Annotated in this window: 47 protein-coding genes, 1 tRNA gene, 4 pseudogenes and 1 other annotated feature; of the genes and pseudogenes, 24 read left to right on the top strand and 28 right to left on the bottom strand. The window is 38.8% G+C overall.

Features of this window, described 5'->3' with window-relative positions; genetic code table 11:
- On the top strand, positions 1-932 hold a 932-nt coding region (locus F6K54_RS02450), incomplete at its 5' end, for a transposase (RefSeq protein WP_366558031.1).
- Positions 933-1,405: 473 nt separating this feature from the next.
- Complete coding sequence (locus F6K54_RS02445; protein WP_293073966.1) at positions 1,406-2,221, top strand: KilA-N domain-containing protein; 816 nt, start codon at positions 1,406-1,408, stop codon at positions 2,219-2,221.
- Positions 2,222-3,169: 948 nt separating this feature from the next.
- Here F6K54_RS02445 and F6K54_RS02440 read toward each other — a convergent pair.
- From F6K54_RS02440 to F6K54_RS02425, 4 genes and pseudogenes are all read right to left on the bottom strand, one after another.
- Positions 3,170-4,612, bottom strand: coding sequence for a phosphoglucomutase/phosphomannomutase family protein (locus F6K54_RS02440; RefSeq protein WP_293073963.1), 1,443 nt, complete (start codon positions 4,610-4,612; stop codon positions 3,170-3,172).
- A gap of 465 nt (positions 4,613-5,077) precedes the next feature.
- A pseudogene (folE, locus tag F6K54_RS02435) lies at positions 5,078-5,473 on the bottom strand (GTP cyclohydrolase I FolE); the annotation flags it as partial.
- Between the two features lie 41 nt (positions 5,474-5,514).
- On the bottom strand, positions 5,515-5,709 hold the full coding sequence (locus F6K54_RS02430; protein WP_293073960.1) for a hypothetical protein: 195 nt from the start codon (positions 5,707-5,709) through the stop codon (positions 5,515-5,517).
- Between the two features lie 338 nt (positions 5,710-6,047).
- Entirely contained in the window at positions 6,048-7,022 is a 975-nt protein-coding gene (locus F6K54_RS02425; protein ID WP_293073957.1) for an acetyl-CoA carboxylase carboxyltransferase subunit alpha, read from the bottom strand.
- Between the two features lie 431 nt (positions 7,023-7,453).
- Between F6K54_RS02425 and F6K54_RS02420 the strand changes: the two genes are divergently transcribed.
- From F6K54_RS02420 to F6K54_RS02410, 3 genes are all read left to right on the top strand, one after another.
- Positions 7,454-7,549, top strand: coding sequence for a helix-turn-helix domain-containing protein (locus F6K54_RS02420; RefSeq protein WP_202223267.1), 96 nt, complete (start codon positions 7,454-7,456; stop codon positions 7,547-7,549).
- Between the two features lie 439 nt (positions 7,550-7,988).
- Positions 7,989-8,168, top strand: coding sequence for a transposase (locus tag F6K54_RS02415; RefSeq protein WP_293073954.1), 180 nt, complete (start codon positions 7,989-7,991; stop codon positions 8,166-8,168).
- A gap of 369 nt (positions 8,169-8,537) precedes the next feature.
- On the top strand, positions 8,538-8,711 hold the full coding sequence (locus tag F6K54_RS02410) for a zinc ribbon domain-containing protein (protein ID WP_293073952.1): 174 nt from the start codon (positions 8,538-8,540) through the stop codon (positions 8,709-8,711).
- A 288-nt stretch (positions 8,712-8,999) separates the two neighbouring features.
- Here the strand turns inward: F6K54_RS02410 and F6K54_RS02405 are convergent.
- The 18 genes and pseudogenes from F6K54_RS02405 to rplS form a co-directional block, all read right to left on the bottom strand.
- Positions 9,000-9,125: pseudogene (locus F6K54_RS02405) on the bottom strand (DUF4277 domain-containing protein); the annotation flags it as partial.
- A 336-nt stretch (positions 9,126-9,461) separates the two neighbouring features.
- Positions 9,462-9,791: an HNH endonuclease gene (locus F6K54_RS42610; RefSeq protein WP_366558030.1), complete on the bottom strand. Its 330-nt coding sequence runs from the start codon at positions 9,789-9,791 to the stop codon at positions 9,462-9,464.
- 9 nt (positions 9,792-9,800) lie between these two features.
- Positions 9,801-10,319, bottom strand: a pseudogene (locus F6K54_RS42605) (group II intron maturase-specific domain-containing protein); the annotation flags it as partial.
- Positions 10,320-10,324: 5 nt separating this feature from the next.
- Positions 10,325-10,642, bottom strand: a pseudogene (locus F6K54_RS42600) (transposase).
- A 481-nt stretch (positions 10,643-11,123) separates the two neighbouring features.
- Entirely contained in the window at positions 11,124-11,222 is a 99-nt protein-coding gene (locus tag F6K54_RS02390; protein ID WP_293073949.1) for a helix-turn-helix domain-containing protein, read from the bottom strand.
- A gap of 555 nt (positions 11,223-11,777) precedes the next feature.
- On the bottom strand, positions 11,778-11,903 hold the full coding sequence (locus tag F6K54_RS02385) for a hypothetical protein (protein WP_293073946.1): 126 nt from the start codon (positions 11,901-11,903) through the stop codon (positions 11,778-11,780).
- A gap of 9 nt (positions 11,904-11,912) precedes the next feature.
- Positions 11,913-12,317 (bottom strand): 50S ribosomal protein L7/L12, encoded by a 405-nt coding sequence (rplL, locus tag F6K54_RS02380; RefSeq protein WP_293073943.1) that lies wholly within the window; start codon positions 12,315-12,317, stop codon positions 11,913-11,915.
- Positions 12,318-12,461: 144 nt separating this feature from the next.
- Positions 12,462-13,034 carry a 50S ribosomal protein L10 gene (gene rplJ, locus F6K54_RS02375; RefSeq protein WP_293073940.1) on the bottom strand — a complete coding sequence of 191 codons (573 nt, stop codon included), beginning with the start codon at positions 13,032-13,034 and terminating at the stop codon, positions 12,462-12,464.
- A 240-nt stretch (positions 13,035-13,274) separates the two neighbouring features.
- Positions 13,275-13,463, bottom strand: a sequence feature (ribosomal protein L10 leader region).
- 600 nt (positions 13,464-14,063) lie between these two features.
- A complete protein-coding gene (rplA, locus tag F6K54_RS02370; RefSeq protein WP_293073937.1) occupies positions 14,064-14,780 on the bottom strand; it encodes a 50S ribosomal protein L1 in 717 nt (238 codons plus the stop codon).
- A 115-nt stretch (positions 14,781-14,895) separates the two neighbouring features.
- On the bottom strand, positions 14,896-15,321 hold the full coding sequence (gene rplK, locus F6K54_RS02365; protein ID WP_293060681.1) for a 50S ribosomal protein L11: 426 nt from the start codon (positions 15,319-15,321) through the stop codon (positions 14,896-14,898).
- Positions 15,321-15,995, bottom strand: coding sequence for a transcription termination/antitermination protein NusG (gene nusG, locus F6K54_RS02360; RefSeq protein WP_293073935.1), 675 nt, complete (start codon positions 15,993-15,995; stop codon positions 15,321-15,323). The genes rplK and nusG overlap by 1 nt, the downstream gene beginning before the upstream one ends.
- Positions 15,992-16,216: a preprotein translocase subunit SecE gene (secE, locus tag F6K54_RS02355; protein ID WP_293073933.1), complete on the bottom strand. Its 225-nt coding sequence runs from the start codon at positions 16,214-16,216 to the stop codon at positions 15,992-15,994. The genes nusG and secE overlap by 4 nt, the downstream gene beginning before the upstream one ends.
- Positions 16,217-16,415: 199 nt before the next feature.
- Positions 16,416-16,697, bottom strand: coding sequence for a zinc ribbon domain-containing protein (locus tag F6K54_RS42595; protein ID WP_366558029.1), 282 nt, complete (start codon positions 16,695-16,697; stop codon positions 16,416-16,418).
- Positions 16,698-16,755: 58 nt separating this feature from the next.
- Positions 16,756-17,202, bottom strand: coding sequence for a transposase (locus tag F6K54_RS42590; RefSeq protein WP_366558028.1), 447 nt, complete (start codon positions 17,200-17,202; stop codon positions 16,756-16,758).
- A 46-nt stretch (positions 17,203-17,248) separates the two neighbouring features.
- A complete protein-coding gene (locus F6K54_RS42585) occupies positions 17,249-17,545 on the bottom strand; it encodes a helix-turn-helix domain-containing protein (protein WP_366558027.1) in 297 nt (98 codons plus the stop codon).
- The gene (locus tag F6K54_RS02345; RefSeq protein ID WP_293073930.1) at positions 17,487-18,080 is read right to left on the bottom strand and encodes an IS607 family transposase; all 594 of its coding nucleotides are present in this window, start codon (positions 18,078-18,080) and stop codon (positions 17,487-17,489) included. Before F6K54_RS02345 ends, F6K54_RS42585 begins: the two co-directional genes overlap by 59 nt.
- Before the next feature lie 917 nt (positions 18,081-18,997).
- Positions 18,998-19,070 (bottom strand) — tRNA-Trp (locus F6K54_RS02340).
- 126 nt (positions 19,071-19,196) lie between these two features.
- A complete protein-coding gene (gene rplS / locus F6K54_RS02335) occupies positions 19,197-19,580 on the bottom strand; it encodes a 50S ribosomal protein L19 (RefSeq protein WP_293073927.1) in 384 nt (127 codons plus the stop codon).
- Between the two features lie 457 nt (positions 19,581-20,037).
- Here rplS and nifU point away from each other — a divergent pair, with 457 nt between their 5' ends.
- The 3 genes from nifU (at position 20,038) to nifD (ending at position 23,815) form a co-directional block, all read left to right on the top strand.
- Positions 20,038-20,772 carry a Fe-S cluster assembly protein NifU gene (nifU, locus tag F6K54_RS02330; protein ID WP_293073924.1) on the top strand — a complete coding sequence of 245 codons (735 nt, stop codon included), beginning with the start codon at positions 20,038-20,040 and terminating at the stop codon, positions 20,770-20,772.
- Positions 20,773-21,261: 489 nt separating this feature from the next.
- The gene (nifH, locus tag F6K54_RS02325; RefSeq protein ID WP_293073921.1) at positions 21,262-22,152 is read left to right on the top strand and encodes a nitrogenase iron protein; all 891 of its coding nucleotides are present in this window, start codon (positions 21,262-21,264) and stop codon (positions 22,150-22,152) included.
- 208 nt (positions 22,153-22,360) lie between these two features.
- The gene (gene nifD / locus F6K54_RS02320) at positions 22,361-23,815 is read left to right on the top strand and encodes a nitrogenase molybdenum-iron protein alpha chain (protein WP_293073917.1); all 1,455 of its coding nucleotides are present in this window, start codon (positions 22,361-22,363) and stop codon (positions 23,813-23,815) included.
- Here the strand turns inward: nifD and F6K54_RS02315 are convergent.
- On the bottom strand, positions 23,812-24,078 hold the full coding sequence (locus tag F6K54_RS02315) for a hypothetical protein (protein WP_293073914.1): 267 nt from the start codon (positions 24,076-24,078) through the stop codon (positions 23,812-23,814). The genes nifD and F6K54_RS02315 overlap by 4 nt on opposite strands.
- Between F6K54_RS02315 and nifK the strand changes: the two genes are divergently transcribed.
- The 10 genes from nifK to modA all read left to right on the top strand — a co-directional run bounded on the left by nifK (position 24,046) and on the right by modA (position 36,206).
- Positions 24,046-25,584, top strand: coding sequence for a nitrogenase molybdenum-iron protein subunit beta (gene nifK / locus F6K54_RS02310; protein WP_293073911.1), 1,539 nt, complete (start codon positions 24,046-24,048; stop codon positions 25,582-25,584). The two genes, F6K54_RS02315 and nifK, sit on opposite strands and share 33 nt — an antisense overlap.
- 252 nt (positions 25,585-25,836) lie before the next feature.
- The gene (locus tag F6K54_RS02305) at positions 25,837-26,484 is read left to right on the top strand and encodes a type I restriction endonuclease subunit R (protein WP_293073908.1); all 648 of its coding nucleotides are present in this window, start codon (positions 25,837-25,839) and stop codon (positions 26,482-26,484) included.
- Positions 26,485-27,034: 550 nt separating this feature from the next.
- Positions 27,035-29,839 (top strand): bifunctional nitrogenase iron-molybdenum cofactor biosynthesis protein NifEN, encoded by a 2,805-nt coding sequence (locus F6K54_RS02300; RefSeq protein ID WP_293073906.1) that lies wholly within the window; start codon positions 27,035-27,037, stop codon positions 29,837-29,839.
- Between the two features lie 415 nt (positions 29,840-30,254).
- Positions 30,255-30,674: a nitrogen fixation protein NifX gene (nifX, locus tag F6K54_RS02295; RefSeq protein WP_293073903.1), complete on the top strand. Its 420-nt coding sequence runs from the start codon at positions 30,255-30,257 to the stop codon at positions 30,672-30,674.
- Between the two features lie 4 nt (positions 30,675-30,678).
- Complete coding sequence (locus tag F6K54_RS02290) at positions 30,679-31,152, top strand: NifX-associated nitrogen fixation protein (RefSeq protein ID WP_293073900.1); 474 nt, start codon at positions 30,679-30,681, stop codon at positions 31,150-31,152.
- Positions 31,153-31,654: 502 nt separating this feature from the next.
- On the top strand, positions 31,655-31,966 hold the full coding sequence (nifW, locus tag F6K54_RS02285) for a nitrogenase-stabilizing/protective protein NifW (protein ID WP_293073896.1): 312 nt from the start codon (positions 31,655-31,657) through the stop codon (positions 31,964-31,966).
- A gap of 13 nt (positions 31,967-31,979) precedes the next feature.
- Positions 31,980-32,762 carry a HesA/MoeB/ThiF family protein gene (locus F6K54_RS02280; RefSeq protein ID WP_293073894.1) on the top strand — a complete coding sequence of 261 codons (783 nt, stop codon included), beginning with the start codon at positions 31,980-31,982 and terminating at the stop codon, positions 32,760-32,762.
- A 601-nt stretch (positions 32,763-33,363) separates the two neighbouring features.
- On the top strand, positions 33,364-33,714 hold the full coding sequence (locus tag F6K54_RS02275) for an iron-sulfur cluster assembly accessory protein (protein ID WP_293060579.1): 351 nt from the start codon (positions 33,364-33,366) through the stop codon (positions 33,712-33,714).
- A gap of 606 nt (positions 33,715-34,320) precedes the next feature.
- Positions 34,321-34,638, top strand: a complete 318-nt coding sequence (locus F6K54_RS02270) for a 2Fe-2S iron-sulfur cluster-binding protein (protein ID WP_293073891.1) — start codon at positions 34,321-34,323, stop codon at positions 34,636-34,638.
- A gap of 752 nt (positions 34,639-35,390) precedes the next feature.
- Positions 35,391-36,206: a molybdate ABC transporter substrate-binding protein gene (gene modA, locus F6K54_RS02265; RefSeq protein ID WP_293073888.1), complete on the top strand. Its 816-nt coding sequence runs from the start codon at positions 35,391-35,393 to the stop codon at positions 36,204-36,206.
- Between the two features lie 280 nt (positions 36,207-36,486).
- Here modA and F6K54_RS02260 read toward each other — a convergent pair whose 3' ends face one another.
- The 4 genes from F6K54_RS02260 to F6K54_RS02245 all read right to left on the bottom strand — a co-directional run bounded on the left by F6K54_RS02260 (position 36,487) and on the right by F6K54_RS02245 (position 40,652).
- Positions 36,487-37,191: a DNRLRE domain-containing protein gene (locus F6K54_RS02260; protein ID WP_293073885.1), complete on the bottom strand. Its 705-nt coding sequence runs from the start codon at positions 37,189-37,191 to the stop codon at positions 36,487-36,489.
- A 370-nt stretch (positions 37,192-37,561) separates the two neighbouring features.
- The gene (locus tag F6K54_RS02255; RefSeq protein WP_293073882.1) at positions 37,562-39,472 is read right to left on the bottom strand and encodes a multicopper oxidase family protein; all 1,911 of its coding nucleotides are present in this window, start codon (positions 39,470-39,472) and stop codon (positions 37,562-37,564) included.
- A gap of 307 nt (positions 39,473-39,779) precedes the next feature.
- Positions 39,780-40,127, bottom strand: a complete 348-nt coding sequence (locus F6K54_RS02250; protein WP_293073879.1) for a DMT family protein — start codon at positions 40,125-40,127, stop codon at positions 39,780-39,782.
- A 192-nt stretch (positions 40,128-40,319) separates the two neighbouring features.
- Positions 40,320-40,652 (bottom strand): hypothetical protein, encoded by a 333-nt coding sequence (locus tag F6K54_RS02245; protein ID WP_293073877.1) that lies wholly within the window; start codon positions 40,650-40,652, stop codon positions 40,320-40,322.
- A gap of 279 nt (positions 40,653-40,931) precedes the next feature.
- Between F6K54_RS02245 and F6K54_RS02240 the strand changes: the two genes are divergently transcribed.
- The 4 genes from F6K54_RS02240 to modB all read left to right on the top strand — a co-directional run bounded on the left by F6K54_RS02240 (position 40,932) and on the right by modB (position 46,751).
- Complete coding sequence (locus F6K54_RS02240) at positions 40,932-41,771, top strand: hypothetical protein (protein WP_293073875.1); 840 nt, start codon at positions 40,932-40,934, stop codon at positions 41,769-41,771.
- Positions 41,772-41,970: 199 nt separating this feature from the next.
- Complete coding sequence (locus tag F6K54_RS02235) at positions 41,971-42,801, top strand: hypothetical protein (protein WP_202224946.1); 831 nt, start codon at positions 41,971-41,973, stop codon at positions 42,799-42,801.
- Between the two features lie 438 nt (positions 42,802-43,239).
- Positions 43,240-44,031 (top strand): Uma2 family endonuclease, encoded by a 792-nt coding sequence (locus F6K54_RS02230; protein WP_293073868.1) that lies wholly within the window; start codon positions 43,240-43,242, stop codon positions 44,029-44,031.
- Positions 44,032-44,834: 803 nt separating this feature from the next.
- Positions 44,835-46,751, top strand: coding sequence for a molybdate ABC transporter permease subunit (modB, locus tag F6K54_RS02225; protein ID WP_293073865.1), 1,917 nt, complete (start codon positions 44,835-44,837; stop codon positions 46,749-46,751).
- A gap of 545 nt (positions 46,752-47,296) precedes the next feature.
- Here modB and F6K54_RS02220 read toward each other — a convergent pair.
- The gene (locus F6K54_RS02220; protein ID WP_293073862.1) at positions 47,297-47,428 is read right to left on the bottom strand and encodes a CHAT domain-containing protein; all 132 of its coding nucleotides are present in this window, start codon (positions 47,426-47,428) and stop codon (positions 47,297-47,299) included.
- A 765-nt stretch (positions 47,429-48,193) separates the two neighbouring features.
- Between F6K54_RS02220 and F6K54_RS02215 the strand changes: the two genes are divergently transcribed.
- Positions 48,194-48,346 carry a hypothetical protein gene (locus tag F6K54_RS02215; protein WP_293073859.1) on the top strand — a complete coding sequence of 51 codons (153 nt, stop codon included), beginning with the start codon at positions 48,194-48,196 and terminating at the stop codon, positions 48,344-48,346.
- Complete coding sequence (locus tag F6K54_RS02210; protein ID WP_293073856.1) at positions 48,333-48,725, top strand: RidA family protein; 393 nt, start codon at positions 48,333-48,335, stop codon at positions 48,723-48,725. Before F6K54_RS02215 ends, F6K54_RS02210 begins: the two co-directional genes overlap by 14 nt.
- Positions 48,726-50,245 lie beyond the last annotated feature (1,520 nt).

The raw sequence follows: 50,245 nt of genomic DNA, 5'->3' as shown, positions 1-50,245 counted from the left end.
GGGTAAGAGGTCACATGACAAGTGTCAAACAATTGAGGAGCCGTGTGCAGGGAAACTTGCAAGCACGGTTTTGTAGGAGAGGGTGGGGGAGCGATTCCCTACTCGACTCCACCAAATTATCAGATGACTGTATGTTTATTACTTTCACTGATAAGTTGAAATCTGGTAAGTTTTCTCTGTATTGTAATAAAGATACAAGAGAAGATTTATTGAGGTTAAAAATTAATCGGGTGAGAATAGTTAGACGTGCAGATGGCTATTATTGTCAATTTTGTATAGACGCTAATAGAAAAGAACCAGGAAATTATACTGGTGATGTTATAGGTATTGATTTAGGATTAAAATATTTCTACAAAGACCAAAAAGATAATGCTGTTGTTTATCCTCAATATTTAAGGAAGTCAGAGAAAAAATTAAAACGTCGGCAACGACAATTAAGTAAGAAGTTTGTGAAGGGCAAAAAACCTCAATCAAACAATTACCACAAAGCCAGAAAAAGACTAGGCAAGTGCCATTTGAAGGTAAGTAGGCAGCGTAAAGACTGGAGCATTAAGCAAGCCCGGTGCGTAGTAGCATCTAACGATGTTGTCGTCTATGAAGATCTAAAGATACAAAACATGGTCAAAAATCATCATTTGGCAAAGTCAATATCTGATGCAGCGTGGTATCAATTCACTCAATGGCTAGAATATTATGGAAAAATTTGGGACAAAGCGGTTGTCTCCGTAAATCCCAAATTCACTTCTCAAGATTGTTCTAATTGTGGGCATAGAGTTAAGAAAACTTTATCAACTCGTACTCATGTTTGCCCCAGTTGTAATGCTGAAATATGTCGTGATACAAACGCAGCACGAAACATCTTGAGCCGTGGATTAGAAATAATAGGTATTGAGTGGAATCAAGGTACTGAAGGGCATTCAGAAACCTCCTAGTAATAGGGAATGCTTTGGGAGACAACAGTCTCTGCTAATGATGGGCAACTTAATTTAGTAAGCTGTGTCGATGAGCAAAGAATCACTTTTTGTGAGAATCCCCGTGCCTGATAGCCGGGGAGTATGTCAACATTAAAGAAAATCATAGGATTTTAACCCTAAATCATACAGATATAAAATCACATTATGTCTATCCCAATTATGCTGGAATTATTATTTATCTATACGAGCGTTATTGGGAAAATTTTGCTCATTGTATTCATAAAGTTATTAGCGGATTTGAGATATTTAAGGGAGAGTTAATTCGTGTCAATAATATTTTTTCATAGATTAAAATTATAGTAAATTACCCCCACAGCAAAAATTTATTCTATGATTAGTGGTTGACGAACTTTTCAGTTCGGAAAATGCTACCTAATATTTACTTGTTATTTTACAAATTAAGTAAATTATTTCAAAAAGGATAAATTAGAATGAACTACATTGAACACCCTGTTGGGGAATTAGTAGTTACTCAGCGCAATTATGATGGCTATATTAATGCAACTAAATTAGCGAGAGCATATAAAAAGAAAACAGGAAAGTACAGAAATCCTAATAGCTGGTTTGAAAAGAATAGAACAACTGAATACATAGAGCTTTTATCGAATAAAACTAAGCTAGAGGTTTATGAGCTTGTGGAAAAAACAGGAGAAGGTAAACATCAAGAAGTTTGGATTCATCCTAAGCTTGCTGTTTCTTTTGCTATGTGGCTCTCACCTGAAATTGAAATGATGGTGTCTGAGTGGATCGAGCAATGGCCTTTCACAGGTCAAAAACCTGCTACTCAAGAACCTATAAATTTGCATCCTTACCAACGTGTTTGGTACGAACGCTTAAAGTTATTTGAACAGAAAACTGAACTACCAAAAAGTACATGGTGTGTTTTTGAAGAAATTGGTAAATTAATGAGGAAATTGGAATCTAAAAATGTTCCTTTACATGATAAAGCAACTATTGACATTTCAGTAGGTCTGACTTGGTGTTATTGGCTAAGACAGAACGGATATGAAACAGATTTTGAACAGTATATTCACCATTATCCAGATAAAAGAGGTGAACAGCTTGCTAATATTTATCCCTATGAATTACTCGGAAAATTTCATCAGTGGTTAGAAGAAACTTACATCCCAGAAAAATTTCCTGAATATGTCAGAAAATTTGTTACTCCAGAAGAATGCAAGTTAATTTCAGAAGCTATTGGTTATGAAGTTAAGCCAGTTTTCAAAAGACTTAAAACAAAGGTTTAATTTCACAAATAGTGAATGTTTATGTTTGCTTCATTTGCCCTCAGGTGGAATAGATATTTTGGTTTTATCTTAATTATAAAATTCTTTTGAGATTAGGATTTACAAGTTCTACAGACTTAAATAATTCTACTTATTACTATAGTAATTTTGTCTGCTAGCAGTGTACTTGAGTGATATGAAACTCCCTATAATAGCCCATATTTTACGAAACAATCAATCAGAACAAGCATTTTCAATGATATAAATTAAAATTCCAAACAGAGATTCCAAATTCCCAATAAAATGCTCTCCTGCTTCAATCTCAATTTGATTTTTTATCAACCTTCAAAACTTCCAATTACTTCCTGTCGTAACAATTCCATAAATACAAGAAATTTGATTTTTTTTCTGTCGATAACCGATAATTTTTAATTAGGGTTTGCTGATTAAATATCGCGCGTATTGACTGGTATTGGTTTGAGGTAATTTATGTCTGGAAAAAGTATGAGCTTTTGAGCAAGTGCAGGTTAAAAAAGTGGTAAGCATTCAGCTATTAGCATTTCCTACGGAATGCTCCGCAAACAGCTATCAGCTTTTTAAAGAGTCAAGCAAAGACTAAGGTTAGCTGACAGAAACATTTCATTTCCTGCGGAATGCTACGCAAACATAACTTTTAATTCTCCTTGACGACTAATTCCTTCTTCCAAGATAATGAGTTAATAATTCATAGCTGATAGCTGATAGCTGACGGCTGAATGCTTACAAAAAGTGAGCATTTTCGGCTTTTGCTACCCGAAAAATCACTCTTACTATTATTTGGGCCACTGACTCTGTAATTCCCATTTCTTCTACTTCCTTTTTCCCCTCCAGGGAGGGGGAGGGGCGAGGGGTGGGTTCCTACTCCCTACAAAGAGCAAAAAGACTTTCCATACACAAACCCTACTTAATTAGTATGCAAAAAAGTTTAAGTCAGGCAATACTATTAGCCCAATTTTTAGCCCATTCCAAAGTCTGCTTCACCTGTTGCATATCGGCAGCTTCACAATAAAGTCGCAAAACAGGTTCAGTACCACTAAACCGAATCAATAACCAACGACCATCAGCTAACCGCAACTTATACCCATCTATAGTCAAACAATCAACCACTTTTTGTCCAGCAACCTCTGTCAAAGGATAATTTTGTAACTGCTCCAACAAACGCGATCGCACCTCCATATTAGGCAAAGGTAAATCTATCCTGTCATAAACAGAACTAAAACCTGTTTTTTCTTGGAGCTTCCCGTAAATTGCACTTAAATCTTCACCAGACATTACCACTGCTTCTAACAAATAGAGTGCTGATAATAAAGCATCCCTTTCCGGAATATGAGTACCATAACCAATACCCCCAGACTCTTCTCCACCCACAAGCACCTGAGTTGACAACATCCGGTCGGCAATATATTTATAACCAATGGGAGTTTCAAAAATTGGCATATTATATAATTGTGCCACCTTGGGAAATAAATCGGAACCACTAATAGTTTTTACAACTTCCCCACTAAACCCATGCCTAGTTGTTAGATGTTCTATCAGAATAGGAATTAAAATTTGGGAACTGAGAAAATTACCCTCACCATCCACAGCAGCAATGCGATCGCTATCTCCATCAAACACTAATCCAATTGATAAATTTCCCTTATTTGCTGCTCGATAACTTTTCATTTCTTTAAAAAGTTTACTCAAATAGCGAGGCAAAGGTTCAGGGGCACCACCATCAAATAAAGGATCGCGATTACCATTAACCTCTTGAATTTCTACTCCCAATATCTTTTGCAACCCTCCAGCCGCAGCACCGTGCATTACATCTGCAAAAACTTTTAATTTTCCCTCATTAATAGCAGACTTAATGTTGTTAATATCTACCATTTTTTGTAGAGTTTCACAATAACTCGGCCAAGGATTAAAAGTTTCTATTTTGTTCCCCTGAACCGGATTTTTTTCTACTTCAACTGTTAATAATTCTTCTATTTGTTGTGTAATTTCTGGAGGAACTGACCCACCAAAAGCACCCTTTACTTTTAACCCTAAATATTTTCCTGGATTATGACTAGCAGTCATAACAATTGCCCCAAGAGCTTGTTTTTCAAATGCTGCCCAACTAAAAGCAGGAGTAGGAGCATAAGTTTCTGTTAACAGCACATCAAACCCTACATTTTGAACAGCTTCAGCAGCAACTTGGGCAAATTCTTCGGCCATAAACCTACGATCATAGCCAACAATTACTGTTTTACTATTATTCGTAGAACCAGCATAATTTTTCTCTAAAATTCGCGCTGCGATTGGAGCTACTAAAGAAACCCGTTCAAAAGTAAAATCATCAGCTATAACACCGCGCCAGCCATCTGTTCCAAATTTTATTGGTTTAGCCATACCATAAATCTCTTTAATATATAGATTTGTTTGTTTAATTATAGCAATCACCGAATCAGATGTGAGAATTGAGGTGTTCCTTTAAAGCATAGAATATAGCAGTTCTTTTATTCTTATTTCTTCGTTTTTTCCCTATTCCCTCCATACCTAAAACAAAAGTCTCCAATATCTCACAACTAAAATCATATTGCTATATTTGCTTTAACTCTCAGCTTTTTACCCTACTTTTCTATACATAATTATTGTCGAAAATAAGAGGGAAATAAGAAAAGTTGCTTCCTTATTCCCTGGGCATTCAGTTACCAATGGATAATTGATAATTAATAATTAATCCACAAAAGTTTAGAGCCTCTCATGAGTAAGGAGAAAGAAGAAATCAGATTTCCTTATATTCAATTCAGTAAAGGTTTTAACCAGAGGTAATTATCCATTATTCATTATTCATTATCCATTAATGAATAGCCATTAAAAAAATGCAGGTTGATGGCGAATTAAGCTCAAGTATTCCTCTCTAAGTTTCTGATCTTCTTCAAATAAACCAAGCATAGCGCTGGTAACAGTCCAAGAACCAGGCTTTTGTACTCCTCGCATTACCATAGACGTATGAGTAGCTTCTATGACAACTGCAACACCTTTTGGTTCTAAAACTTGTTGAATTGCCTCAGCAATTTGACGGTTGAGTCGCTCCTGAACTTGCAATCTACGGGAATACATTTCCACAATCCGAGCTAGTTTACTAAGACCTACTACTTTTTGATTGGGAATATAAGCTACATGAGCTTTTCCCATAAATGGTAACATATGATGTTCACAAAGACTAAAAAGATTGATATCTCTAACTAGAACCATTTCGTTATGACCGATACTATTTTGCTAACAATTGTTAACAATGCACAGCAAGATTAAAACTTACTGAGGGGGTATCTCCCAATGTGGTAGAAAATTTCTCTACCACGATGCATGATCAAGATTCCACGCGGGACCTTTAAGTCGCGTTCGAGGCGAAAACCATCATTACCACTCACAACTTTTTTGCCACCTAAATTGTTGAGGATTTCACCAGTCCAGCTAACGGTTTTGCGCTTTGTAGGCTTCACTTACATCTACAACGAATTTGTTGTATTCAACAGCTTTATGCTTTAAGAAAAGTTCAAACCTATAGTGTGCCCAGTTCAACATTTGTCTAACTGATTTACTTCTGAGCTTTCTGCTAGTATGAATTGTCATCTGAGAAACTTCATGCATTTGGAAGCAGATTTAAGTCACTAAAAATCATCTTTCTTATCCATCTTGTGGATTTAATCAAAAAAATTAACTGGAGACAGAGACAAGAGATTCATCCGTAGAAAAATCAATCTTTTATTAATGGGGTAATAATTTGTGACTTTTGACTTCCACGAAGCGGTTGACCAGAAGACAAAATCAATTTCAGTTTTTAAGTTTCCAAAAATACTCCTATGGAACGGAACTTTTGATAACGTTGTTTTCGGCGTTCCTTACTGCTTATCTTAGTTAATTCTTCTATATTACTAACTATGGCCTTTTTGAGATTTTCTGCTGCCTGTAATGGGTTAGCATGAGCGCCACCATTTGGTTCTGGGATGACACTATCTATAATCCCTATATTTTTTAAATCCCAAGAGGTTATTTTCAAAGCATCTGCTGCTTGAGAAGCTTTACCAGCATCTTTCCATAGAATTGCTGCACAAGCTTCAGGACTAGCAACTGTATATACAGAATGTTCTAACATGAGTAAGCGATCGCCCACTCCAATTCCTAAGGCCCCACCTGAACCACCTTCTCCAATCACTGTACAAATTATTGGTACATCCAGATGAAACATTGCTCGTAGGTTGTAAGCGATCGCTTCTCCTTGTCCCAATTTTTCGGCTTCTATACCTGGCCATGCACCAGGAGTATCGATAAATGTCAATATTGGCATTCCAAAGTTATTGCCATGTTCCATCAATCTGATTGCTTTGCGATACCCTCCTGCTGAGGCCATACCGAAATTACGGGCTACATTATCTTTGGTATCTCGTCCTTTTTGATGACCAATAATTATAATTGGCTTTCCATCTATTCTGGCCAAGCCCCCTACTATTGCTGGATCGTCACTACCACCGCGATCGCCATGTAACTCTATCCACTCATCACAAATAGCTTGGATATAATCAAGAGTGCTTGGTCGCCTTGGGTGGCGAGCCAACTGTAGCCTCTGTACGGGGGAAAGACCATTAAAAATTTCTTGACGTAGTTGAGTTGCTTTAGCTTCTAGTTGGCTAATTTGCTCAGAGACATCTACACTACTACAGTCTTTAGCTAGTTCGCGAATCTGATTTATACGGTTTTCTAATTCTGCTAGAGGCTTTTCAAAATCTAGGAGAATTTTACGTTCTGATTTGGGCACACCGAGTTTCTATTTTAGGTTCCACATTAACATTGTTAAGTTTACCACAGTTCATCAGTAGACATCTCCAAAAATTCTCAAGCAATTACTTTAGGGCTTGCTGATTTAATTTTAAAGCATTGACTGATATTGGTTTTAGCCTTTTTAGGTCTGAAATACCTTAGTTTTCAGCTCTTCATGGTCATGCATGGAGCGCATAGTTGGGCAAAAAAAAATATTCCCCTACTCCCCTACTCCCCTACTCCTTAAAAAAGACTTTTTCAGCAAGCCCTACTGTAACTATCTTTCAAGGAGCGATCGCCTAATCATCCAGATAGTCATTTTTTACCAGAAAATTGGGTTTAAAGCCTCGCCCATAAGCGGGCGACTTTTTAGTAGTTGATTTTATTTCAAGAAATATGTTATCATATTGTTAGTTTAAGAGTCAAATTATGAAAGCTAGATTTAAGTATCGTATCTATCCAACACCGGGACAAAAATACCGATTAGCAAAGCTATTTGGTTGTGTCCGTGTGGCGAGTGAATGATAGTCTAGCTTGTTGCCTGTGAAAAGTATAAATTAGGAGAGAAGAAACCCAATAATTCTCAATTACAAAAACAGTTTATCACTCAATCAAAAAACACTGAAGACAGAGAATGGTTATCAGAAGTTTCTGCTATACCATTGCAGCAATCTTTGAATGATTTAAACCAGGCTTATCAAAATTTTTTCAAATCGACTAAAGGTGAGAGAAAAGGCAGACCTATTAAACCTCCAGATTGCTTCGTTCCTCGCAACGCTCCGCGATTTAAAAGTAGAAAATCAAAGCAAACTGCTAGGTTTACATGCATGAGGGTTTAAAGTTGGTCAACACAAAGTTCCTAGCAACGCTAAGATTGGAAAGCTGAAAATTGTATCGCCTGTGAGAATTACCTGCTGCTCCATCATCAGTAACAGTAATCAAAGATTCAGCTCATAGATATTTCTTGAGTTTTGTAGTAGAAATACAACCAGAAATCTTACTGAGAACTGATAATTCAGTAGGCATAGATTTAGGTATTAAAACTTTTGCGACATTTAGCAATGGTACAAAGGTTGATGCTCCTAAGCCACTGAAGAAACGAATTAAGAAATTAAGAAAGGTAAAGTTTGTCACTATCTCATAAAACTAAAGGATCTAAAAGGTATGAAAAAGCACGGGTTAGAGTAGCTAAATTCCATGCAAAGCTGAAAGATACGCTTGACAGATTTTCTACATAAATTATCTACTAAAATAATTCGTGAAAACCAAACAGTTGTTTTAGAAGTATGACAATGTATCTGGTATGATTAAAAACCGCAACCCACCCCCATCCCCTCCCGGGAGGGGAGCAAGAGGGGTGGGTATCAGATTTAGGATGGAGAACCCATACGGACTTTTTTAGATGGAATTGCAGAAAAATATGGTCGCGATTTCAGAGTAATTAGTCGCCCTTGAACCTACATCTCAAATTTGCTCAAATTGTGGCTTTAAAGGTGGCAAGCTAGACCTTAAGGTGCGAGAATGGGAGTGTCTCAACTGCGGTGCAAAACATGATAGAGATGAGAATGCAGCGATAAATATATTAGTCGCTCCTTGGGCATTCGGAGACAAAAAAGCGCACCGAACCCGCGCCGCCGAAAGGCGCAAGGGAACGCGGAGCAAGAAACGGACGTGGAGGCAAGTGTAAGACTACCGCCAAGGTAGCAGCAGCCTGTGAGACGTCAACCCGCCGAGGAGTTACGGCTCGGTAGGAATCCCCGTGCCTAACAGCCGGGGAGGATGTCAAATACTTTATAGTTTTAGAGATAGTTACTGTTAATTATTTACCATATTTATCCATTTTTTTTGTTATCTTATTTTCTACATATATTAGAGTTCATTCTAACATTAATGCTCCTATATCTGAGTCATTAGTATATAGTTTTTACAAATTTTTCATTACAATTATACCTTAATTTTTATTTTGGAGATGTCTATTTAAAATCATGGCTTTTACTACTTTCCCTGCCCTGACTTTCTCTGTCTTTTTTTCTTCTATTAATTCGTTAATTTTCTCAACTATTCCTATTTCATCAATTATTCCAGCTACGTAAGCATTCAGCTATTAGCAGTCAGCACTTCCCTACGGTATGCTACGCAAACAGCAATGAAAATGAACCTATAATAACTCAAGTTAGCTGATGCTTTTTCTTTGTACCGGGACTGCGAAACGAGAAGCCCACACTAAGCTGACGCTATAGTGTGGGAGTATGTCACTAAAACTCGGACTCGTTGAGCAGAAATACTTAATAGAGAAGCTGCTTCAGTAGTGCCAACAAAAATCACATGGTTGGGTCGATGGAGGCTATTAAACCTCGCACCTCCCATTTAGATCCGGACGTGCCCATTTCTGTGCATCCGGCTCCCGACAATCTGTACTCCATATCGGATATGGGTATCATTGCTTCATGTGAATGTATTGATGACAGCTACGATGGACAGCTACTAGATTTTCTTTATTCCAGTTGTCGTGATTTCCGTCCACATGATGTAGTTCGACTCTTTCATCTTCTGTGAAACTAAGTCCACAGTGTTCACATTTATGGTTTTGCCTTTGCAAAGCTTTTGATGTTGCGCCATCATAGAGTTTGGAGTTTCTTTTGCTCCAGTATGCGATGTCACCATCGAATGGAGATTTGTTACCTTTGACCATGATGTGGTCGTTTTCTTTCCAACCTGGGTTGGGGAAGGCTTTCTTTATCAGTTCATCTGCTTTATATCTGTTCATCTTTTTCTCTTTATTAAACACTTTGAATGCTCTGTGATTCATGTGCCATAGTGAGAACCTACTTCCATCTAGTTTGCAAAATTTATGATAGTTTCTCCATCCTCTAATTATTGGTGCGAGTTTCTTGGTTTTTGCTCTGGCTCCAAATGCTGAGGAGTTGATTATGGCTTTGGCTTTCTCCCTGAAAGCTTTGAAGTTTTCCTCTGAGGGCACACTTCTGAACTTGTGGTTGTTAGTCTGTACATAAAAGTGCCATCCTAGAAAGTCAAATCCATCTGTCGCTTTAACTAGCCTGGTCTTACTTGGCTTGATCTCTAGTCCCCTTTCCTGTAGGAATCTTGAGACTTTTTCCTCGATACATTCTTTCTCCTTTTTGATGACTTGTCCAAGTTTTCTTTGATGCCATTTCTTGGTTGGGTCTGGAGTGAATCCGGGGTCGATTATGAATACTAAGTCGTCGGCATATCTTATGCAATACGCGGGATTTTTATTCCCTATGTCTAGCGATTCGATTCCATTGAGTGATATATTGGCTAACAGAGGTGATATAATTCCTCCTTGTGGGACTCCTTGTTCAGTNATAATTTATGCAGAAAATCTGTCCTAGTATCTTTGAGTTTGGCATGAAGTTTAGCTACTCTCAATCTAGCTTTTTCATATCGTTTAGACCCAAAGGTTTTTTTTGATAATGATTTACTTAACTTTCGTTAGCGCAGCTCCTCTGTTAGCGCAGCTCCTCCGGAGGAGGCAAGAGGCTACTTTTTAATCCGTTTTTTCAATGGTTTAGGAGCGTCAACCTTCGTACCATCGCTAAATGTAGCAAAAGTTTTTATGCCTAAGTCTATCCCCACTGAATTATCAGTATGAGGCAAGGTTTTAGCACAAGTTTCTACTACAAAACTTAAGAAATATCTATTAGCTGAGTCCTTGATAATAGTTACTGATGATGGAGGAGCAGGTAACTTTCACGGGCGAAACTATCTTGAGTTTTCCAATCTTAGCTAAATAAACTTTATGTTGACCAACTTTAAAACCTCCCCTTGTAAATCTAGCAGTTGCGCATGACTTTCTAATGCATGAATTTAGGAGGTTTAACAGGCTTACCTTTTCTCTGGCCTTTTATTGATTTAAAAAAGTTTTGATAACCTTGGTTTAAATCATTCAAAGATTGCTGCAATGGTATGTTAGAAACTTCTTTAAGCCACTCTCTATCTTCAGTCTTTTTTGCTTGAGTAATAAAGAGTTTTTGTAGTTCAGAATTAGTGGGTTGATTTTTTCCTAGTTTGTATTTTTCACAGGCAGCAAGCTAGACTATCATTCCAAACAACACGTTCACGAAGTGTTGCGCCAGCAAACACAACCAAATAGCTTTGCTAATCGATGCTTTTGTCCCGGTGTTGGATATATACGATACTTAAATCTAGCTTTCATAGTCTGATATTTAAATTAATAGTATTGTAACATATTTATTGAAACATTTAGCAACTAAAAAGTCGCCCTTGAAAGGCGAGGCTTGAGACCCAATTTTTCGGTCAATGACCTAAAAATGGCTAGAACCCTTGGTAATTGAGGATTTATGCCTTTTTGATGTAAAAGACTCTTCCTGTCTATATTTGAGCCTATTTTCTACTTCTATTTTGTGTAAGTTCCATTAGGAAAATTAGTGCGAGCATCTTGCTCGCGTTATGAATCATCATAATTACAACTGATAACTGAAATGACCCAATGTCCTAACTATAGTGGCAACTTTTATAAACCCAAAAGAAAAAGACAAACCAAAAAAATTTTTTCCCTATTTCTCCTTTCTTCAAGTCTAGCAAAGTCAAAAATAAAACAGCCTGTATCCAACTACAAGCTGTTAAAAATTACCTCAAAATAATCTCTCAGTTTATAGCATAAGCAAGAAGGAAAAATCTGGCTTTTCTGAGTTTTAAGCTTGTGATATTTTCTCACCTTATCCTGCTACTACTATGTAGAGAAATTTATCTAATTTTTTTCTTCATTAGTGATAGCTATAACCAGCAAAATATATAAACCAAGCATGACAAAATTATTCAACTCAGAACTAATTAAGATTTTATCTTTTGCTATCGGTTTTCTATCTTTTGCCATAACCTATAACTATTTAACTGTAACTTTAGCTCCTGCTTCTTCTAATTGCTTCTTAATATCTTCAGCAGCTTCCTTAGCAATACCTTCTTTAATTGGCTTAGGTACAGATTCTACCAACTCTTTTGCTTCTTTCAGACCTAAACCTGTAATGGCACGAACCACTTTAAGAATAGCAATTTTCTTATCTGAAGGAAACTCTTCAAGAATTGCATCAAATTCTGTCTGTTCTTCAACTTCTTCAGCAGGAGCAGCAGCTCCTCCAGCACCAGGCATACCCATAGGCATCATCATGCCACCAGCAGGAGCAGCAGCACTAACACCAAAAGCTTCTTCTATTTGTGAAACTAATTCAGATGCTTCAAGCAAAGAAAGAGACTTAAGTTGTTCTAGAATTTCATCGGTTTTTGCAGACATTAGTAATCTCCTATTTTTTGTTAGTTTGTAGTTATTTTTTTGCTAGAACTTTGACTTTTTATGACCTTTAATATAGTTAAATTACTGGAATTATTCTCATAATAAAACTGATAGGATATTAGTCAAAAATTCATGTTGTTTGTGTTAGGCACCATCGCCTTGTTGTTCTTTTTCTGAGATTGCTTTAATAGCTCTATTTACAGAAGCTGGAACCTCATTAATACCAGTTGCAAGCTGGGTAGGTACAGCATTTAGACCAACAGCCAACTTAGTCGCTATACTGTTGAGAGCACCAGCCACTTTAGCAAGCAACTCTTCCTTAGATGGTAGATCGGCGATCGCTTTAACCTGGTCTTGATCCAGCAGTCGCCCTTCCATCACACCACCCTTAAATTCTGTTTTTTTGGTGGTTTTTTGGAATTCTTGGTACGCTTTGATAGCACCGCCGATATCATCTTTCAGGAATAGGAAAGCATTAGATCCGGCCAACAACTGTTCCATAGGTTGCCAGTTGGCATCTTCTTTAACTGCTAATCCTATCAGAGTATTTTTAGCTACAGTGCAAGAGCTACCAGTAGGCAGTAGTCGTCTACGCAGATCTGTAATTTCTGCCACGGATAGTCCGTGATAATCAATTACAAGTGCAAGCTGACTTTCACTCAAGTTTTGCTTGATGTCTGCCAACATCTCTTGTTTTTGTTCCTTCGTTTTGCCCATATTTATAGCAGTACAAAAATAGATTAGGACGTTTATAAATCCTCAAACTGAGTCAGGTATTACTTCTGACTTCTGACTTGCGCGTAGCGCTACATCACCTGCTGTACAATACCTACACAATTCCGGCACTCACTAGATAAAATCTCATAATGCCAGTCAGAGATGTTTGCTTCTTGCTTCAACCTGGGAGGTCGCCCTCTTCCAGTTCACAAGCGTAAATTCGGGTACAGCCTACCCTACTTAACAAACCAAAAACCCTGGCGGACTATACTATCTGCCAGGGCAAAGAATTATGAATCCAAAACAAATAATTTATTAGAGATTTCTAAAAAAATCCCTTATACCTGTTTTTGAATTGTTAATCCTTGAACCTCGGCAGGAAATTAAGCTATTAGCACCTGCTGTCTTCAGCTCTTTAATTTTGATTTTTTTAGCTTGAGAAATCTTAATTTAACTAGCTATCAGCCATCAGCTTTATTGCTGTGACGTTCTCCTGCATCAAATCAAAGATTATGATGTAGGCTTCCCCACCTCACGGACGCGGGCTTTCTGTTTCAAAGGGAGTGCAACCACGCGAGCCCTCCACAGACATAGACGATGAGACCCACCGCCTTTTGTACTAAACAATTCTGTACTCCGATACGTTCCCTCAAGAGTTTTACCTTTTCACGGGTTGACGCTTAACTTCACCAATTGAACCCCATACTCGCTATTTGTTTTCTATGTGGTGTTATCAGGTGCGTATTACCGCTACTCCTGATATAATCACTAATAACACAAAAAAGTACACAATGCAAGAAACTAAGTGGACGCTACGCGGTTTATTTGTTGGTCGGCAATTCCCCTCCCGTTAACATTCGTATAACGGGAGACCCCTTGCCGACGTCAAAGTTGGGTAAAAATACCTGGTTTTCAATCTGCTGGATGGCCGTCATACGAATTAAAATCTCCTTTCTGTTTCTGAATGCTCCGCAAACGAAGGCATCTCAAAAAAAATCGGCTGAAACCTGACCGCTTACTTAATTTAGATTAACCTTCTTCTGCTAATTTTAGATCCCGCAGGGCGCTAACTTCAATTTGAATTGATGGTCCCATTGTTGCTGATACAAATATACTACGCCAATAGCGACCTTTTGCACCAGAAGGACGGTTGCGGTCAATACAATCTTGTAAAGCCTTTAAATTGATCAGTAAATCTTCTGCAGAAAAAGAAGCCTTACCAAACATAACATGAACTATACCTGTCCGGTCAGCTCTAAATTCTAACTTACCTGCCTTAAATTCGTCAATAGCTTGTGCCAGATTGACAGTTACAGTACCGCCTTTAGGAGATGGCATCAAACCTCTCGGTCCTAGTAAACGTCCTAGTTTGGCTACTTTAGGCATCACATCAGGTGTAGCGATCAACGTATCAAAATCCATCATCCCTTTGCTAATTTCTTCAATTAGCTCCTCTGAACCAGCTAAGTCTGCTCCTGCGGCCAGAGCTTCGTTAACTTTTTCACCTTTGGCAATTACTGCAATTCGGACTGTTTGGCCAGTTCCTTTGGGTAGAGCTACTGTAGTTCGTAGCTGTTGATCTGTATACTTCGGGTCGATCCCTAAGCGAATATGAGCTTCTGCTGCTTCTGGGAATTTTGCTGTAGCTGTTTCTTTTAAAAGTTGAAGTGCCTCGTTAGGTTCATAAGGTCGCTCTTCTACTTTTTTTCTCAGTTCTTGTAATCTACGAGAGACTTTTTTTGGCATTTTATTCTCCTGGGGTACTTAGCGAAGCTCTGCTTCTCCCCCTAATATCAATTTACTTTTGCTTCTATTTCTACTTGAGAATGTAGATATTTTGGTACTGGATTAATTAATCGAATCAATCAGCGATCGTAATACCCATATTTCTCGCTGTGCCTGCTACAATTTTCATCGCAGCTTCAATGTCATTGGCATTGAGGTCCGGCATTTTTGTTTGGGCTATTTCTTGCAATTGAGCTTGTGTAATTGAGCCTACCTTTGTACGATTTGGTTCACTTGAACCACGTTCTACACCTGCTGCTTTTTTAATTAAGACTGCTGCAGGAGGGGTTTTCAGAACAAAAGTAAAACTACGGTCTTCATAAACCGAGATTTCTACTGGAACTACTGTACCAGCTTGGTCTGCAGTTTTGGCGTTATACTCTTTACAAAACGCCATAATATTCACACCATGCTGACCTAAAGCAGGACCTATAGGCGGAGAAGGGTTAGCCTTTCCCGCCGTAATAGCCAACTTGATCAGCGCCACAACTTTTTTTGCCATTATTTATGCTTTTCTACCTGATTAAATTCTAATTCTACTGGCGTATCTCGTCCAAAAATGGATAATAGCGCTTTCAATTTACCTCTTTCTGGACTTACTTCAATTACATCACCTTCAAACTCTTTAAATGGCCCTGAGAGAACTACAATATGATCTCCTTCTGCCACTGTTACCTTGAGCATTGGCTCTTGCTCTTGAGCTCGTTTAAAGACTCTTTCTACTTCTGAAGGACTCAGTGGTAACGGCTTAACATGACCACGACCTCTTCCATAGCGACGCTTTTGTTCAGCCCCTACAAAGTTAATCACATGTGGGGTACTTTTGACAACCTGCCATGCTTCGTCATCAATTGTCCATTTTTTTTGTTCCTCTTGCCAATTTAGCCTCATTTGTACTAATACATAGCCAGGAAAAACTTTTTCATCACTATGTTGGCGACTGCCATCTTTACGAAGCTTAACTGCGGGTATATGAGGTATTTCTATTTTAAATATTTTATCTGTAACATCAAGAGTTTGAATACGCTGGGTTAAATTAGTCTTAACTCGTTTTTCGCAACCAGAGGCAACTTGTACTGCATACCACCTTAATTCTCCTTTGAGAAACTCTCTGGATTTTTCTTCTGCTTGGTTTGATTGCGTTGTATCTTGTGTTTCTTCTGGATATAATGTCATCCAAACACCACCCCAGCTGCCCAACTAAAAAACTCATCTACTAGATAAATGATTGTTGCCGATAGAATAACCATTAACAGTACAGCAACGGACTCACTAATGAGCTGCTCTCTGCTTGGCCATACTACTTTATCTAGTTCTTCTTTTGTTTCTTTGAAAAAAGCTAGAAGTTGGAAACTTTCCTTGTTTTCTTGTACTCTAGCTTCCTCTTTTTTGGCCACAATAAATTATCTCCCTAAGTTGTGACGTTCTCCCTAGTTAAGCTAACGCTATAACCAGGGCTTCCCTCCCTAACGGAAAAGGGCTTCTTGCTTCCCAGGTTGAGCATCCTCTTAATTTCCACAGGCAGTTAACGATGAAACCCACCGCCGTTTTCTACTGTCCAGCTCTGTACTCACCTAGCCTACCGATACTATTTTGCTAACTAAAGCTAACAATGCACTCCGAAAGACAATTTCTCAGAGAGGGCGTATCTACCAAAGCACGGAGAAAAATTCCCCGTGCGCCATTTAAGTCTCGATCCATCTTTAAACCATTACTTCCTTTGATAACTTTTCGACCACCTAAATTGGGAATGATTTCTCCAGTCCACGAAATGGTTTTGCTCGTGTATGCCTCATTCACTTCTATTACCATTTTTCCGGCTTCAATAGCTTTATGCTTCAAGAAACATTCAAAACGGTAATGAGACCATGACAGCATTTGTCTTACAGATTTTGCTCTTATCTTGCGTGAAGATTTGAGAACCATCTGAGAAACTTCATGCATTGGGCAGCAAAATCACATCGAAATTATCCACTAAAAATCTGGCTACTTTATGATGTAATTCATCAACTAAATGGCGGATTTTTAAACGGATTCGATTCGCTGCTTTTCTCATTCGCTGTTTCTTTTTCGACTTGGCTTTTGTCGAACGAGAAATCAAATCATCTAGGTGATAGCACAAGCGCTGAATCCTTCCGATATCCTCAGAACCAATCCAGCCATAACTATCTTCCGAAAAGAATGTGAGGAAGTTTCGGACTCCGGGGTCGAGGGCCACCACACTACCTTGATTCTCGGTTTTTTCGGGTCGCTCTTCTATTGACAGACAAAGATAATAACATCCTTGATGAACGACTATTCGACAATCTCCGTGTTCTTTGGGAAGATTTTCGGCATAGTTTATCTGTCCTAAAATTGTCCGATATATTCCAATTTCAGTCACCGCAGAACTTGGAATGTAACAAGATTGAACGGGTTTCTTCCTCGACCTAAATTTGACATGAGTGGATTTCTCCCGTATCTTTGTACTTTTTCTTGGCTTCCCTCACTGCAATACAAGCATCTCGAATGGCTATGGATTTGATTTGAAACGGAATGGACTTTGACCAATCCGGTAAACTCTTTAAGATTCCTCCTTTAATCTTCTTCCAATTGGCTTTTGTTCCTTCCTGTTGCAAATATTCCACTGTTTTGTTATAAACAAAACGAGCCGTTCCTATCCACTGCCTAACTTTTCTTCTCTGTTCTGCATTGAGATAAATCCTGATCTTTTTTGATTTTGTCACCGTACTTTCGCAATCCGTGGAGGCGACAAGAGAAGAGGTGGATGATGGCGAGTATATCTTGCACGAGTTCTGATTCGGGACAATGTTCAGATTGGTCGAGAACCACGATTTTTCCACCGTTTTGTTCGACCATGTATTCGATAAGTTCAAATCCGAATCGGGTGAGTCGGTCGCGACAGGCAACAACAATTTCGAGCTGATCTCCTTGCATAAGTCTGTCCAATAAGGAACGCAAACCAATCCTATTGAAGTTGAGTCCGCTTCCGATGTCTCGGATGATTTCTGCTTTTGGGTAGAGGGATTGCATATAGGCGACTTGTCTTTGCAGGTCGTCTTTTTGTTTGTTGCTGCTGACTCGGCAGTAGCAAACAAGGGCAGACTGAGTTGCTCCCATAATATAGGATTCGACGTTGAAGAGTCTTTGCCCTGCTTTCGTCTTGATTGTCTCGATTTGCCCTTGGTCTGCATATCGCCTCAATGTGTTTGGGTGCAGTCCTAATTTTTCGACTGCTTTTCTTAATGGCACGTATGGCATATTGCCATGTTAGCATCAATGAGCCTTAGTGAGCAATAGTTAACAAATATTATGCTGTTGTTTAACCTTCAAGACTTTACCGACAAATCGGAAATTACTAGGACTTCACCAGTTGAACCTCAGAACTTGAGTTTTCTCGGTTCTGCAATCAGGTGTGTATTACAGCTACTGCTGTACAATACCTATACAATTCCAGCAAAACTCCGTAAAACCTGACCCACCCCTCTAGCTCCCCTCCCAGGAGGGGATGGGGGTGGGTGATGTTTGCTTCTTGCTTCAACCTGGGAGGCCGATCTCTTCAAGTCCACAAGCGTAAATTCGGGTACAGCCTACCCTATTTTATTGATACTAGCAATCAGCTCCTGATGAGGTTAATTATAGCATAATTCTTGTTACTTTACTGTAGAGATAAGTTTTTTTGCAGGTAACAGCCCGCCTTCCCGTTAAATCAGAGATTATAAAAGCAGGCCCAGAGTTACATTTTAGCTAGAGCTTCGAGAAGCCTCACACCATAATTGAAAACTTGGTGTGAGATGAATCGACGGTAAATTAATGGGACTCGATGTCCCATTAATTTACAAATTTTATGCTATGATAGACTCAAGCTGGTTTGAGTTAACAACCGCCAGTGATGAACCATGAAAATCAAATAAGATTAGGGGTTAATACCCAGAAATCCTAGTAATTTGTTGGGAATGTAAAATCTTATTGTGGCGCTAGGTGAGCAGCTTTTTTATTTGCAAAAAGGGCGGCGGGGCATTCCGTCCTTAAAGCTCGTGGAGTCTCACGCAATGGCAGGACTATGAAGCGAGAAGCCCACGCTATACCTTTGGGGTTAGCGTGGGAGTATGTCACTTGGGTAGAAATTTTTATATCTACAATATCAAAAAGTAACTTTATTAATTTTAAGGATTAAGCGCGCCCTGGAGGACTCGAACCCCCGACATCAGGTTTTGGAGACCTGCGTTCTACCAACTGAACTAAGAGCGCATAGTTGAGGTCTTGGATTAAACCTTAATGACCTCTTCTTAGTTTAGTATAACATAACTTTTCATCAAGTTTCAAATAATTTGTTAAACCATCGTGACGTTCTCCCACATTCATTCAAGTTGGAAACTATAAAGGACGATCGAATCTTTGTTTAACACGGGTGGCCTTACCAATACGCTTTCTCAAGTAGTAGAGTTTAGCTCTACGCACTTTACCTCGACGGATTAATTTTATACTAGCAATCCTAGGAGAATGAAGCAAAAATACCCTTTCTACTCCTACACCTTGGAAAACACGGCGAACTGTAATAGTTTCATTGATACCTCCATTGCGCATGGAAATTACAGTACCTTCGTAGGGCTGGACTCTTTCTTTTCCTCCTTCTATAATTTTGACCCCTACTTTGACAGTGTCACCTACATAGATTTGAGGTAATTTCTTTTTCGAGCCTTGTTTGAGGTTTTCTATTTCCTCGGTTTCAATTGAGCGAATTATTTCTTGGGCTGTCATAATATTCTTTAAAACTCACAATCAATAAGTATATATCAATGATTATGAGCAAAGCAAGCACTAATATCATGTCCGGTTGAATAATTAGACAATGGTTGTCCGAAGGCAGGAGGCATCCCCCCTACCCCCCTTTGAAAGCTATCCCTTATAAGGAACTCCTCAGAAATGGGGACACGGAGACGGGGAGACACGGGGACACGGAGAGCAGGGGAGAAGGGGAGCAGGAGAGAAGGGAGAAATAGTCATAGCATCTAAATAAAATTACTTAATTTATCAAAATTAATGTACTTTTAAATACATTTTCTCTCTAGAAAAAGGCTTTTAAAGTCTTAAACATAATTTATCTATTTTGTCAATTTTTATGTTAAGAAAGATGTTTATAAAGCATAGCTTTGAAAGGGGGGGGGGAGGCAGAAGGTTTTCTCAAGAGTGTCACCTTTATTTTATACACGCTCCGATGCTACTGGACACTACTAATGAAATATTAGATGCAAAATTTCAAACCTTTGGCTGTGCTAGTGCGATCGCTTCATCTTCTGCTCTGACAGCAATGCTCAAAGGCAAAACCATAGACGAAGCTATGAAGATTAAAAACCAGGATATCGCGGGATACCTGGGAGGGCTGCCAGAAGAAAAAATGCACTGTTCGGTCATGGGAGAGGAAGCATTAGAAGCAGCAATATTTAAGTATAAAGGTATTGAAGTAGAAGTTCACGAAGAAGACGACGAAGGAGCATTAGTTTGTAGTTGTTTTGCAATTACCGAAAACAAAATTAAGCGAGTAATTCGGGAAAACAACCTCAAAACAGCGGAAGAAGTAACAAACTATGTGAAGGCAGGTGGTGGTTGTGGTTCTTGTCTGGCAGATATTGACGATCTAATCGCATCGGTTTACGAAACGCCAGAACCAACAGTACAACAAACTCCTACAACTACAAAACCAGCCAGCAAACTAACAAATCTACAAAAAATTACATTAATTCAACAAGTATTAGAACAAGAAGTGAGACCTGTTCTCGTGGCAGATGGAGGAGATGTTGAACTGTTCGATGTAGATGGCGATCGCGTGCTAGTCACACTAAAAGGAGCTTGTGGTTCCTGTAATAGTGCAATGGCGACACTAAAAGGAGCGATCGAAGCTACATTAAAAGAACGAGTAAGCGAAAGTCTTGTAGTAGAAGAAGCAGTTTAAAACAGTTAACAGTTAACAGTTATCAGTTATCAGCTATCAAGGTTTATTCAACCAAATTAGAAAAATTAACTGTTGACTGATGATCGGTAAAACTTGATTAAATTTATGCTGAATAGAGCGACAGACAACAAATAACAACGGGTGCATTAATGACAACTATATACACGCAGGTTATGCCTGCACAAGCTTTAGGGCGAGCGCCTCCGGGCACTCAATGTTGCTGCTAAATACACACTGTTCTTACACGAACAAAATTAATATATGAATGCGATCTGTAAAATCAAAAGCCCTAGAAAACAGCAGCTATCAAACACAAACTCTAAGGAAACTTTTACAGACAGGACTTACACACTAACAATAGGGTTTCGGTGCGTTACGCTACCGCTAACACACCCTACAAATAGCATTTATGCGTAAGTCCTAACAGAATCAAAATCGTATTCATTCAAAATCAAGTCAAACACACTAACAAAACGGAGAAAATCTATCATGCGTCAGATTGCATTTTACGGAAAAGGCGGTATCGGTAAGTCCACTACTTCTCAGAACACTCTAGCTGCAATGGCTAACCGTCACGGTCAGAGAATCATGATCGTAGGTTGTGACCCTAAAGCTGACTCAACTCGTTTAATCTTAAACGCTAAAGCTCAAACTACTGTACTTCACGTTGCTGCAGAGCGCGGTGCAGTTGAAGACGTAGAACTAGACGAAGTATTGAAAGATGGTTTCGCTGGAATCCGTTGCGTTGAGTCTGGTGGTCCTGAGCCTGGTGTAGGTTGCGCAGGTCGTGGTATTATCACTGCTATCAACTTCCTAGAAGAAGAAGGTGCTTATCAAGACCTAGATTTCGTAAGTTATGACGTACTAGGTGACGTTGTTTGCGGTGGATTTGCAATGCCTATCCGTGAAAACAAAGCTCAAGAAATCTACATCGTATGTTCCGGTGAAATGATGGCGATGTATGCTGCTAACAACATCGCTCGTGGTGTTCTTAAGTATGCTCACGCTGGTGGTGTACGTTTAGGTGGTTTAATCTGTAACAGCCGTAAGGTTGACCGTGAAGTTGAGTTAATCGAGAACTTAGCAGCTCGTTTGAACACTCAAATGATTCACTTCGTACCTCGCGACAACGTTGTACAACGCGCTGAAATCCGTCGTATGACTGTTGAACAGTATTCTCCAGAGGATAACCAAGCTCAAGAGTACAATACATTAGCTGAGAAGATCATCAACAACGAAAAATTAACTATTCCTACTCCTCTAGAAATGGATGAATTAGAAGAGTTGTTAATTGAATTCGGTCTATTAGGAGACGAAGACGATCGTCAGCAGCAAATTGCAGCACAAGATGCAGCTTTAGCAGCAGAAAAGAAAGCTTAAGTAAACTCAAGTAAGTCTTAGACCGAAATAATGGGGTGTGTAAAACGCACCCTATCTTATAAAGATAAGTATTGAGTGGCGAGTTTTGTATTAATCATTAATGTAGGGGCAGGTTTTTCAGACACGAAGTTATCAAAGAATACCTGCCCTCACTAATTCAAAACTAAAACACTAAAATCTTCAAATATTCCGAAAGGAGATATGTAACATGACATCCGAAAAAATCGAACAGAACAAACAGTTAATTCAAGAAGTCTTAGAAGCTTATCCTGAGAAAGCTGCTAAAAGACGGAAAAAGCACCTTAATGTTTTAGAAGAAGGATCTGACTGTGGCGTTAAGTCTAACGTAAAATCAGTTCCTGGTGTAATGACAACTCGTGGTTGTGCATTTGCTGGAGCAAAAGGGGTGGTTTGGGGTCCTGTTAAGGACATGGTTCACATAAGTCACGGTCCTGTTGGTTGCGGTTACTACTCCTGGGCAGGTCGTCGTAACTACTACAACGGTGTAACTGGTGTTGATACCTTTGGTACAATGCAATTCACTTCCGATTTCCAAGAAAGAGACATCGTTTTTGGTGGAGACAAAAAACTCGCCAAAATCATGAAAGAAATCGAAGACTTATTCCCACTCAATGCTGGTATCACAATTGAATCTGAGTGCCCAGTAGGTCTAATTGGTGATGACATCGAAGCAGTAGCTAGAAAAGCTGCTAAAGAACTCAATAAGCCAGTTGTTCCAGTACGTTGCGAAGGTTTCCGTGGAGTTTCTCAGTCATTAGGTCACCACATTGCTAACGACACAGTGCGTGACTGGGTATACGAGCCTTCCGCTGAAATAACTAACGAAGAGATCGGTTTTGAAACCACTCCTTATGACGTATCCTTAATCGCTGACTACAACATCGGTGGTGACGGTTGGAGTTCTCGTCTATTATTAGATGAAATCGGTCTAAGAGTAGTTAGCCAAGCAACAGGTGACGGTACTTACAACGAAGTATTCATGGCTCCTAGGGTGAATTTAAACCTCATCCACTGTTATCGTTCCATGAACTACATCTGCCGTTACATGGAAGAAGAGTATGGTATACCTTGGACTGAGTTCAACTTCTTTGGTCCTACTCAAATTGCTAAGTCTCTACGGAAAATTGCTTCTTACTTCGACGATACTATCAAAGAAAACACAGAGAAAGTAATCGCCAGGTATCAAGCACAAGCTGATGCAGTAATTGCTAAGTATCGTCCTCGTTTAGAAGGTAAGAAAGTAATGATGATGGTTGGCGGTCTACGTCCACGTCACGTTATCCCTGCTTTCGACGATTTAGGAATGGAAGTTATCGGTACTGGTTATGAGTTCGGTCACGGTGATGACTACAAGCGTACTGCTGAGTATGCTAAAGAAGGTACTCTTATCTATGATGACGTTAGTGGATATGAGTTCGAGGAATTCGCTAAGAAATTAAAGCCAGATTTAATTGCTTCTGGAATTAAAGAGAAGTATGTATTCCAGAAAATGGGTATGCCATTCCGTCAAATGCACTCCTGGGATTATTCTGGTCCTTATCACGGTTATGATGGATTCGCTATCTTCGCTCGTGACATGGATCTAGCTCTCAACAGCCCAACTTGGAACCTAATCAAGGCTCCTTGGAAGCAAGCTAGTTAGTAGAAGTCAGAAGTTTCCAGTGCGGGCATCTTGCCCGCGTGAGTGTACCTCACCAAAGTGGAATCTGCTGTAAATTTATTAGGAAATGTGGTAATGCCATCACTACGGCATTCCCAATACACAAACAAAGATTTAACTAGGAATTGGGAGTTAGAAGTTGTGGTTGAGATTCTTCTTCCTTCTTCCTTCTTCCTTCTTCCTTCTGAACAATACCATAGAGGATAAACACCATGAGTCAGAACGTAGACAAAATCAAAGACCACTTTCAACTCTTCCAAGAACCAGAATACCAAGAAATGTTCGAGCGGAAGAGAGAATTTGAAGGCGGTCCTTCCAAGGAAGAAGTAAAAAAAGTTAGTGAGTGGACAAAGACTTGGGAATATCGCGAAAAGAACTTTGCTCGCGAAGCTCTAACTATCAACCCTGCTAAAGCTTGTCAGCCTCTAGGTGCAATCTTTGCAGCAGCAGGTTTTGAAGGCACTCTACCTTTTGTACATGGTTCTCAAGGTTGTGTTGCTTACTTCCGCTCCCACTTAACTCGTAACTACAAAGAGCCATTCCAAGCAGTTTCCTCTTCTATGACTGAAGATGCTGCGGTATTCGGTGGTCTCAAGAACATGACTGATGGTTTGGCAAACTCTTATGCTTTGTACAAGCCAAAAATGATTGCTCTTTGCACAACTTGTATGGCAGAGGTAATTGGAGATGACTTAGGTTCATTCATTACTACCTCCAAGAATCAAGGTGCAGTTCCTCAAGATTTCCCAGTTCCTTTTGCTCATACTCCTAGCTTTGTTGGTTCTCACATCACAGGCTATGACAATATGCTCAAGGGTATTTTGGTAGCTCTGACTGAAGGTAAGAAGAAGGGAGTTACTAACGGTAAAATCAACTTCATCCCTGGTTTCGATCCTTACATTGGCAACATCCGGGATTTGAAGAATATTCTATCTTTGATGGATGTTCCTAACACCATTTTAGCTGACAATGCTGAGAGCTTTGATTCTCCTAACTTGGGTGAATTCAAGATGTACAACGGTGGTACAACTCTGGCAGAAGGTGCTGATTCCATCAATGCTAAAGCTACTATCTCATTCCAGAAATATTCCACTCCTAAGACTCTAGAGTACCTAGAGAAAGAAGGCGGTCAAACTACAGTTACTTATCGTCCTATCGGTATCCGTGGTACTGATGAGTTCTTAATGGGATTGTCTGAATTAACTGGTAAGGCTATTCCTGAAGAGTTAGAAATTGAGCGTGGTCGTGCAGTTGATGCTATTACTGACTCTCAAGCTTGGTTACACGGTAAGCGCATTGCTATCTACGGCGATCCTGACCATGTATTGGGCTTGTTGAACTTCACTCTAGAGTTAGGTATGCAGCCAGTTCACGTTGTTGTTACTAATGGTAACGTTGCTGGTTTTGAAGAAGAAGCTAAAGCATTGTTAGCTAACGATCCCAACGGCCAAGAAGCTACAGTTTGGATCGGTAAGGACTTATGGCACCTACGTTCACTGTTGGATACTGAGCCAGTTGACTTGTTGATTGGTAACTCCTATGGTAAGTTCCTCCAACGTGATACTGGTACTCCATTAGTACGTATCGGCTATCCTATCTTCGATCGCCACCACCAGCACCGTTATTCTATCTTAGGATATAAGGGCGCATTCAATCTACTCAACTGGATCGTTAATACTATTCTGGATGAGTTAGACCGTGGTAGCATGGAATTAGGTGTTAACGATACATCTTTTGACTTGATTCGTTAATCCATATTAACCATATAGTTTTTGTAGGGGCGAATGGCTCACACAGATTATGGCACGGATATACGGATTAGGCAGGGTATCTGAGACAGATTATTAGCCATCTTGTAGGGTGTGTTAGCGAAGTGTAACAAACCCTACTGAACTTAAGTTTTTGTAGGGGCAAATGGCAGTTTGTCCCTACAATTGTTTTGACAGCTCATAAGGGATAAGTTATCCTGGAACTACAGTCCTGTACCTGTTCCATATTCCTATATGATTCAAACTTACCCCATTTCCAAAACTATCTCTACTCTAGGTGACCTTGAGCAAAGGTTTAAGTTATCTCCTACAGATAATGACCTCTTCTTTCCGGAATGGCAACAAGACTTACCTGAGCTAACTGCTGAAGAAAAAGAGAAACTAGACCAAATTCAAGGACGATTTTTACGTCATAGAAAACGAAGTCCTCTTACAGAAGGTGTGATTAATCAATTACTAATCGGACCTTTACTTGCTTTAGCAGGTTTATATGATGAACCTTTCTACCTCACTACTGAAGCAAGTGTTGAAGTAGAAGTAGAAGACAAGGATGAAATTTTACGCGGTCGAATTGATACTTTAGTTATTGCACAACAACTTTGGGTTCTCCTGATTGAGTCTAAATCTACTATTGGTTTTTCAGTGGCTTTACCTCAACTAATGACTTACATGATGGCAAACCCCAATCCCGAACGTCCTGTCTATGGTATGATTGGTAGCGGGGATGAGTTTATGTTTGTTAAAATGTTGACGGCAGATGTTCCCCAATATGATTTGTCTAATGTTTTTTATCTACTACTACCTCGCAGGAATCAGTTATATGATGTTTTAAGTATTCTCAAACAAATTGCCAAAATTATGGGTGCCAATATTGAGCAATGAGTGATGGAAATTGAACAGCGATCGGCTCCAATTTTTATACAAACAAAATAATAACAAAAATTTGTCATTCTTTAAGATTAGTAGGTTGGGTTAAGCGCCAGCGCAACCCAACAACAAACTCGACACTTACAAACATTATCTTTACAAACCCGCTATGTTGGGTTTATCCTAAGGATAAGCTGGCGCTAACGGTTACAGTCGATGGGGATATCGCTATCCTTCACCTCATCTGTGCATCCGTGCCATAATCTGTGTGAGCGCCTCAACCCAACCTACAAAATGATAACTTCTATACAAAAATAATAATAAAAATTTGTCATCCTAAATAATAACAAAAATTTGTCATCCTAAGATTAGATTCTCTATAGAATAAATTTGGTATCTTTGCCTTGACTAAATTTTTGAGTCAGGAGCTGGAAGTGAGATAGAGGCAATAGGAGAAAAAGGTTGAAAAATACTCTAATCTCTCCCACTCCCTCACTCCCCTACTCCCCCACTCCCCTACTCCCGATCCCCGCCCCATAGTAGTTAATAATAGAGACTTAATAACATGGCTATGATGACCCCAGGCAAAGTTGCCGAACTGATGAATGAGCCTGGTTGCGAACACAACCACAAACACAAAAATGGAGATAAAAAACAAAAAGGCTGTCAACAACAAGCAACACCAGGAGCAGCTCAAGGAGGTTGTGCTTTTGATGGAGCGAGCATTGCTCTGGTTCCCATTACAGATGCAGCTCACTTAGTTCATGGGCCTTTAGGTTGTTCTGGTAACTCCTGGGGAACTCGTGGCAGTCTTTCTTCTGAAGCTCATCTCTACAAAATGGGTTTCACCACTGACATGGGTGAAAATGACATTATCATGGGTGGTGAGAAAAAATTACTAAAGGCGATCGCCGAACTAAAGAAACGTTATCAACCTCCAGCGGTATTTGTCTACGCTACTTGCGTTACTTCTCTAATTGGAGATGACCTAGAAACGGTTTGTAAAGTCGCCACCAAAAAATTAGAGCTTCCGGTCATTCCTGTGAACTCTCCTGGTTTCATTGGTAGTAAAAATTTAGGTAACCGAGTTAGTGCCGAAGCATTATTAGACCATGTAGTTGGAACTTCCGAGCCAGAATTTACCACACCCTACGATATTAACCTCATCGGCGAATATAATATTGCGGGTGAAATGTGGGCAATGTTACCCCTGTTTGAAAAACTAGGCATTCGGGTATTGTCAAAAATCACCGGAGATGCTACCTACAAAGAAATTTGTTACGCCCATCGTGCCAAACTCAACGTGATGATCTGCTCCAAAGCAATGATCAATATGGCACGGAAAATGGAGGAGAAATACGGCATTCCTTATATTGAAGAATCTTTTTATGGTGTTGCCGATATTAACAACTGCCTCAGAAATATTGCTGCAAAAATTGGAGATGCTGACCTACAAGAACGCACGGAAAAGCTCATTGCCGAAGAAACAGCCATTCTCCAAGAAATATTAGAACCTTATCGCCAACGTCTCAAAGGTAAAAGAGTTGTACTCTACACGGGTGGGGTTAAAAGTTGGTCTATTATTTCGGCGGCTCAAGATTTAGGTATGGATGTGGTCGCCACTAGCACAAAGAAAAGTACTGAAGAAGACAAAGCAAAAATCAAACAATTGCTCGGCAAAGATGGTATTTTGCTAGAAAAGGGCAATGCCGAAATTCTGCTGAAAGTCATTGCTGACACAAAAGCTGATATGCTCATCGCAGGTGGCCGTAACCAATATACCGCCCTGAAAGCGAGAATTCCGTTTTTGCACATTAACCAAGAACGCCATCATCCCTACGCTGGATATCACGGCACTATCGAAATGGCAAAGGAATTAGATGAAGCACTCCATAGTCCAGTTTGGGAACAAGTGCGACAACCTGTGCCTTGGTTAGGGGAATGTCAGATAGATGATGTTTTAGCAGTAGAAACTTTACCAAGTCTGACTAATATTCCACCTGCAACAGTTAGCTTTCCCAAAAAATCCTTATCCACAAATCCTTTGAAATTGAGTCAACCTCTAGGTGCTTCCTTAGCTTACTTAGGAATTAAAGGCATGATGCCACTGTTCCACGGGACTCAAGGTTGTACTGCTTTTGCCAAGGTATTGTTGGTGAATCACTTCCAGGAAGCTATTCCTCTGTCTACTACTGCCATGACTGAAGTGACGACTATTTTGGGAGGAGAGGATAATATAGAGACAGCTATTCTCAACCAAGTTGAGAAGTCAAAACCAGAAGTTATTGGTTTGTTGAGCACTGGTTTAACTGAAACCAGGGGCGATGATGTGGAGCGTATTCTCAAGAAGTTTAGGGAAGAGCATCCAGAGTTAGATGAATTGCCTATATTAAATGTTTCTAGTCCAGATTATAAGGGTTCGGCTCAGGATGGTTTTGCTGCTACTGTTGAACGTATAGTAGCTTATGATTATGGCGAACCCATTCCTACTGAAACTAAAAAGCCTTTCGTAACAATTTTAGCGGGTAGTTGTCTTGCTCCTGGAGATGTGCAGGAAGTTCGAGATATTGTGGAATCTTTTAGCTTAATACCAATAGTTGTACCTGACTTATCTCAGTCTCTGGACGGACATCTGGTTGATGATAATTATAGCGCGACAAGTTCTGGTGGAACCACCATAGAAGAACTTCGTAACCTGAGTCAGTCAAGTTTTACTCTGGTTATTGGGGAAAGTCTGAGAAATGCAGCTAATATTTTGCAGGAAAAATTTGGTACTCAATATCAAGTGTTCCCTCGGTTGACTGGTTTGGGTGCTGTAGACAGTTTCATATTAAAATTGTCTCAGCTAATTGTTTCTCGTACAGATCCTCATTTAGATAAGGGTTGCGAAGTACCTCAAAAATATCAGCGTCAACGTCGGCAGTTACAAGATGCGATGCTGGATACTCACTTCTATTTTGGTCATAAACAGATTTCTATTGCTCTGGAACCAGATTTACTTTGGACAACAAGTTGGTTTTTGCGGGAAATGGGGGCAAATATTAAAGTGGCTGTCACAACTACGCGATCGCCTTTATTGGAAAAATTGCCTACAGAAAATGTAATTATTGGTGACTTGGGAGACTTGGAGGAAGTAGCCGCAGGTTCAGATTTATTGATTACCAATTCTCATGGTAAACTGATATCTGAGAAATTAGGTCTTGCTCTATATCGCATGGGAATGCCAATTCACGATCGCCTTGGTAATGGTCAATGTTGTAATGTGGGTTATCGTGGTACAATGAATTTATTATTTGACATTGGTAATATTTTCTTAGAGCAAGAGGAATCAAAAATTCACACCAATGATTATTCATTATTGTCACGATGAAGGTGGTAGGTTTTAGGTGGTAGGTTTTAGGTGGTAGGTTTTAGGTTTTATATCATGTCCGGTAGCATCGTTTGTGTATAGAATTAAGGTGACAATGAGAGAAAACCTTCTGCCTCCAGCATAGCTGCCTTCCTTCCACCAAAGTCTAATTATTCAACCGGACATGATATTAGATACACTTCTGTTAACTAAAATCTGCGACCTAATAAATAGTCAGATATAAATAAACAAATATTTGATAATCAGAGGCGGGTTTAATTAATAGTTAAACCAAAGAAAAATCCGCTACAAAATTGAATCTGTCCTCATCTTAGCGTTTATTTTTGTCTGCGATTAAAAGACAAGTTTGTTATCAATAACTAATGGCTTTTAACTATTAGTTATTCGGTACATTAAAACCAGGAGGAAAATAACAATGAAAGTTGCATTTGCAACCAGTGATTTGATTCATATAAATGGTCACTTTGGCTCTGCCAAACAAATGGCATTGTATGAAGTTGACGATCGAGGATACGAAGCTCTAGAGCCACTCGTTTTTGCTGGTAATCTCAATCAAGATGCTAGTAAACAAGAAAAACTAGATAAACTACACGCCAAAGTTGAAGCTTTGCTCGACTGCACAATAGTTTATGTACTAGAAATTGGTGGTCCTGCAGCAGGTCGTTTAATCAACAAAAAAGTGACCCCAATGAAATCAAAATCTCCAGAAGACAAAATTACCGATCTTCTGGACAGGTTGGTGGAAACTTTAAAAGGTAGTCCTCCCCCCTGGCTCAGAAAAGCTTTACAAAAAACTTCTGAATCTGACTTAGAAGCTGTACTTGAAGAGGTGTAAAACTATGACTGTTCAAACAGAAACAACAACAACAACAACCGACATTTATTCCGCTCCTTTTATTAAGGAATTAATTAGAGCAGTTCAAGCTCAAGACTCTTATGGAGTTTATAAGTCTTGGTCTCCTGAATTAATTATCAAGCCTTATATTGTTAGTAAGCAAGAAAAACGCCAAATTTCCACAGAAGAAGAAGTTAATCCGATGACTTTAGCTCGGATTAAGTTATTCTACAATGCAATAGCAACTTGCATTGAATTAGAAACCAATCAAATCATGCAAGTAGTTATTAGTATCAACCATGAAGGATTTGGTTGGGCACTTGTATTTTGTGGTCGTCTTTTGGTAGTTTCTAGAACTTTACGGGATGCTCAACGTTTTGGGTTTACTTCTCTAGAAAAATTAGAAGATGAAGGAGAAAGAATGAGCCGAGCAGGCATTGAATTAGTCAAAAAGTATAAGGAAGTTTGCAAGCTGTAAGCAGTAATTTTTTCTAAATATTTAGAGAGGAAAGTTAGAACCATATTTTTTCAGAAATTGATAATTGATAATTGATAATTATCTCTGGTTAAAACCATTCTTGATTGAATATAAGGAAATATTATTTCTTCTCTTGGTTGATTGGATATGGCGAGGGGACCTCGCCATCCCTCAACCGCTTTTTTCCCCCTTAAAAGGGGAGGCTTTAAACCATAATTATTTAATTATTAATTATTAATTCTTCAGTAAATATCTAACAACCTCTCTTCCTAAAACAGTAGTATTTTTTTTTGCACACAAATATTAAAAAAAATTGAAAGTAGGCGAAAAAAAGAAGATTTGTACCTATACTAACAAATAGAAAAAGCCACTACTGTAGGATTGCGGAAATAACTGACCAGTTACAAAATCCTCAAGCAATTACAAATCAATACTTTTGAATTTTGACTTTTAATTTCCGCGTAGCGGCACTACTTTATCTAATTAATTTAGGGTTCATCAAATGAAGACATTAACAGATTTCCAAAAGCTCGTAGATGCAGAAGACTTCCTCAGCTTTTTTGACATTCCCTACGACCAAACAGCAGTCAACGTAAATCGCCTCCATATATTAAAAATGTTTTCTGTAGCAATTGCAGAAGTTGACGAAAAAAAAGAACTGGCAGAAGCTGAAAAATTGACAGAATATAAAACAGCATTAGAGTCAGCTTATCAAACTTTCTTGACATCTAACGCTCAAGAACAAAAAGTATTTCCAGTATTCCAAAAAGAACATAACGACGTGGTTAAATTAACAGAAATAACTGCTGAGTAAGGAGCAAAAAAATTTGTCCGACCTCACACCCAAAGAATTAGAACGTTATAGTCGCCAAATCATGCTTCCCGGTTTTGGTAAAGAAGCACAACAACGACTCAAATCAACTACAGCAGTGGTAAATGGAGTTGGTGGGTTGGGTGGCACAGTAGCACTGTATTTAGCAGTAGCAGGTGTCGGGAAGCTGATATTAGTCAGAGGTGGGGAACTACGCCTTGATGACATGAATCGTCAAATCTTGATGACAGATGATTGGGTGGGTAAACTGCGAGTAGACAAAGCTAAAGAAACTCTATCTGCCATTAACCCAGATGTTGAAATCGAAGCTGTACCTGAATATGTCACTGCTGAAAATGCAGACACATTAGTACAGTCGGCAGATATTGCCCTCGACTGCGCTCACAACTTTGACGAACGGAATTTACTTAATGCTGCCTGTGTACGTTGGCGCAAACCAATGGTGGAAGCTGCTATGAATAGCATGGAAGCTTATTTAACTACCATAGTTCCTGGTAAAACTCCCTGTTTGTCTTGTCTCTTCCCAGAAAAACCAGAATGGGACCGACGTGGGTTTGGAGTCTTGGGTGTAGTTTCTGGAACACTAGCTTGTCTAGCAGCTTCAGAAGCAATCAAACAGATTACAGGATTTAGTAAACCCTTGTGGTCACAACTGCTGACAATGGATTTGGATGCCATGGAATTCTCTAAACTTCGCCCTTACCACGATCCAGACTGTCCAGTTTGTGGTTCCCTCAGCAAAGAGTTAAAAGCTGAGGAGGAAGTGGTAAAAATTTAACCATAGAAGTTATCACTGCGAACAGTTTATAGTTAAATCTTTGGTTTAGCCTATAGATAATGCTGAGAGAGGACTTCCGCTAAATTAAAAATTATAGCGGTGAGACGGGGCGTATAAACTGCGCGGGAAACCCATGCAGACAGCCTCTCATAAATTTCAACCAGCCAATTAATTGAGCGGTAGCGAACCAATCCAGTATCATAAATAGAGAGCTAATGGCGGTGGGGCACACCGTCCGATAAAAAGCTTGTGGAGATGGTCTGACGGGGGTACAACTTAACTTGTTTGATTTGTTACCTAGTTAAGAATCTGTGAAACAAGAATCTCCCGTTATAATCTCTGATTTAACGGTGAGAGTGTCAAAAATAGGAAATTCCGAGGAAAGGTGATATTTATACAATATGCTTTCGCGCTGAAACTGAAACTGAAATTTCAAAAATCAGGGTGCAATATTTCTACTAGCTTAGTCTCAGACAGTTCTGTAAAGCGCGATCGCACCGTTCCAGTAATTTCCTAAGTCCATTGCTGAGGCCAGACAACAGGCGGGTGTCGCCTATCTGGGTAATTATCGGTAAGTCTAAAATTATTTGTCTTCAAAATTATGACTATAAGTTTAACAGAAAAAGCCGCTTCTCAACTTACCAAATTCCTGAAGGAATCAAATCAAGGCATCCGCATTTCTGTTGTGGATGGTGGTTGCAGTGGTTATGAGTATGCCTTAAATATTGCCAATGCTCCGAAAGCAGATGACTTGCTACTACACAAAGATAACTTGCAGATTTTTATTGACCCAAAAAGTGCGCCTTTACTAGAAGGAGTTGTAGTTGACTACATTGAAGGTTTAACTGAAAGCGGTTTAAAGTTTATTAATCCCAACGCCACAGAAACTTGTAGTTGTGGAAAATCTTTCCAAGCAGGAGGATGCACCCCAACTGGAGTACCTTGTAGTTAACTAGCACTTCAGCTATTAGCTATCAGCTATCAGCTATCAGCCTAAAAATTTGATTAGGTATCTGTTTGCGCAGCATTCCGTTAGGAAAAGCTTGGATTTAAATCCCCGACTTCTTGTTTTTGGTTGAATTTTACAGCACTTTTGAGGTTGATAAACCACATCGTCATAACCAACACTCTGTAAGGGCGTTTTGCTGTCGCATAACTCCGTTAACGCTCCGCGACATATAAAGCAGAGCTTTGCGTTAGCAAATGTCATTTGCCCCTACTGTTGTCTACTGAAATGAAAACTGCTGTAATATCAAATCCGGTAGCATCGGTGTAATAAGATAGTGAATCAGAATTCAGAATTCAGAATTCAGAATCCAGAATTCAGAATTTAGAAGGGAAGAGAAGTCAGAATTCTTTCCGCTCTGGGTGAAGATGGAATATTTTTTTATACCGAATTAAACGGATTTGATATAAAGAGGGATTGCTCATTCCCTTTCTGTTCCGGAATGCTTTGCAAACGCGCAAAGCTGACCGCTGATTGCTGAAGTGCTGAATGCTTTTTAATAAAGTCTTTTGAGACTTAAAGAACAACTAAAAAAAAGGAGGATCTCAACCAATGGCTACTTATAAAGTACAGCTAATCAAAGGCAAGAAAAAACAACCCCCAGAAATCGATGTCACCATCGAGGTTGATGAGGATACATATATCCTTGATGCGGTAGAAGAAGAATATTCCGATCTAGAATTTCCTTCTTCTTGTCGCGCCGGATCTTGCTCTAGTTGTGCTGCCAGAATAGTAGAAGGAGAAGTCGATCAAGAGGATCAAAACTTCTTAGATGACGAGCAGGTAGAAAAAAATTGGGTATTATTATGTGTTGCCAAACCTAAGTCTGATTGCGTCATCAAAACTCACCAAGAAGCTTATTTGGTGTAATACCACGGTTCATTAATTGATAATGGATAATTAATAATTAATAATTAATAATTAATAATTAATAATTACCTCTGGTTAAAACCTTTACGGAATTGAATATAAGGCAATATTATTTCTTCTCTTGTTCGATTGGATATGGCGAGGAGACTAGCTCTTGACAGAGCCGCTCCGCTTTATATGTTGCGGAGCAAAACGACCGCTTTTTTTCCCTTAAAAAGGGAGGCTTTAAACCAGAATTATTTAATTATTAATTATTCGGTAAATTATCTGATATTTTGCCCTCCTGTAGTTTTTATTTAAGATTATAGGAGGGTAATTTATATGGAGTAGGGAGTCGGGAGTCGGGAAGAAAAATTATTTTTCCTGCCTATAATTTTATTTACCAGACTTACACAAAAGACGAAATTATACATCGTTTGTAGTGGTTAACAGCGATGTAGGGGTTAACGGCCGTTAACCCCTACCATAAGAGCGCTAATTTTCATATCTATATCCAAATTTTAATTTATTTACTCCGACAAAATTAACAAAAAACCTCTACAATATTAATAATTTTGATAAAAATTAAAAATTGGAGCTTTTGTAGGGTGCGTTAGGCGTTAGCCGTAACGCACGACATAATATAATTGATTATCAGCTAATCTGTGGAGTTGGTTATACTTCCGTGAAGACGGTGCGTTACGCTACCGCTAACACACCCTACTAGACTGACACTTACTTTTGATAAAAATTAAAAATTGGAGTATATAGATATGAAAAAAAATCGAATTCTGGTCTTAATTTGTATGGCCATACTTTCTTATTTATTAACAATTAGTTGTAGCCAAACTAGGGATAATTCATCTTCTGAGTCTACCGCTTCAACAATAAATTTAACAGTTTCAGCAGCAACTAGCCTCAAAGATGCAATGGAAGAGATAGAGCCTATTTATGAGCAAAAAAATACTAATACTTCTTTAACTTTAAACTTATCTTCTTCTGGTTCTTTACGACAACAAATTGAACAAGGAGCACCAGTAGATTTATTTATATCCGCATCTCCTTCCCATATTAATATTTTGCAAGAAAAAGGTCTAATAATAGATGAAAGCCGTCGCAACCTCCTGAAAAATCAAATGGTGTTAATAGTTCCTACAGAAAATACCGCTGCAGTTAACACATTTCAAGACTTAACAAAAGACACTATTAAAAACATATCCATTGGCGAACCAGAAACCTCTCCCGCAGGAAAATATGGCAAAGAAGTCTTAACTTCTTTAGGTATTTATGAGACTGTTGAACCGAAAATAGTTTTTGCTAAAAATGTGCGTCAAGTACTTAATTATGTCGCCACAGGAAATGTTGATGCTGGCATTGTTTATCGTACAGATACTAACGCTTCAAACACAGTAAAAATAGTTGCTAATGCACCGGAAAAATCTCATACACCAGTAGTTTATCCCATTGCAGTAATTAAAGATAGTAAAAATATTGAAGCAGCTAAACAATTAGAAGAATTTATGTTTACTCCAGAGGCAAAAACTGTGTTTGAAAAATATGGTTTTATTACACTAGAAAAGAGAGAGTAATATCAAATCCGGTTGAATGCTTATCATATATTTGGGGGTGGGAAGTGTGGGGAAAAGGGGAGGTTGAGAGATTGAAGGCGAGAAAGTGTGGATAGAATTATAAATATATACTGTATAACCGGATTCTATATAAGGAGTAGGAAACTGGGGAAATAATTGATGATTTCTGTGCGATAATTGATTCTTTCCCCTACTCCCTACTCCCTCTTTTCTGGAGATGTCTATTGATTGTGAGGTTATTTAACCGGATTTGATATAACAATTTATGCGATCGCTTCTACTACTTTTCAACATAAGTAACTCTCAACTGTGGTTGCGCTGATGCTTCTGGATTTTCCGAACTAGCAAACCCTTTTACTGTCCTTGAAACAGTTTCATTTCCTAACAGTAACCAACCAAAATTATCATCAGGATTATCTAACCATTGTTGTAGATCGGTAACCATTTCTGAAGTAGATTCCCAAGTATAAACTCCTTCATCTCCCACAGTTGTCACCGCACTAACCCTCTCGGAAAAATCCCCTCCTGGATTTGACCAGAATTGAGTATTATAGAAACTATGAATCCAAGTAGCATCTCCTTCAGTTGAGCGATCGCCCCTACCTCCTGGATGAAAAGAATTTCCTTCTCCCCAGTTTTTCAGCAGTCGATGTAATTCAATAGATTGAGCGCCACCTGGAGTTTTTTCGAGTGTTAATTGTAGGGTGACAGAAGTAATTTTAGAACCTCTGGGAATCTCGTTAGCAATATCAAAAGAAATTACCCCTCGTCTGATACTATCTTGGGGTTGGTTCGTTCGTCCGACAAATAATATTGGCCCTTGATCATTACTGAGGACACCCGTGGCACTTTCAATGATGGTATTATCTTGATTCGGAATAATCGTTTGAATTTCTTGAGCGATCGCCCCTTTCAGAATAACCGTTAAAGAAACTAAAGTAGCGATCGCTATTAAAAGGAATTGTTTTAAAATAAGTCTAGTCATTTCAGTTATCAGTTATCAGTTATCAGCACCTCAATGGAATAGGGAGGCTTGAAATACTGAAGTTTATTTCTTTTATCCCCCTAAAAGGGGGCTATTGACCCTATTTTTCGGTCATTAGATTATTTTTTCACACTTAAGTATAATAGACTTGTCGCTTTATAACTTAAAAAATCCTGAAAACCCTTGATATGTAAAGATTACAGCTATTAGGTTCTTGAAAGATCTTGTAATTATTGCTCTGCTTGAGTTTTAGCGATTTTTTCCATCTATTTAGCGACAAGTCTAATAGTTGAAAAGACAGTGAAACATTATAGCTCACTGTCTCTTGGATGGCTAAATTACGAAAAATTTAGCTACCACACTGTAAGTTTCAGTCAGTGTTTTCGGGGCAGGGAGAAGCGGCAGGGTAAGGGCAAGAATCAGGGGTAGGGAGAATAACACAAGGAGCAGCACCGTCTCCATTAACTATGACATTTGTCATCATCCCTTGGTCTTCATGAATCAGAATATGGCAGTGTAGGACAAATTCTCCATCGAAATCTAAGAACCGGTGACGAATGGTGAGATTGGTTCCATTCGGACAATCACTGCTAGCTGGATTAACAGCAATTGTATCCCACCAACGCCAATTTGAAGGCTCATCATCTCCATCTGGATCAATCTTATCACCCTCTACTTGAAAGGGATTGACATGAATGTGGAAGGGATGAGGAGATCTTGCTTTTAATTTTAGTCCTTCGGGATCTACTTCTGTACTGCAGGGCTTACTGGTGTTAGTACAATCTGGATTTGATAAGACCCATTGTTCAGCAGTACCAAGAGTCACATTATAGTCCTCTCCTTGAGGGTATTGTTCTCCATCAATAAGGTACTTTCTTGGATTTGTTTGAGTGTTAACGGCAAAACTAACGTATTGTGGGTCATTCAAAGAACCTTTTCCACTGACCTTAATTTCCTGATCTTCAATAGGTCTGAGATAACAAGGAAATTCCCCCTCAATGCACTCTGGGATTGTTTCTTCGGCATCAGTTCCTTCGTTAACTTTGACGTAGGCTAACACTTGTGTTGTTCTCCGCGATGCGCCTACATTTGCACTCTGATAATTATCTTTAACGATTTTATAAAGACCTGCTGGCAAATTAACGAGAAAATCAGCCCTATTTCCTGGGGCCAATTCCCAACCGTCTTTATAAGCACCCACACCATCCGCACCAACTTTTTGAGGAGGTTTACCATAGAAAGAAATGCCATCAACCGCAATTAGATACATATCTTCTAACTTTGAGGTGTCACACTTAGTATTGGTGTCGTCTGTGTCAGTACATTTGTATAACTTAAGAGTCATCAGTCCGCGAGGAGTTCCCGTGGCATTGATAAACCGCCACCTTTGTAGGGTATTAGGATTGTCTATAGTTAAGGTAGGTTGGTACTCTCCATTGACTAGGAATTGTACTTTTGTAGTATTGTCCCCTCGCGCTGTATAGAACTTTTCTGGATCAGAAACATCCAGAATTTCCTGAATCAACCAGATTTTATCATTCTCGTCTGTTACCCCTAATTTTCTCTCTTCTGTGGGTTCTGGAATAATAATTGCCCCGGCCATGCCATTAGCAGCTTGAATTGCGGTCGAACCGTGGCGGTGGGAATGATACCAGTGAGTTCCAGGGGCGTGGAATTCAGGAATGGCAACGCAATATTTATTTGTTTGACCCTCGGGGCCAACTTCTGCGAAGACATCATCAGAAGAAAAAAGTATTTTGTTGTCAGCACCTCTTTTACTTTTTGGGGAAACGTGCAATCCATGAAAGTGCATAGTTGTGGTATTGAAGCACGCAGGTTTATTTTGGTGTTGCAACGTGTCGCAGGTTTCCTTATCCACCTTGTTAGGAGGTAGGTTATTGATCAATGTGAATTCAATCTTTTCCCCTGGATTGCGCCTAAAAGTCGGTCCAGGTATTAAATCGTTATAAATGCGCACATCAATAGTATAGTCCTTTTTCAGATTTTGTGGAAGAGTTAATTGACCTTCTCCTACACACAATTCATTTCCTGTGAAGTCTGTAGGATTGGAAAAATCAGGGTAACAAAAGGGCGTAGGTTCAGGAAGAGTAAAGGATGGAACTTTAGAGATTGATTTGGCGATCGCTTCACGAGGCAGAATGAAGGCAGCAGCAGCAGCAGTCATTCCAGTTCCTAAAAATACTCGTCTACTTATCCCTAATTTTTGGGTATCTTGTTCTGGGTTTTCCCAGGCTTTTTGTTGATGATTTGGCTCGATCATTTCCTTTAAAGACTATTTATACAGTTCTATCGGGTAAAACAGTTTTACTAAAGTTCTACACTCTGTCATATTAGCCTTTATTTGTGGAAATTAAGGAATTAACTTAACAATTTATTGCAAAGTTTTACGCTCTGTCATATTAGCCTTTATTTGTGAAAATTAAGGAATTAACTTAACAATTTTTTATGATTATCAGGGCTTACGCAAACTTGTGGATAAAACGCTACCTGTAGAGGGTTAATAGCCATTCGCCCCTACTAGATATGGCAGTTCTGCGTAAGTCCTGATTATGATTTTTCTCTATCTTTTAACGAACATTACGAAAGATAAAATAAACCGCTCCTAATAAACAAATAGAAGCCAAAATATAATCTTTTTTTATAGGTTCTTGCATCACAAAGAAACTAAAAGGAATAAAAGCAATTAAGGACATTCCTATCTGTATAATTTGCAATTTTGATAAGCCAAGTTCAGGATAACCAATCCGGTTGGCAGGGATAAGAAGTGAATATTCAAAGAAAGCAATACACCAACTTAATACTGAAGCAACATACCAAGGATGATTATTCAAGTATTTTAAATGTAAATACCAAGCCATTACCATAAAGGAATTGGAAATTGTGTAGAAAAAAAGGACTTTTCCTAAGACTGACATCAAGTTTATATAAAATTTAGATAGAGGATTTAACTAGAATACTTCAGAGAGAAAATAATCAATATTTAACAATACAGAGTTTGAAAGTGAATTGCTCTCAAAAAAATTAATAACTGATAATTGATAAAGAAGGGGATTATGATTGCAAATAAAAATCATTAATCCCCCCTTTATTTAATATAATCAATATAATTAGGCGTTTCTTGCTGCAACTCGTAACTGATTTAGTTCATCTGCTAACTGAGGTAGTCGTCTCTTACCTTCTTTGTCTAAAGCATGTCTGGTATCTATCCAATCTTTAAGTAACTGTTGTTCTTCAGCTTCATCCCCGATATCCATTGACATAAACCGATAAAAGTAAGAGATATCAAACTCAAGATAGTGGTTAAGGATATCAAAGGGAGCAACAGTCCAATCAATTTGCCAAACCTGTTTTGCCAGACCAAAAACAACTCTTGCTGTAGGCTCATCTTTATATTTTGCTATGGCAGCATTAAGAGCTTGTAATAGACTTTCCTTATTCATTAAAAATTGAACCTATTAAAGTTAGTAGTTGGCAAGTAAATAATACCCCGAAACAATCTATTGAGAGCTGGCAGCAAAAAGCAGGATTAGCTGGAATTAATCCGCCAATAGCCGTTAAAGAATCTGTTCTCACAGAATTAGAAATTTGGGCAAAAACTAAATTTAATAGCTTAGAAAACTCCATTGAATCAGAAGAAGCTTACATCCTTGAAGGCTTTTTTATTCCTCCTAAACAATAAATCAAACACTAAAAAATTAAATCTCAATTACTGAACACTTATGAATTTGCAAACTCCAATCAAAGACAGTCAATTACTTTCGGAATTAGGTAAATCTTTAGTAACAGGTTCCCTCAGTAACCAACAAGTTTTATCTGAAACAGAAAAAGAAGCACCGATTAAGATTTTACCCAGTGCAAATGTATTGAAAATTGGCGGACAAAGCTTTATAGATAGAGGTAAAGCTGCTGTATTTCCTTTAATAGAAGAAATAGCCGAAAATTTAGGCAGCCATGAAATGATTCTTGGTACGGGTGGAGGTACTCGCGCTCGTCATGCTTACAGTGTGGGAGTAGATTTAGGACTACCTACAGGAGTTTTAAGTGTATTAGGAACTTTTGTGAGTATGCAGAACGCTCGGATACTTTATTATCTGCTAGCAAAGCATGGTATTCCTTTTATTGAACCAGTGCAGTTTGGGCAAATGGCACACTATTTAAAAGAAAGAGGAGCTGTGATTTTCTTTGGAATGCCTCCCTATACATTTTGGCATGAAAATCCTAAAATTGGTCGTATTCCTCCCCATAGAACTGATACTGGTTCCTATTTAGTTAGTGAAGTTTTTGGTGCAAAATCAATGATTTTCATCAAAGATGAGGAAGGGTTATATACTGCTGATCCGAAAAAAGATCCCAGTGCTAAGTTTATCAAAAGAATTTCTGTGAAGGAATTAAAAGAGTTAGACTTACAAGATGTGGTGGTAGAACGTCCTGTGTTAGACTTCATGGAAATTGCTAAGAACCGCCGTTCTATTCGCATCATTAATGGATTGGTAAAAGGCAACTTAACTCGCGCTCTTAATGGTGAAGATATCGGCACAGAAATTTATGCTGATAACTGATAGAAGTTAAAATTCAAAATTCAAAAGTCAAAAGTCAAAAGTCAATAAAAGTCAAAAGTAATAATAGAAGTTAAAAGTCAAAAGTTAAAAGTAATCTTTGGCTAAGTTTGACTATTGAGCAATCTCAGGTATCTAAATGCCAAGTGCTATGACTGATGATTGATGACTGATAACTGATAACTGAACATAGGTAATTATTATGACAACTGCATTAGAAGGCAATGGCGATCGCCGACATCATCTTGACTCCCTGTTAATGCGAGAAAGCTTACTCGACAAAGAGGTACAAAAATCAACTGAAGCACCAGTTATTCGGATGCTTCCTGATACTTATGTAGTCAAAATAGGAGGGCGTTCCATTCTTGATAAAGGACGAAGTGCTACTTATCCCGTCCGTGACGCATTAGGAACTTTGTTAGAGTCAAAAAAGCTAATTATTGGCACAGGAGGAGGCGCTAGAACTCGCCATGTCTTCTCCATAGGTTTAGACCTGGGAATGCCTTCTGGTGTATTAGCAGAACTAGCTCAAGCAGATGCTTTGGGGAATGCCCACGTTCTCGGTGCATTGTTAGCTCCATACGGGGTAGTTGCCATTCCTCCAGAAGTTTTCGGACATCTTTTACCCCTATTTATTCGTAGTGTTCCTGGAGTGATTTTTACAGGAGTTCCTCCATATTCATTATGGGAACATCCTCCTGCTATTGGACGCATTCCTCCTCATGGTAGCGACTCTGGTGCATTTTTATTGGCAGAATGTTTTGGGTGTCAAAGTGTAACTTTGGTTAAAGATGTAAATGGACTTTACGATCAAGATCCTAATATCAATAAAGATGCAAACTTTATCTCAGAAATTTCCACAGAGGAAGTGAGAAAAGGTGATTTTGCTAGCTTACCATTTGAACGCATTTTGTTAGATTTACTTGATTATTCCCGACAAATAAGCCAGGTTCAGATTGTTAATGGTCTTGACCCAGATAATATTATTGCGGCAGTAAATGGTGAACACGTAGGAACTATTGTTCATCGCTAAAAAAAATCAGGACTTATGCACCCAATTATTTTTCAAATTACAAAATTTCGTATCATAACCCAGTTTCTGTGTAAGTCCTAAAAAGCCTAAAAAAAATGGCGTTGCTGATTCTGGGTATGATGCAAGCCCCCCTAACCCCCCAATGCGTGGGGGGAATAAAACTCTAAAAGTCCCCCTTTTTTATCCCCCTCCCGTCCCCCGCAGGATCGGGGGAAGCCAGAAGATGCTTCGCTTTTTGTTGAATGGGGGATGCGCGGGGGCTTTACCAGAACCAAAAAATCGCGCATTCATACTTCAATTCAGCAACGCCAAAAAAATCATTTCCAGGACTTGCGTACCTAAACAAGAAACCAGTTCTCTTGGTTTGACGTGCGTAAGTCCTGATTTTTTAATCTATACTATTCTAAATAATGAAAATACAACCGGAGGGGGCGAATAATGACAACAGAAACATCTCCCAAAACCGACGAGTTACTCACCGAAGTAACTCCCGACTGGGAACCACCCATGCCACCTACAGACTTAATCTTTGATGATGGAGAACTCTTGGAAAGCAAACGTCACCGTATTGCCATGAATCTTCTGATTGATTCGTTGTATCAACATTGGTCAGACCGCAGCGACTTTTTTGTCGGTGGCAATATGTTTATTTATTACAGTAGCATTCAAGCGAGAAATCGCGATTTCAAAGGCCCTGATTTCTTTGTGGTCTTGAATGTTGAAGACAATACAGATCGTCAAGGATGGGTAGTTTGGGAAGAAGCAGGTCGTTATCCAGATGCGATAGTTGAACTTACTTCTCCTTCAACTGCTAGTGTAGACATTGGCAGTAAAAAGGATATTTACGAACAAACATTCCGCACCCCAAATTATTTTATCTTTAATCCATTTGACAAGAACTCATTACAGGGATGGCATCTGGTAAATCATCAATATCAGGAGTTACAGCGGAATGATCGGGGATGGTTGTGGTGCCAGAGGTTAGGGCTATGGTTAGGTACTTGGGAAGGAACTATTCTGCGAGAGTCGGCAGTGTGGTTACGATTTTATGACTCTGAAGGAAACTTGGTATTATTGCCAGGAGAAGTAGCTGAACAAGAACGTCAACGTGCTGAACAAGAACAGCAACGTGCTGAACAAGAACGTCAACGTGCTGAACAAGAACAGCAACGTGCTGAACGTCTGGCGGCTAAACTAAAAGAGTTAGGGGTAGATCCTGATTCTGTCTAATTCTAGAAAACATTACAGCGGTTTTCATTTCAGTAGACCACAGTAGGGACGTTGCATGCAACGTCCCTACTGGGTTTTGGTTATGACGATGTGGTTCATCAATTTGAAAAGCGCTGTAATGGAAGCCCATTTCAGTATGGGAGCAAGCTTATGCGATCGCTCCCTTATCTTAGTCTCAAGTTTTGATCAGAACCTAATCTACTGCCGTGACACATCTAAAATGTTGCAATGGTAGAGACGGGTTCGTTTTTTTGATTTTTATCGGGATAATTAAAAAAATTATAACACAAGAGTTACTTTCGTATTGTTCATCTGTGACAATTTTCTCTCTCTTGTAAGAACGAAATAATATCATCTTCGGATGATTAGTTATAAAAAACCTCTTCACTTCAAACTTTGCTCTCTTCCTTCAGCATAGCAGCATAGCTGCCTTCCCTCTGCCAAAGTATAATATCATGTCCGGTTGAACAGTTATAAATAAACACTCAGAATTCTGAATTCTGAATTCTGAATTCAGGAGGGAAGAAAGAAGAAAAGAAGGAGAAAGTTTTTTATCACTAATTATCCGGACATGATATAAGTATTTAACCGAACATGATATGACCTAAGACAGAGAAAAGCTTTTGCCACTGTTCCCTGCTCCGGTGTTCCCTGTTCTCTGCTATAGGATAGTTCTTGATGAACAGAAAACTACTGCATAAATTAGGTATGGGTAAATTAACAACTACTAACACTTTTGACCTGAAACTGTCCCTACAATTTTTTACCCAAACCCAACCTAATTTTTTCTCTTAACATCAACCATGAACTTTGAACTATCTCCCGCTTGGATATCTTTAAAAACTGCAGCAGTCACTACAGTAATCACCTTTTTCCTGGGCATCACAGCAGCACGTTGGATGCTCGGATATCGCGGTAAAGGCAAAGGGATAATTGACGCCATCTTAACATCTCCCCTAGTATTGCCTCCAACCGTAACAGGTTTTCTATTACTACTATTATTTGGTAGAAACGGCCCCCTCGGCCATATTCTCTCATCTCTGGGGATAACATTAATTTTTACCTGGCCTGCCACCGTAATAGCAGCCACCGTTGTCTCATTTCCCCTAATGTACAAAACATCATTGGCAGCTTTTACTCAAATTGACACCAGTCTCCTTGCTTGTGCTAGAACTTTAGGTGCTTCTGAATGGACTGTATTTTGGCGAATTTTGTTACCCTTGGCAAAACCAGGAATTATTGCCGGGACATTATTAGCTTTTGCCCGATCGCTCGGTGAATTTGGCGCTACTTTAATGTTGGCAGGTAGCATTCCTGGGAAAACAGAAACTATTCCGATAGCTATTTTCTTCGCTTCCGAAAGTGGGAATATGAATGAAGCGTTTGCCTGGGTATTAGTAATTTTAGCCATATCTTTAGGGGTAATAACTGGTGTCAACTATTGGTCAGAATCTAAAATCAAAAAACGTAGGGCAAAAAAAACAGAAAAGCAAATTGTAGATGTGCGTTCTGTACCCGTAGTCAAAACACAACCGTTGAGACTAAACTCCCACACAAACTCACAAAATCTATTAGTAGATATCCAGAAAAAATTGCCTGGGTTTCTTTTGGATGTTTGTTTCAATGCTAATAACAAACCATTGGGGTTATTAGGAGGATCTGGTGCTGGTAAAAGTATGATTTTACGTTGCGTTGCTGGTTTAGAAACTCCCACAAGAGGACGAATTGTTTTAAATGGGCGAGTATTATTTGATTCGCAACAGAAAATTAATTTGCCCAGTCGCGATCGCCGTATTGGTTATCTATTTCAAAATTATGCTCTCTTCCCCCACATGACTGTAGCTAAAAATATTGCTTTTGGTTTGCCCAAAGGTTTATCGTCCACAGAGATTAAACAACAAGTGGAAGCTTATCTATCCGCAGTACAGTTACCAGGATATGGCAAACGATATCCAGCAGAACTTTCCGGAGGCCAGCAACAACGGGTAGCTTTAGCACGAGCATTAGCAAGTCAACCCGATGCTTTGTTGTTGGATGAAGCTTTTTCCGCATTAGATACCCACCTGCGCCATCAGATTGAAACATTGGTTATTGCCACCCTAGAAAATTATCAAGGAGTGACTTTATTGGTGACTCACAACTTAGAGGAAGCTTACCGAATTTGCCAAAATCTCTTGGTTGTCGATGACGGAATTATTCTGACTCACGGTGTCAAACATGACATTTTTGAATATTCTACCAGTGTAAGAGTTGCTCAGTTAACTGGTTGTAAGAACTTTTCTCAAGCAGTAATTATTGATGATCGTAAAGTAGAAGCTGTTGAGTGGGGATGCAGTCTTGATATTCTCGAACCCATTCCAGAACATTTTTCTCACGTTGGTATTCGCGCTCACCAGATTACTTTTACGGAGGAAGCAAACCAACCTAATACTTTTCCCTGTTGGTTAGCAGCAACCAGCGAAACTCAACATCGGATGACTTTATATTTGAAATTATATCGACCTGCAAGAAATGCTTTTGACTATGATTTGCAAGCAGAAGTATTTAAGGAAAAATGGAATCAAATTAAAAATCGTTCTTTTCCTTGGCAGGTTTGTTTAGATCCATTCCGTTTGTTATTACTAGAGGGTACTCCATCTCAATCAAATGTTAACTGGCATCTGCAAGACTCCCAAGATATGGTGTTGGTGAAACGTCAAAGCAAAAATACAATCAAATAATACCAGTTAGGACTTACGCATGAACGCTATTGGTAGTGGACTGACACACCTTAAATGGTGCATTAGATTCAATTCAAAAGTCATGCATTCATGCATTCAAAAGTAAGAATTTTCAAGTTAAAAGCTAATGCACAGTTTTAGAGATGAAACGATCCAGTAGGGTGTGTTAGCGCTAGCGTAACTGAGCAGCAATCCATATATAGTGCCTTTGCGTAAGTCCTGTTCTGTGTGAGAATTAATTTTATTTTTGATTTTTGGAGATGTCTAATTAGGGTTTGCTGAAAAAGTCTTATGTGTGAGGGTAGGAGTCAGAATTTCCGTTTGTCATGCTTCCCTACGGGATGCTACGCAAACGCAAACAGCAATCCTGCAATTCAGGAGCTAGGGGAGTTATAGAGGAGGTAGTCAGAAAAATTGTAAGAGTGATTTTTCTGCCATAATCGTCTGAAAATACTAGCTTTATGCAGCTCTTGCCACCAAAAAGCTGATACTTTTTGAGACCAAAAAAGGCTGAAACCAATATCAGTCAATGCTTTGATATTTATTCAGCAAACCCTAATTAACAAAAACGGCGACCAATAATAAGGATGATTATTCTCACTCTGTATCAAACTAATCTGGGCTTGACGTAATGCTTCGGCTGTGGTATGGTCTGGATCATTATTCTGTAATATCATGTCCGGATAATTAGTGATAAAAAACTGTCTCCTTCAACTCCAGTTATTCTTCTTCCAACTTCAGTCTTCCCCTCCTGGGAGGGGGAGGGGCGAGGGGTGGGTTGACTCCTGACTCCTGACTCCTGACTCCTAAGTCGTTATTTATTTATAATATCATGTCCGGATAATTAGTTATAAAAAAACTTTCTCCTTCAACTCCAGTTCTTCTTCTTTCTTCCCTCTTTACTCCTGACTCCTGACTCCTGAGGACTGACTCCTCCGTAGTTATTTATTTATCACTGTTCAACCGGACATGATATTACTCCTGTAGGTAGATTTTTAGGGGCGATCGTTGCATTAATAGGAGTTGGTATATTTGCTTTACCCGCAGGTATAGTTGCTTCTGGTTTTACTGAAGAAATAGAAAAAAAACGAGCTTCAAATCAAAATAAAAAATCCATAATTTGTCCCCATTGTGGTCAGAAAATAGATGAAGAATAACAAGATTATTGCAGTAGTGGACTGTTCCATCTAAAGTAGTGCGTTAGAATTTTCCGAAGCGTTTCCGCTGTCACGGACATGAAAAGCGCAGCTTTGCGATAGCAAACGATAGTGTTTGCGTAGCATTCCGTAGGAAAGCAATCTCTAGTAGATTTCCTATTAGACATCTCCAAAAATCAAAAATAAAATCAATTCTTACCCATAAATTATCAATTATTCTTCCCTGTTCCCTGTTCCCTGTTCCCTGTTCCCTCTTTTCTGGAGATGTCTATTGCATCATTTTAGTTGAAACAGTCCAGTAGCTACATTAAAGTTGAAAAAATAGACTTTACTTATGCAATAATCTCAAATGGTAAAGTGTATCAGGTTGAAAATTATCAGCCACCAACACCAAACCATAACCAACTAGCAACAAAAACAAAATATGACAACCCGTAAAATAATTAAAACTGACAAAGCTCCCGAACCAGTTGGCCCATATAATCAAGCGATCGCTGCCACAGGTCAAATGATTTTCGTCTCAGGTCAAATAGCGATCGACACTAAAACCAATCAAATAGTCTACACCGACGATGTAAGCAAACAAACAGAACAAGTTATGGCAAACCTAGAAGCTATACTCACCGAAGCAGGTGCCACTTGGTCAAGTGTTGTCAAAACAACCGTCTTCCTCAAAGATATGAACGATTTTGCCACTGTCAACGCCATTTACGGTAAATACTTCGACCCCGAAAATGCCCCTGCCCGTGCCTGTGTTGAAGTTGCTCGCTTGCCCAAAGATGTACTTGTAGAAATTGACTGTATTGCAGTAGTTTGAAAAGCAGTATTTGCTAGACACAGGTATTCGGCATTACAGCAGTTTTGGAGTTGATGAGGTACAAAATTTTAGGACTTTAGGGAGTAGGGAGTACGGAAAAAGAGATTAGCCTTAAAACTGTACCTCATTATCCTAAAAAGTGCTTTCATTAATTGATAATTGATAATGGATAATTGATAATTACCTCTGGTTAAAACCGTTACGGAATTGAATATAAGGAGATATTATTTCTTTTTTTTTCCCCTTAAAAGGGAAGGCTTTAAACCAAAATTATTTAATTATTAATAATTAATAATTAATAATTCGGTAATATCATCAGGACTTACCCATTGACAATAGATATAGGGTGTCGCTCAGTTACGCTACCGCTAACACACCCTACCAATAGTGTTTATGCGTAAGTCCTGATCATGTCCAGTAAATTAAGAGTCACTAATCTATACTATAGTGGAGCATACTATATTTGTAGTATCTTGTATGAAGTAAGCATAATTTTACCGAATAATTAAGGTTTAAAGCCTCTCACTCGCCGTGGAGAAATAAGAAAATATTTTCCTTTTATTCAATCCTCTTCCTTTTAGGGAGAGGTAATTATCAATTATCCATTATCAATTATCCATTATTGAATATATTCCCCCAGGGTGCTTACCTTAAAGATTTTTGAAAGCGAAATTACTGAAAAAGTAGGAAATAGAATTCAGACTTACCCACTACAAACTATTTTCGTCTGTAGCGACCTATACCGGAAGCAATTTCAAATCCCAGTTTTCGTACCTCATGCGTAAGTCCTGAGAACAAAACTGCACTTCAATATTACAATATATTAAGTTTAATTAATTGGTTATTTAATTAAAGTAACAATTTATTTCAGATTTATGGCCAATTTTTGACACTAAGATTTGAGAGTGCTAAAATATTATCAGTTTTTTGACTATCGTAGGGCATCTTCATGTGTAATCTTCTCACAATAAGGAATACACAGATATAAAACTAGGAAAAACATCATTATTGATACAAATTATATCAGGAAATGTCTACTAGAGCGGTGAATAGACTGGTAGATATATCCCTGACATCTAAATAACTGATTCATCTAACAATATAAACAATTGTTAAATTTTTAACCTTGTGTAAATTTAAGTAATTTTTAGTATAGGTGGTTTGAAAATAGAAAATAGGAGGATTTAAAGGAAAAAAATTTTAAGATTCTAAAATTATTCAAGTCCACTCAACCTAAATTCAAACTACTATAGCAATGTGCACTGGCTTATGTACAAATGACAAGAACTGTCCCATAGCTAAAAGTCTTATACTATTCAAACGGAGATGCTGCGCAAACGGTTTTTAATTCCCCCTTCCGGAGCTGTTGTCTGTTGCCTGTTGCCTGCGCACAGCGCTATATTATAGTAGGAGAGATAAAATCATTGAATATTTGTCGTCAACAGTTAGTATTAATTGTTATTATCAATTATATTTATTGCCCACAAATTAAATAGGAATCAAGACAATTTTGTCTCAAA

Source organism: Okeania sp. SIO3B5, assembly GCF_010692555.1.
GTDB lineage: Bacteria > Cyanobacteriota > Cyanobacteriia > Cyanobacteriales > Microcoleaceae > Okeania.
Note: the sequence above shows the minus strand (reverse complement) of the source record. Positions and strands in the feature narration are given on the sequence as shown.

What these genes read in the sequence shown, in the direction of transcription:
- rplL (WP_293073943.1), bottom strand. Translation starts at nt 12,317, where the DNA reads ATGTCTGCAAAAACCGATGAAATTCTAGAACAACTTAAGTCTCTTTCT.
- rplA (WP_293073937.1), bottom strand. Translation starts at nt 14,780, where the DNA reads ATGCCAAAAAAAGTCTCTCGTAGATTACAAGAACTGAGAAAAAAAGTA.
- nifX (WP_293073903.1), top strand. Translation starts at nt 30,255, where the DNA reads ATGAAAGTTGCATTTGCAACCAGTGATTTGATTCATATAAATGGTCAC.
- modB (WP_293073865.1), top strand. Translation starts at nt 44,835, where the DNA reads ATGAACTTTGAACTATCTCCCGCTTGGATATCTTTAAAAACTGCAGCA.
- F6K54_RS02255 (WP_293073882.1), bottom strand. Translation starts at nt 39,472, where the DNA reads ATGATCGAGCCAAATCATCAACAAAAAGCCTGGGAAAACCCAGAACAA.
- nifU (WP_293073924.1), top strand. Translation starts at nt 20,038, where the DNA reads ATGCTACTGGACACTACTAATGAAATATTAGATGCAAAATTTCAAACC.
- F6K54_RS02220 (WP_293073862.1), bottom strand. Translation starts at nt 47,428, where the DNA reads ATGATATTACAGAATAATGATCCAGACCATACCACAGCCGAAGCATTA.
- F6K54_RS02390 (WP_293073949.1), bottom strand. Translation starts at nt 11,222, where the DNA reads ATGAAAGCTAGATTTAAGTATCGTATATATCCAACACCGGGACAAAAG.
- F6K54_RS02250 (WP_293073879.1), bottom strand. Translation starts at nt 40,127, where the DNA reads ATGTCAGTCTTAGGAAAAGTCCTTTTTTTCTACACAATTTCCAATTCC.
- F6K54_RS02420 (WP_202223267.1), top strand. Translation starts at nt 7,454, where the DNA reads ATGAAAGCTAGATTTAAGTATCGTATCTATCCAACACCGGGACAAAAA.
- F6K54_RS02235 (WP_202224946.1), top strand. Translation starts at nt 41,971, where the DNA reads ATGACAACTGCATTAGAAGGCAATGGCGATCGCCGACATCATCTTGAC.
- rplS (WP_293073927.1), bottom strand. Translation starts at nt 19,580, where the DNA reads ATGACAGCCCAAGAAATAATTCGCTCAATTGAAACCGAGGAAATAGAA.
- F6K54_RS02230 (WP_293073868.1), top strand. Translation starts at nt 43,240, where the DNA reads ATGACAACAGAAACATCTCCCAAAACCGACGAGTTACTCACCGAAGTA.
- nifW (WP_293073896.1), top strand. Translation starts at nt 31,655, where the DNA reads ATGAAGACATTAACAGATTTCCAAAAGCTCGTAGATGCAGAAGACTTC.
- F6K54_RS02445 (WP_293073966.1), top strand. Translation starts at nt 1,406, where the DNA reads ATGAACTACATTGAACACCCTGTTGGGGAATTAGTAGTTACTCAGCGC.
- nifD (WP_293073917.1), top strand. Translation starts at nt 22,361, where the DNA reads ATGACATCCGAAAAAATCGAACAGAACAAACAGTTAATTCAAGAAGTC.
- modA (WP_293073888.1), top strand. Translation starts at nt 35,391, where the DNA reads ATGAAAAAAAATCGAATTCTGGTCTTAATTTGTATGGCCATACTTTCT.
- F6K54_RS02290 (WP_293073900.1), top strand. Translation starts at nt 30,679, where the DNA reads ATGACTGTTCAAACAGAAACAACAACAACAACAACCGACATTTATTCC.
- F6K54_RS02275 (WP_293060579.1), top strand. Translation starts at nt 33,364, where the DNA reads ATGACTATAAGTTTAACAGAAAAAGCCGCTTCTCAACTTACCAAATTC.
- rplJ (WP_293073940.1), bottom strand. Translation starts at nt 13,034, where the DNA reads ATGGGCAAAACGAAGGAACAAAAACAAGAGATGTTGGCAGACATCAAG.
- nifK (WP_293073911.1), top strand. Translation starts at nt 24,046, where the DNA reads ATGAGTCAGAACGTAGACAAAATCAAAGACCACTTTCAACTCTTCCAA.
- F6K54_RS42595 (WP_366558029.1), bottom strand. Translation starts at nt 16,697, where the DNA reads ATGCTGTCATGGTCTCATTACCGTTTTGAATGTTTCTTGAAGCATAAA.
- F6K54_RS42610 (WP_366558030.1), bottom strand. Translation starts at nt 9,791, where the DNA reads ATGAACAGATATAAAGCAGATGAACTGATAAAGAAAGCCTTCCCCAAC.
- F6K54_RS02260 (WP_293073885.1), bottom strand. Translation starts at nt 37,191, where the DNA reads ATGACTAGACTTATTTTAAAACAATTCCTTTTAATAGCGATCGCTACT.
- nusG (WP_293073935.1), bottom strand. Translation starts at nt 15,995, where the DNA reads ATGACATTATATCCAGAAGAAACACAAGATACAACGCAATCAAACCAA.
- F6K54_RS02210 (WP_293073856.1), top strand. Translation starts at nt 48,333, where the DNA reads ATGACAACCCGTAAAATAATTAAAACTGACAAAGCTCCCGAACCAGTT.
- F6K54_RS02300 (WP_293073906.1), top strand. Translation starts at nt 27,035, where the DNA reads ATGGCTATGATGACCCCAGGCAAAGTTGCCGAACTGATGAATGAGCCT.
- F6K54_RS02440 (WP_293073963.1), bottom strand. Translation starts at nt 4,612, where the DNA reads ATGGCTAAACCAATAAAATTTGGAACAGATGGCTGGCGCGGTGTTATA.
- F6K54_RS02305 (WP_293073908.1), top strand. Translation starts at nt 25,837, where the DNA reads ATGATTCAAACTTACCCCATTTCCAAAACTATCTCTACTCTAGGTGAC.
- F6K54_RS02345 (WP_293073930.1), bottom strand. Translation starts at nt 18,080, where the DNA reads ATGCCATACGTGCCATTAAGAAAAGCAGTCGAAAAATTAGGACTGCAC.
- nifH (WP_293073921.1), top strand. Translation starts at nt 21,262, where the DNA reads ATGCGTCAGATTGCATTTTACGGAAAAGGCGGTATCGGTAAGTCCACT.
- rplK (WP_293060681.1), bottom strand. Translation starts at nt 15,321, where the DNA reads ATGGCAAAAAAAGTTGTGGCGCTGATCAAGTTGGCTATTACGGCGGGA.
- F6K54_RS02385 (WP_293073946.1), bottom strand. Translation starts at nt 11,903, where the DNA reads ATGGCAAAAGATAGAAAACCGATAGCAAAAGATAAAATCTTAATTAGT.
- F6K54_RS02245 (WP_293073877.1), bottom strand. Translation starts at nt 40,652, where the DNA reads ATGAATAAGGAAAGTCTATTACAAGCTCTTAATGCTGCCATAGCAAAA.
- F6K54_RS02240 (WP_293073875.1), top strand. Translation starts at nt 40,932, where the DNA reads ATGAATTTGCAAACTCCAATCAAAGACAGTCAATTACTTTCGGAATTA.
- F6K54_RS02270 (WP_293073891.1), top strand. Translation starts at nt 34,321, where the DNA reads ATGGCTACTTATAAAGTACAGCTAATCAAAGGCAAGAAAAAACAACCC.